Source organism: Pseudomonas sp. PS01301 (assembly GCF_029960215.1).
GTDB lineage: Bacteria > Pseudomonadota > Gammaproteobacteria > Pseudomonadales > Pseudomonadaceae > Aquipseudomonas > Aquipseudomonas coleopterorum.
The window spans coordinates 1-55,968 of the sequence record NZ_JASCPM010000019.1 but is presented as its reverse complement, the minus strand read 5'-3'; the positions used below and the strand labels follow the sequence as shown (position 1 = coordinate 55,968).

The following is a 55,968-nucleotide window of genomic DNA, read 5'->3' as shown; positions in this document are numbered from 1 at the left end:
CGGAACACCAAGTTGACATTGTCTTCATCCGGCTGTTGAAGACTAGCTTTCAACGGGGTCCGTTTCTTACAGCTTGCGGCCGCTGAGTCTGAAACACCTAACCTAGCCGCTCAAACTTTAGATGCGGAACAGGATGGTGTCTGCCCCAATTAGGGTAGCCATAGAGATAGAGTCATAAACTTAGATAACAATCTCTAATAAATTCAGATGCTTAATTTATTTTTCGACTCCTAGTGCCGCACTATAATTGACAAGAAAGGCTCTCCCCGAGGTGGTTCTTGTTGCTTGTGCTTTTGGTAGGTGTCCGGCCGCTGTCTCCCAACCGCATTGCCCTGCAGGAGCGGCCGGTTGCCGCGAAAAGCTAGGCGTACTAAACACCGAAGTTAGTGACAATGGCAACGGATACGATGGTGCCGTAGATCAAGTATTTGACTACACCTAGCTCACACCTAGGTATTCACCTCCTATTGCACAGCTGTTTTTGCCCGACTCAGAGTCTTGAAGTAGTAATTTGTTTGACCAACGCAGTTCCATCCCATGCCAAACTCTACTGAAATCCACCTCCTTATCACCGTAACGGGCGCCACTCGCCCCGAAACGTAAATAATCACTCTACGGGCTGCATACCAAACCCAACACCAAACCGGTTCCAAGCATTGATAGTGGCGATAGCGAAGGTGAGATCAGCCAATTCGCGATCGTCAAACTGCTGGGCCACCACCCTGTAGATAGCTTCAGGAGCGCCCTTGTCAGCTAGCAGAGTCAGGGTGTCGGTCCACAGCAAAGCAGCGCGTTCACGGTCGGTGAAAAATGGTGTTTCATGCCAAGCCGAGAGTGCAAAGATACGCCGTGGGATTTCCCCAAGCGCGATGGCATCGCTGGTGTGCTTATCGATGCAATAGGCGCATGAGTTGAGTTGGGAAGCGCGTATCTTGATCAGCTCGTGCAGCGACTTTTCCAGCGACGATTCGCCCATCGCTTTTTCCAAACCCAGCAGGGCTTTGTAAGTGTGTGGAGCAACGTGTGCATAATTCACGCGTGGGGCGGTCATGGTGATGTCCTCTAAAGTAGCCCGGTGGATGTCCGGGAACGCGCTCACTTTATTGGTCGGGATGTAATTCATAAATCGGCTAAAATCGTAAGCATTAGACGACTATCCGGACAATCATGGCTTTTGACCGACTTGAGGCGATGCGTGCTTTTTGCCGCATTGTTGAACTGGGCAGCTTCACCCGTTCCGCAGAGGCGCTCGCCATAGCCAAAACCACGCTGTCAGGCCAGATTCGGGCTTTGGAGAATCAGCTGGGGCTAAAGCTGCTGCACCGCACTACTCGTCGTGTGACTGCCACCACTGACGGCGCTGCCTATTACGAACGGGCACGCAGGGTGCTGGAAGACATCGACGAGTTGGAAGCCAGCGTCTTGCAAACGCGCTTCGTCGCGCGCGGCAAGGTCAAGGTAGATATGCCTTCACCCGTAGGCCGTTTCTTATTGATCCCTGCGCTGCCGAGCTTTGTGAGCGACTACCCCGATATCCAATTGGATCTGGGCTGCAGCGAGCGAGTGGCGGACTTGGTTCAGGAAGGCATCGACTGCGCTATCCGCGGCGGCCTGGTGACCGATCCGGACCTGGTGTGCCGACCCATCGGGCAGATGCGGTTTGTACTGTGCGCATCGCCCGTCTACCTGAATGAACATCCGCCGGTAAACAGTCCGCAAGACCTCACACAGTTGCGCTATCTGGCTTTTGTGTTTCCCGCCAGCGGCAGGCAGAACCTGGTGCGTCTGGAATGTAGTGGTCAAAGCGTGCTGATCGAGCAGACTCCAGCTATGCGATTCAACAGCGGTGGTGCCTACATGGCGGCGGCGAAAGCAGGATTGGGCTTTGTGGCCTTGCCGCTGTGCGAGGCACAGGCGTTGTTGGCAGATGGCAAGCTGGTGCAGCTACTGCCGGAGTGGCACTTGCCAAGCATGCCAATGAGTTTGGTATATCCCTATTCAAGGCGCCTGTCCGCCCGGGTGCGTGCGTTTGTAGAATGGGCAACGGCAACGATGGGGCAGGATCCGCTCTGGCGTTTGTAGGGCTTGAGCCCGGCAGGAACCGCGGGTGGCCACAAGCTTAGTTACAGCCACATCCTGATCACCGTAGGTCAACCCGTTCCCAACCTCCCCAACCACGCTTCATACCGTCCCGGCCACTCCCCACTCGCCGTCCCCCTCCTCCCCAACCCAAAACCATGCCCTCCTGTCGCATACCGATGCATCTCCACAGCCACCCCACGCTCCTCGCAAACCTCAGCCATGATCAGCGTATTGTGCGGATCCACCACCGCGTCATCCTCCGCCTGCACCAAGAACTCGGGCGGTGTGCTCCCCGTCACCCGATTCTGCACAGACCACTCAGCCTCTTCTTTCGCCGACGCGTCTGGCCCCACCAGTACCTTGTGGGTCGAAGTATGTGTGTAAGGCCGCTCCAACGTAATCGGTGGATAGATCAACGCCGCTCCTTCAACCACGGCGGATATCGAGTCGATGCTGTCCTGCGCTGCATAGGTCTGAGAATCGCCAAGCGTTGCGGTCATGCCCATCAGATGGCCACCGGCTGAAAAGCCCAGTAGCGAAACGTGGCTTTCCCGGCTGCGGACTATGCGCAGCGCGCGTTGCGCGTCTTGCAGTGCGACGATGTTGCCGGCGTTCCAGCCTTCGCTCGGCAAGCGGTAGGCCAGCACGTACGCGGTGTACCCGCGCTCCGTGAGCCAATACGCCAAGGGCCATCCCTCGATCCCCAGTTCGATTCGTTTGTACCCGCCACCGGCAGCGACAATCACCGCTTTTCCGTTGGGTTTGACGGGTCTGAAGATCTGTAGGTATGGACGGGTGACGTTGCTTAGCGAGCCATGGGATGTGAGCAGGTGGTTGCCCGAGGGTCCGCCGCCCCCTGGCGGGACGTCGCTCCACAGCTGGACTGTTTCACTGTTGGCCGTTGGATCTTTGGCCTGAATGGCCGCTACTTTCAACATCAACACTGCCGTGCCGGCGCCTAGAATGAAATTGCGGCGATTCATGAAAGCTCACTCGGTCTATGAACAAGGGTTTTGCTTTTCCAGCCTGGGGGCTTGTCTGGTGCGTTAGAAACACTACCTCAAATTTGACCAACCTACCTGCTCCGGAAAGTTATTCCTGCAGCGATGTGTCGCCGCTCGATCCCTGACCCGCACCGTAGCCGATGAACCCAATGTTCAGTTGATCATCAAACTCAAGCCAGGTGCGGCTGACAAGCGCATAAACGGCAGCTGTGCCTACTGATTTCCAACGGACCTGAACACATGAATCCAACCTTTAAAAAACTGTTCCTGAGCCCTTCGTCCTGGTTGTTGGGCAGCGCGATTCTGGTCGCAGGTTCTGCCAGCGCAGCCACTACAGCGGCGCCTGTCCGGCAAGTGGTCACCGATCCAGCGTTCAGCCAGTTGGTCGACGCCAAGGCCCGGGTCGAGCTGCTCACCGATCAGGCGAAGTGGGCCGAGGGGCCGCTGTGTCTGCAGGATGGTCGTCTGATATGGAGCGATATCAAGGCGAACAAGGTCAGCGGTTGGCAAGCGAAGGATGGCGTGTCGACCTGGCTGGAACCGGCCGACTTCCAGAACGGGCATACGCTGGACGCGCAGGGCCGTGTGGTCGCGGCGTCTCACGGCAAGCGCGGGATCGTGCGGCAGGAGGCCAACGGTGAGTGGCGGACTCTGGTCGACACGTACCAGGGCAAGCGGTTGAACAGCCCGAACGATGTGGTGGCCGATAACAGCGGCACGCTCTGGTTTACCGACCCTACCTTCGGGGTGCTGAGCAAAAGCGAAGGCTATGGCGGCACACCCGAGCAGGGTGGGGAGTTCGTCTATCGCTATGTGCCCGAGACCGGTGAGATCACCCGTCTTGATACGCCAGAACTGCATTCACCCAACGGGCTGGCCTTCTCGCCGGATCAACAGCTGTTGTATGTGGCCGACTCGCAAATGGCCCATGACTTCAGCAACAAGACGCTGGCTCGACGCATCATGGTCTATCAGGTCCGCGACGGTCGTTTGAGCAACGGCAAGGTCTTTGCCGAGATCGAATCCGGCATTCCCGACGGTATCAAGGTGGATGCGCTTGGCAACGTCTGGAGCAGCAGCAAGGAAGGGATCCAGGTCTTTTCCGCAGCCGGCAAGTCGCTGGGCAAACTGTTGGTAAGCGCGAGCGATACCAGCAACCTGACGTTCTGCTCGGATGAACAAGGCAGTTGGGCCTATATCACCGCTGCCAACAAGGTACTCCGCGTGCAAGTGGCGAAGGGTGTTATCGGGCGCTAGGCCAATGGCGAGGAGCGGGTGGTGACAACTCTAAGGCTATAGGTCATCCAGCGAAACATTGACTCGCTGAGGATTCGCCAACCGTTCCCGCACTGTTTCAAGCATGGCTTCATCGTCCTCGGTGATCAAAACGGACTTGAAGGGCAACTGGCCTCGCTCCGCCACGTACTGCAGGATTTGGCGTGTGAGTTCACACGTCTGCCCCCCCCTCACTTGCAAAACGGATCATCCCAGAACGGGCGTTCGATCTCCTTATAGATATCCGCTCGGCTCAAGCCCAGGTCCTTGAGCCCGGCGTCACTCATCTGCTCCAGTTGATGCCGTTGCCGGGCCAGTTCATACCAGCGCGTGATGCGCTTCCATGGATTGGCAAAAGATCTCGCTGATTTACTTTGAGTGCAGCAGCTATGCGAAGCACAGGCATTCACTGTTTGACCTTTCATCTGCTCATCCTCCGGGTTGATGGCTTGATTCTCGGTTCAGGCTTAACATCAATCCAACGAATGTTTTGAATGCAGTGCATCTCAGAGATTGATCAATGTCCCACTACCAGAGCATCGATTCGGAAGTCCTGCGTACCTTCGTGGCCATCGCCGATGAGGGCGGTTTCACCAAGGCCGGTGAGCGGGTGAACCGCACCCAGTCGGCGGTGAGCATGCAGATGAAGCGGCTCGAGGAAGACGTGCTGTGTCGGCAACTGTTCGAGCGCGATGGCCGGCAGGTGAAGCTGACGGCTGAAGGGCAGATTCTGTTGGGTTATGCGCGCCGCATTCTCAAATTGCACAGCGAAGTGTTCACCACCTTGCGCGAGCCGCACATGGTCGGCACCTTGCGCATAGGCACTCCGGACGACTACGCCATGCGCTTTCTGCCGGGGATCTTGTCCGGCTTCGCTCAGGCGTTTCCGCTGGTGCAGGTGGAAGTGCATTGCGAGAGCTCCCGGCAGTTGATGCAACGCAAGGACCTGGATCTGACGATCGTTACCCGTGAACCTGGGCGGGAGGTGGGCCAGTTGCTGCGTCAGGAGCGCTTCGTGTGGGCCGAAGCCGAGGGCTTTTTTCTTCACGAACAAACGCCCGTGCCACTGGCGATGTTCAATACCGATTGTTTTTGCCGGATATGGGCGTGCAATGCCCTGGACGCCGGGCAGAAACCCTACCGGATCGCCTACTCCAGCCCCAGCCTCGCGGCGATAATGGCCGCGGTCGGCGTTGGCCTGGCGGTCACCGCACAGTTGCAGAGCCTGATCACGCCGGGGCTGCGGATCATCGGCGAAGCCGAGGGCATGCCCTTGTTGCCATTGGCGAGCATCATGCTGCTGCGCAACCCCGATACCCGGTCGCCGATGATCGATGCGTTGGCCGAGCATATCGTCGAGGGGTTCAGGCTTTGAGCGGTGGGCCCATCCTTTACCTGCTGGAACTCCCCTACCGCCGCGTCAACTCGGTCAACGTATCCGCAATCCCCTTGGTCCGCCTCGCCGTCCCCTCGGTTGTCTGGCTCGACGCCTCCAAGGTGTCCAGCATCTCCCTCAACGCACTCACTCCTGTGGACTGATCTTCGATCTGCTGAGCCACTCGCTGGATCTCGCTCGACAGCAGATCGACATCCACGCCGATGTCCGCTGCATTCTTGCGGGTGATCTCCGCCAGTTTGCGGACCTCGTCGGCCACCACGGCGAAGCCCCTTCCCAGATCGCCCGCGCGGGCTGCTTCGATGGCGGCGTTGAGCGCGAGCAGGTTGGTCTGGCCGGCGATCTGCTGAATCACCTGGACGATGGATTGAATCTGCAGGCTCGAACTGGCCAGGGCACGCGCGCCGATCACCGCTTGGTCGGCCTGCCGGGCGAGATCTTCGACGGTGCTGCCGGCCTGGGTCGAAACGGTATTCTGCCGGTCGATGGTGGCCGCCAGGTCGTCCATGGAGAGGTGCAGCTCGCCGGAATAATGGTTGATCTGGGTGGCCATCTGCTGTTGGTGTTCGCCAGCGTCGGCGAGCACCTGGCCCAGAGCGGCGAGCCCTTTGAAAACGGGGAGGATGCCGGTGTCCAGGCCCCGGGTGTCGAGGGCACTGGTGAAATCGTTGCGTTTGAAGGCTTCGATCTGTTTCACCACCACGTGGTTGAGGCCGACCATTTTCTTGAGCTGGCGGCGCAGGAAGAAGGCTTTGAACTCGCCATAGTGGGCGATGAAGTTATCCACATACTCGTCGGTGAAGGATGCACCCTTGGCGACGCGGAAGAAGAAAATCGCGGTCAGGGTCTGGTTGAGATTCAAGCCGAGGATTTCACCGAAGGTCGAGAAACCCACTACCGGCACGTCGCCAAACAGGCCGCGCATGCTGCCCAGGTCATTGGCGTTGTTGAGCCTGCGCAGGATGCAATCGTTGAGGATGGCAGCCACCGGTTGGCCGCCCTTGCCTTGCAGGAACTGTCGGTAGTCTTTTTCCGTGGCCTGACGCAGCGGCGTGCGCTTGACCATGACCAGCTCTTCGCCCGGCGCAACGTCGCAGAACAACTGGATGATCTGTTGGGTATGGTCGATACGGGCAATGGAACGCACGAACAATTCGCTGCCGACGCGGATGGCGAAAGAGTACTCGGCCAGATTCTTTTCCAGGGAATGGCTGTCGCACTTGAACGCGTTGCACAGGGCCTGGACCATGCTCATGATGTTGCCGCTGCTGTCGATCACCTGATCGATGGTGCGGTCTTCGACGGAGGCGGTGAGCACGCTGAACGTCAGCCCGGCCGGCTCGAAGTTCTGGCTCTTGAACACACCGAAACGGATGTCCGGTGCGGTCTTGAGAAAGACGATCTGGGCGTGATTCTGGTAGCTGCGCTGGCCGTCGTGGATCAGGGTTTTCTGGAAGTCCGACTTGCCGCCCGCAGAGCCGCCGACGAACAGGCAGGGGAAGCGGCCCGACTCGTAAAGCGCTTCCATGAAGAACGATTCGGAAGCCGACAGCCCGTCGAAAACCACGTAGGCCAGGGTATCGCGGTGGTCGATGGGCGTACTGACCTGAACGCGCTTGATGTTGGCGACCAGCTTCGCGATGCGCTCGCGCATCTCCATGCGTTTGCCACCGTTGCGGATGTCTTCGCACTCCAGCGGCACCATGACCACTTCCGCCGAGGCAATCACATTGCGCTCGAAACACTGCAGCACGATGCGGTCCCAGTGCTCGCCCGCCGCGCAGTACAGACTATCCGCGCTGTTGCACAGCTCGCCTGAAGTGGTGCACAGGCTGATGGTGCCATTGGGGAAGCGCTGCCGAACGCTGGCCGCGACCTTGTCGATGTCCAGGTGAGGCGAGACGAAGCCTGTCACCAGCACAGGATCCGCCCGCAAACCGGCCAGACCGCGGTCCAGCTCACTGGCCGTGCAGCTTAGGCTCACGGCACCCTGGCTGAGTGCGCGGGCGGGGTTGAAGCGTTTGAAGAGGTTCATCACATGGCTCGCTAGAAAGGTTGCACAGCGCACGCGGGGCGTGGCTTGCATTGCTTTCGCTATCGGCCATGGGGAGGTGGACCTGATGCAGGTGGTCGGGTCTGCAATGAAAGGTGCTGATTGGAAACTTTCGTAACCATTGAGCTTTACGACTCGGACGGTAGCCTCAGATACCCTATACGGGTTCCTCGATCTTGAAAAAATACCTCTAGAGTTATAAAGTCCTCGTGCGCAAGGAGTGCTGAGTGCAGAGCAGACAGCTAATACGCGAGCTGGAGCAGGCCGGTTGGATTCTAGATCGCATCGCCGGAAGTCATCACATGTTCAAGCATCCAAGGCGTACGCAAACAGTTCCTGTTCCACACCCAAAGAAGGATCTGCCGGTTGGTACGGTTAGAGCAATTCGAAAACTTGCCGGCTTGATCTAGGCAACGGCCTACTCATGAGGAGAGATATCCATGCGCTACCCAATCTGCATCGAGTGGGGCGATGAAACTACAGCCGTCGGAATTCAGGTGCCCGACATTCCTGGCGCCATCACCGCTGGCGACACGTTCGAAGAGGCCTACGGTGCTGCGATCGAGATCGCTCATATCATGCTGGAGGAACTTGCGGCTCGTGGAGAGCGTATTCCTCTCCCAAGCGCGACGGCAGTCCTTCGTAACGACGCCGAATACACGGACATGGGCTGGGGAATGCTCGATATCGATATAACGCCTTACTTGGGCAAGACCGAAAAGGTCAACGTCACACTGCCTGGATTCGTGATTTCGCAGATCGACCGATTTGTTCGTGAGCACAATGTCAAAAGTCGATCTTCTTTCTTGACCGATGCGGCACTTGAAAAACTAGGGCGTTGAGCAAAAAACCGGGACCGCGGGAACCTGTATCCCTGTAAAGCAGCGACCCGAAACAAGGCCGAATACTTGTACGATGTCCTATCACAAGGTATTACTACGTCTCCTCATAAAAACAAAACTACGGAGATCGCTACATGGACTCATTCTCGTCCGCCGGACCTGAACGGCTCGACCGAGCAAAGGGCAACACCCGCCGCAGCTTCTTGAAACAGTCCCTTGCTGTTTCCGCCACGCTCGCCACCGTGGGCAGCGCTGCGCTGCCCCGACTGTCCGGTGCCGCCGAGCCCCTGAGTCAGCGTTACCCCGACCCGCTGGTGCACGTGCTCGACGATAGTTTCCTTGAGTTGCGCGTGTTCAACGCCAGTGTCGAAAGACTGGCCACCGGCCTGCGGTGGGCCGAAGGGCCGGTGTGGATCGGTGCTGGTCGCTATCTGTTGGTCAGCGACATCCCCAACAATCGCATCATGCGCTGGGACGAAATCACGGACACCTTCTCCGTGTACCGCGAACACTCCAACTTCTCCAACGGCATGTGCCAGGATCGCCAAGGACGATTGATCGTCTGCGAAGGCTCTACCACCACCAGTGAAGGCCGCCGCATCACGCGCACTGAACACAACGGCACCGTCACCGTGCTGGCTGACAGTTTCGACGGCAAGCCCTTCAATTCCCCGAATGACGTCGTCTGCAAAACCGACGGATCCATCTGGTTCACCGATCCGCCCTTCCAGACCATCAACAACTACGAAGGCCACAAGATCACCCCCACCCAACCTCACGCGGTGTACCGCATCGACGGCGAGAGCAGGAAAGTCACACGGGTGATCGACGACATCAACGGGCCGAATGGCCTGTGTTTTTCACCCGATGAAAAACTGCTGTACGTCGTCGAAGGCCGGGCCAAGCCCAATCGACTGATCTGGGCGATCGATGTGAAGGACGACGGTACTCTGGGCGAGCGCCGCAAACATATCGAAGGGTTGGACTACGCCGCCATCGACGGCATCAAGTGCGACGAGGCGGGTAATTTGTGGTGCGGCTGGGGTGGCAATGGTGACCCCAAGGCCGACCTTGAAAAACTCGACGGCGTGCGCGTGTTCAATCCACAGGGCAAGGCCATCGGGCACATTTCCCTGCCCGAACGCTGCCCGAATGTGTGCTTCGGCGGGCGCGAGGGAAACCGGCTGTTCATGGCCGGCAGTCACTCGATCTATTCGTTGTTCGTGAATGCGCGTGGGGCGACGTTCGCGTTGTAATGACCCAGTCTGCCGCGCATCGGGGGATGCACGGCAGTCGATAAGTCTGCGGCGTCGAACAATGGCCTGCATCCGTCACGGGATGTGATTCGTGATCACCCGCAAAACCCGGCGATTACCTAGGCATTTTCAGGTACGAGTCAGCGCAAGCCTGATGCCTAACGCGATGAACACACCTCCGACGACACGATCCATCAATTTCTGCAGCGATCTGTTGCGTGACATGCCGCTTGAGGCACTTCCAGCCAGAATCGCAAAGGTTGCGTCGGTTAGAAACGCTACCAGCGCATAGGTCAATCCCAACACCAGGAAAGACGCGGTGTGGTGCTCGCCTCCAGGCGCTACGAATTGTGGAAAGAATGAAATGAAGAACAGCAGAACCTTTGGATTCATCAAGGTCGTTATGAACCCCTTTGACAGGAGGCCATAAAGATCCGCATCTTTTTTGATGTCAGCGCTTTCAGCGGCTTCTGCGCGTGCGCGACCAAAGGTCTCGAGCACCAACTTTCCACCCAGGTAGATCAGGTAAATCGCGCCAACATATTTAACCAGGGTAAACATGACAGGCGAGGCCGCAATCAGGGCCGTGAGACCCACAACACTCGCCAACGCGTGAGTGCAACTGCCCAAGGCCACGCCAGCCGCTGAGATGACGCCCGCACGCCGACCATTTGCAACACTTTGCCCCACCACGTAAGCCATGTCGGGGCCTGGTGTTATGGAAAGCAGAAAAACGGCAACTATAAAAAGCCAAAAGTTGGTGATATCAAACATAGTCATCCCTTATCTAGAATCTCGCTGCCCTGCAGCCAAGCGTATTCGGCTCACGACCGGCAACCGAGGTGGTGTCCGTGCGCTTGGATGATGTCGGGAACACGTGGTAACTGCCAAATCGGAAGCAGATTAGCCACCCTTCAAGCCGCATCCGGGTGATCCAGCGTTTCCCATCCCAGGCACGCCAGCGCCAAGGTCCGCGGCACTGCCTCTCGGCCACTGCTGTATCGGCTGATGCTGCGAGCGCTCACGCCTAAAGCCTCGGCAGCCTGATCCAGTCACTACAAGGCTCAGTATCGTCAATTTGGCGATATTCGGACAACCACGTCTCTATTTCCCCCTACCCCAAACTCCGCGCCGAATTGCTCAACACCTGCACGCACTGCATCAAGGCCGGTGCCAGTTGGTTTTCGGCGTCGGCGCGGGTCCAGCGGCTGGTGGGGGCTACCACGTGGACGGCGGCTACGGGCCGGCCGTTGCCGCCGATGACGGGGGCGGCGATGGTCATGTCGCCCAGAAAGAGTTCCTGGGTGTTCACGGCATAGCCGCAGTCACGCACCGTTTGCAGCGAGGCCATGATGTCGTCCACCTCGGTGTGGGTGTGCGGGGTGTGGGCAACGCGGGTGCTGCTTTGCACCAGGGCCAGGGCTTCGGCTTCGGGCAGGGCGCTGAGGTAGGCGCGGCCGGAGCCGGTGCAGTACATCGGCACGCGGCTGCCGATGGGCATGTGCACGGGTACGAAACGGGCGCTGACGAAGCGCGCGATGTAGGTCATTTCCACGCCGGTGGGTTCGGTCAGGCAGGCGGTCTCGCCAGTGAGTCGGGTGAGTTCGGCCAGGAACGGGTTGCCGACTTCGATCAGGGAATGGGCATCGAGGTAGCTGAAGCCCAGTTCCAGCACATGGGGTGTCAGCTGGTAATGTCGGGTGCGCGAGTGTTTCCGAAGGTAACCCAGGCTTTCCAGGGTAAAGACCATGCGCTGGGCCGAGCTTTTGGTCATGTGCGAGGCTTCGGCGATCTCTGCCAGGCTCATGCTGCGGCGCTTGGCGCTGAATGTTCGCAGCACGGCCAGGCCTTTTTCCAGGGATTGATTGAACAGGCTGTTGCGATCTTCGGACATGAGAGCCTCAAGGCAATATTCGGCGAATGGACCCGGACAACAGCAAAGAGACAGCAATTTACGCGCCTGAAAATCGGATACCGATACGAATGTTATGTTTATCGATTTCCTGTCACTGAAAATCGATTATTTCGGTATGAAATGGCATAGAGCTTGCGACCTCGGTCATGTCCGCCTGGCGGTCTCTACCTTCCGATCCCTTCTGGAGTGACCCGATGAACAGCCTCTCCCCTCTGTTTCGCCGTTTCGCGTTCGGTATCTGCCTGACCCTTGGTGCATCCCTCGTGCACGCCGCCGAGGCACCGCTGTACAAAGTTGGTGCAACCGCCACGGGTTCGCCCTTCACCTTCCTGGACATCAAGAGCAACAGTATTCAGGGGATGATGGTGGATATCGCCAAGGCGGTCGGTGAAGCCGGTGGCTTCGGCACGCAGATGGAGCAGACCAACTTCGCGGCGCTGATCCCGTCCCTGACCTCGGGCAAGCTGGACTTCATTTCCGCGGGGATGCTCAAGACCGACGAGCGGGCCAAGGTGGTGGACTTCAGCGCGCCGGTCTATTCCTACGGCGAAGGCCTGATCGTCAGTGCCGACGACAACACCGCCTACCCCGACCTGGCGGCGTTGAAGGGTGAAGTGATCGGCGCCCAGGCGGGCACCGCGTTCTACGACCTGGTCAACAAGATGGGCATCTTCAAGGAAGTGCGCACCTACGATTCGATCGCCGAGATGGTCCGCGACCTGTCCCTGGGCCGCATCAAGGCGGCCGTGGCCGATCAGCCGATCGTCGCCTACCAGATTCGCCAGAACACTTTCAAAGGGGTGAAGCTGGCTGCCGACTACAAGGCGGCCAAGGTAGGCGATGTGTGCTTCGTGGTGCGCAAGGGTGACAGCGAAACCCTGGAGCGCCTGAACAAGGCCATCGACACCATCAAGGCCAACGGTACGCTGCAGGGCATCGTGCAGAAGTGGGGCGTGTAGGCTGAGGAGCGACCATGAAGCTTGCTGACTTCTTGCAGAACGCGCAGGACTTCCTGCCGATTCTGCTTCAGGGCGCGTGGGTGACCATCCAGATCACGGTGCTGTCGTTCCTGCTCAGCAGCGCGATCGGGCTGGTGCTGGCGCTGCTCAAGCTGTCGCCGATCCGCGCGCTGTCGTGGGCGGCGAGCACGGTGATCAACGTGATCCGTGGGCTGCCGATCATCGTGCAGCTGTTCTACATCTATTTCGTGCTGCCAGACATGGGCATTCACCTGACGGCCTTCCAGGCCGGGGTGATCGGCATGGGCATCGCCTACTCGGCCTATCAGGCGGAGAACTTTCGCACCGGCATCATTGCCGTGGACCAGGGCCAGCGCGAGGCGTCGGAAGCCTTGGGCATGCGTTCGTTCATGATGATGCGCCGGGTGATCCTGCCCCAGGCGTTTCGCATCGCGCTGCCGCCCTACGGCAACACGTTGGTGATGATGCTCAAGGACTCGTCGCTGGTGTCGACCATCACCGTGGCCGAAATGACCCGCCAGGGCCAGCTCATCGCCTCGTCGACGTTCCAGAACATGACCGTCTACACCCTGGTGGCCTTGCTATACCTGCTGATGAGCCTGCCGCTGGTGTACGGGTTGCGGCGCATGGAGCAGCGTCTGAGCCGGAGGAAAAAGGCATGATCCAGATCAGTGGACTGCAGAAGAACTATGGCGACCACCGCGTGCTGCACGGGGTCGATCTACAGGTGCAGAAAGGCGAAGTGGTGTGCCTGATCGGCCCGTCGGGGTCGGGCAAGTCGACCTTGCTGCGCTGCATCAATGCGCTGGAAACCTATGAAGGCGGCTCGATCCTGGCTTTCGGCGAAACCGTGCAGCGCGGCAGCAAGACGGTGCATACCCTGCGCAGCCGCATGGGCATGGTGTTCCAGCGTTTCAATCTGTTCCCCCATCGCACCGTGTTGGAAAACGTGATGGAGGGGCCGCTCTACGTAAAAAACGAGCCAGCCGCGCAGGTGCGCCGCGAGGCACTGGCATTGCTCGACAAGGTCGGACTGGCAGAGAAGGCCGATGCCTATCCGGAACAGTTGTCCGGTGGCCAGCAGCAACGCGTGGCGATTGCCCGCGCGCTGGCGATGAAGCCCGAGGCGATGCTGTTCGATGAACCGACCTCGGCGCTGGACCCGGAGTTGGTGGGCGATGTGCTGCAGGTGATGCGCACCTTGGCCGACGAGGGCATGACCATGATCGTCGTCACTCACGAGATGGGCTTTGCCCGGGAAGTCGCCGACCGCGTGTGCTTTCTGCACGGTGGTTACCTGGTGGAAACCGGACCGGCCGAAGAAGTGCTGGGCAATCCGCAACATCCACGTACCCAGGATTTCCTGCGTCGGGTGTTGCATCCGACCACCAGCACGCGGAGCCAGCCATGATCGACGTGCCTTCACTGTGGGCCGCGACCGCGCCGCCTGCGCGGGTGACACCGCCACTGCGCGAATCGGGCACGTACGATGTGGTGATCGTCGGTGCCGGGTACACCGGCTTGTCCACTGCCCTGCACCTGGCCGAGCGTGGTGTCAGCGTGTGCGTGCTGGAAGCACGGGAGCCGGGCTGGGGTGCATCGGGACGTAACGGCGGGCAGGTCAACCCGACCTTGAAGCATGACCCGGACGAACTGGTGCGGCTGTACGGTGCGGCCGTGGCGGAACCGTTGATCGACACCGTGTCGCGCTCGGCCGACCTGGTGTTCGACCTGATCGATCGCCATGGCATTGAGTGCGCTGCCGTGCGCAAGGGGTGGATGCAGGTGTCCTATTCGCACAAGGGCGTGGCGGGCCTGCACGCGCGGGCCGCGCAGTGGGAACGTCGCGGGGTGCCGGTGCAGTGCCTGGATGCCGCCGACGTGGCGGCGCGCATGGGGAGCCAGGCATTTGCCGGGGGCTGGCTGGATGGCCGTGCCGGCGCCATTCAACCGTTGGCTTATGCCCGTGGGCTGGTAAGGGCAGCCCAGGCGGCCGGCGCCAGCATTCATGGGCAGAGCCCGGTGATCGGGTTGCAGCCGGTCGCGTCGGGCTGGCAGGTGCAGACCGCCAGCGGCCACATGGTCAAGGCACCCCAAGTAGTGCTCGCCACCAACGGTTACAGCGATGGCTTGTGGCCGGGCATGGCGCAAAGCGTCCTGGCGGCTAACAGCTTCATCGTCGCCACCCGCCCGCTGCAGGGCGCTGCAGCTCAGAGCATTCTGCCCGGACAGGAGACGGTGTCCACGGCGCAGCGGCTGTTGCTGTACTTTCGCAAGGACAGCCATGGGCGCCTGCTGATGGGCGGCCGCGGCACCTTCGCCGACCCCGGTGCACCCCAGGATTTCGCTCATCTGGAACGCTCGCTGGCCTTGCTGTTTCCGCAGTTGGGCAGGCTGGATTTCGAGTACCGCTGGGCCGGACGCATCGCCATCACCCGGGACTTCATGCCGCATGTGCATCAACCCGCGCCGGGCCTGACGTTGGCGCTGGGCTGCAACGGCCGTGGCATTGCCCTGTGTACCAGCCTGGGGCAGCAACTGGCGACCAGCCTGTGCGACAGCCAGGCCGACTTCGCCTATCCGGTCAGCCCTCTGCAAAAGCTGCCGATGCACGGGCTGCAACGTTTCTACATCGGCGCCGGCGTGGCCTGGTACAGCCTGCTGGATCGCCTGAACGTGAGCTGATGGCCTGCGGCAGAGCGTCGCGCCCGGCGTTGGCGGTGAACCAATCGCCGTGCGCCGGTTTCAAAGGGATTCATTCAGAACAATGGTTGCGTCCCATGCCCAAGAAACTTTCCCTCGCTCTGCTGATGATTTCTGCCCTGGGCCTGGCGGCCTGTGACAAGACGTCCGAAGACCACGTGCAGAAAGCCAACGAGCACACCGAAGCCGCCGCCCAGAAGCAAGCCGAGGGCAAGCCTGAGCAAGCCGCCGAGGAAAAAGCCGAAGCCGCCGAAGAACACGACAAGGCCCGCGAAAAGCGCGTGACCGAAGACCGCCATCAGGCGCTGTCCTCGGACGTACCGGACGAGATCAAGGCGCCCGAGAAGAAGTAATTCGCAGCGCGATCGACCCAGGCCCCGCCAGTGATGGACGGGGCTTTTTTTATTTCTGGGCAGCGCGACGTACATCTTGAAACCATTGGCCTGAAGCCGCCAGCCACTGGTTACAGCACTCACCGCTATAGTTCCGCCCGTTGCCCGTGCTGCTGCACCATGGGACCGAGACAGGGAGTGTTCAATGGCAGGCAAGCCGAAGCCAGATCCGTCAATCGTCAGCGGCTTCAGAGTCGCCTTTGTTGAAGCAGGCAGGAAGGTCTACTTTGATCCAATAGCTCAGCGATACTATTCTTGGGATTCGTTGCATGGCGAGTTCGAGGTGTTCGACCGGCGTGGGTTTCATCTGGGCTCGGTGTGTCCAGAAACAGGACGGTTACTGAAGCCCGCAGTTCGTGGCCGACGAATCAGAACCAGTTGAGAGGTAGACATGACCTTCGTAGAACTTTGCATCGAGGGGAACGCGCGCGAAGACGAGATCGACAGGTTCATCGAAGCCTGGCATGAAGGTCGGGCGGGCACCCAAATAGAACTGCACGACTATCTGGGTATGACGTGGAGCGAATATCAGCGCTGGGCTATCAGCCCAGCAATTCTGCCCCATGTGGTCAGCGCCCATAAATTTGGCACCTCCCTTGAATACCAGCTTGCTCAGCAGGCCAATGAAAACGTCATGCCACATGCATGAACGTCGGCGTTAGGGGCATAGGGCATCAGATCTCAACTCCCCTGCAACGGCTTGGCGTCCTTGAAGAAGTAATCCTGCCAGGAGGCCGGTTTGTTCTTGATCGCGCCGACGCGGTGCATGAGTTTGGCAAGGGAATTAAAGAATAACCCCATTCAGCCGCACTCAGCGCTACCTGCCATCGCCTTGACATCATCTGTCCACTTCCTTTACAAAGCCGACACACAAGGAATCGCTATCAGGCCACGGATGAAGGCTAATTATTTTCGCTTCTGGCTGGGGCAAGTGTTGCTCGGCCTGGTCATAGGCTGCATTGCACTGCTCGATCCTTTCGGGCTGTCCAGTGCCAGCGATGCTGCGTCTTCGCAGTGGATCAATCGCATCACCGCCAGCAGCTACCCGGACACCGGTCAACAGCAGGTGGTCGTGGTGCTGATCGACGACGCCTACCTCATGCACAACGCCACCTTCTGGCCCCTGCCCTATGCGCAGCAAAGCCAGTTGTTCAAACGCCTGCTCGCCTACAAGCCACGGGCGGTGTTCTTGGACTTGATGTACAGCCACGACCATGCACCGAATGATGCCGACAACGGCAGCCAACTGCTGGTGAATGTCTTCGAGCGCTATCGGGAACAAGGCATCGCGCTGCTGCTGGCCAATACCGGCGACCGGCGCGGCGTCGACGGCCAGGCCAATGCCCTGGACTCGCTGGATGGAATGACCCGTCGCGCCCTGGTCAAGTGGAGCGATGTTGGCGACAGGTACCCGCTGGCCGTCGAGACTTCCCAAGGACTGCTCGAAACGCCAGCGCTGGGCCTGTACCGCGAGTTCTGCCGCGACCGTGACTGTGCCGGGCTGCCGGTGGATGCCGCCGAGGCCGCGCAACGCCCACCCATGGCGCTGCGCTGGGGAACGACGCTGTCGCCCCTGCAAGCGCGGTCTACCTCGGTGGCGGACTGTTCGATTGACGACACTGCCTGGTACATCCAGCTGTGGCAGGCGATCTTCTGGAAGTTCGGCGACAGCGCCCCAGCCAGCTGCGCCTACACCCTCACGCTCAAGGCCAGTGCCCTGGAAGCCAATTCGCCGGAGGATCGCGCGCTGTTGCGGCAGATGCTCGGCGACAAGCTGGTGCTGGTGGGTGCCGAGATCACGTCGGCCGGTGACCTGGCCCAAACGCCGGTGCACGGCCTGCTGCCGGGGGTGTACCTGCACGCCATGGCGCTGGACAACCTGGTGACCTACCACGATGGGTACCAACGCGATCCGCAGCCTTACGCCTGGCTGTCGATCAGTTGGCTGGACCTGGTGCAACTGGGTTTTGTCATTGTCATCGTCGGCTTGCGCGCTTGGTACCGACGGCGCCGTCATCGCCGGGCCCGAAGCTGGCGCGCACCGCTGTTCTGGTGGGCCGTCGTCCAGGTGGCGCTGGCTGCGATGTGCTGGGGGCTGTGGAGGAACAACATCAGTCCGGCCAACGTGCTGGCCATCGCCCTGCTGTCCCTTTCCATCATTGCAGAGCCGATCAGCCAGTTTGTCAGGCGGCAATGGCGGTCGCTTCTGCGCGGCTTCGCTCGACGCAGGCGCGTCCGTATTTCACTTCTCAAAGGAACTCAAGGATGACCAGAACCACTTTTCTGCTATTGGCTGCGCTGTGCAGCCCTGGCGTGTTTGCCGCCACCGTGGAGGCTTTCGAGGCGGATCCGCTGACGCTGCTCGATGCGCACGGCAAATCCCAGGGTACGCTGGCCCTCAAGGACGCGCCCAAGCCGCCGCTACCGGTGCTGGAAAGCAATCCGAACCTGGAGCTGGTGCAGGTCGAACTCGGCGGACGCAAGGTCTGGCTGGACACCATGGACCTGCGCTTGAGTGAAGGCAAGATCGTCACCACGCCATGCGAGCGTCTGTCCAACAGCCAGAAAGCCGACACCCGCAATGCCTCGACCATAGGCTTCGGTGCAGGCTGCAACAAGCCATGATCCGGCCAATGACACACCCGCGCGGTCATGGCATCGGCCTGGCATTCGGCGCCATGGCCTGCCTGCTGCTTGCCGGCTGCGGCACGCTCAAGGGTGCCGATGCGGCCTTCATGAATCTGGTCGGGCCTTCGACCCAGTCCCAGGTCCAGGGTCGCTACCTGGATACCGCCGACGTGCGCCAGTACTACAAGCTCGACCCGCAGCGGGTCACGGCGCAGCGCTTGAGCTACGACGGCATGGCCATCCCGGCGGGCGAGATTCGTCAGCACAACGTGGTGCTGATTCCGCCCTTGCAGGCGTATCTGCAAGGCATCGTCACCCGCCTGGGCAAGGGTTGGCCCGGCGAGCTGCCGGCCTTGCAGGTCAAGGTGATCGACAGCTACGGCTTCGGTCCTTCGGCCGATCCGTTCGGCAATCTGTTCGTGCCGCTGGGCATGCTCGACAACGTCCAGAGCGAAGATGAAATCGCCGCGATGCTGGGCCATGAAATGAGCCATGTACTGTTGCACCACCACGACCGACGCGCGGCCTTCCAACAGCAGAACGCCATGCTGACCAACGTGGCGACCTCGATCGTGCTCGCGGCCAAGGTCGCCGATACCCGGGTCGATCATCGCTCGGACACGTTGAAGTTCGTCAGCAAGGACCCCCAGCGCACCCAGAAGACCGTCGGCAATACGGTGCTGTACACCGCCTTGATCAACAGTTTTTCGGAGAACATCTGGAGCACCGCCTGGGGCCGCACCCAGGAAGATCAGGCCGATCTGCTGGGCGCCGACCTGATGATCAAGGCTGGCTACGCGCCGCGGGCGGCCAGCCACAGCCTGCAACGCCTGAGCGACTTCCAGGGCAAGCAGCAATCCCTGCTCGCCAGCTTTGCCACGGCGCGCAAGGACGCCCTGCAGGAGTCGGTGAAAAATCTGCAGGTCGATCGCCTGGTCAAGGAGGTTGGGGTCACCCTCAATCAGGGCCTGACCACCGGCATTAGCGCCGCAGGTCAATATTTTCAGCGCTCGCACATGTCGCCGCTGGATCGCGATACCGAACTGCGTCAGTACCTGCAACGGCAGTACGACGGCCAACGCCGCGCACGGGTGAATGCGGATGGCTGGCAGCAGCTGCGCGCCTCCAATGCCGTCGCGCCGTCGTTGCAGGCGTACAAGGATGCCTACGCCGCCACGGTGGCCCTGGAACAGCGACAGGTGCGGGAAGCTCGCCTGTTCAGCGAACGTGCGTTGGCCTCGCCGGTGCGCGACCAGCCGGGTATTCGCCGTGCGCAGTTCAGTGTGGAGATGGCCGAGGGCAAGCGCCGGGAAGCGTTGCAGGCATTGCAGGCGATCAAGGACTGGTCATTGGCCAGCCCCGAATTGTATGACCTGATGATTGCCCATCATCTGCTCAACAAGGATCCGCATGCGGCCTTGGCGATGATCGCTCAGGCCGAACGCACGCTGGGTTCCGAGGAGCTGTTCATCACCGAGAAGCTGGCGGCGAACCAACAGCTCAAGGACGATGCGCAGGTCAAGGAACTGGCGCGCAAGTGCACGCAGTACCCGACGCGCAAGGACGGCTGCAAGAAGCTGCTGCCGGCCTGACGCGGGCTGCGGTCACTTGGCGAACTTGTACTCGCCGCCCTGCTCGATCGCTTTCTGGTAAGCCGGGCGCGCCTGCAGGCGTTCGACCCAGGCCGACAGGTGCGGATAGGCATCCAGCTTGCCCTGGGCCTTGGCCAGTTCGCCGACGAAGCTCATCTGCACGTCGGCGCCGGTCAGCTCTTCGCCCACCAGGTAAGGGGTCAGGCTGAGGGCGGTATTCAGATAGCCCAGGTAGTTCTCCAACTCCGATTCGATACGTGGATGCAGCGGCGCGCCAGCGGCGCCCAGACGGCCCACGTACAGATTGAGCATCAGCGGCAGCATCGCCGAGCCTTCGGCGAAGTGCAGCCATTGCACGTATTCGTCGTAGGTGGCGCTGGCCGGATCAGGTTGCAGCGTGCCATGGCCATGACGACGGATCAAATAATCGACGATGGCGCCGGACTCGATGATGGTATGCGGACCGTCCTGGATCATCGGCGATTTGCCCAATGGATGAACGGCCTTGAGCTCGGCGGGCGCGAGATTGGTTTTCGCATCGCGCTCGTAGCGCTTGATCTCGTAGGGCACGCCCAGCTCTTCCAGCAGCCAGATGATGCGTTGCGAGCGGGAGTTGTTCAGGTGGTGAACGGTGATCATGGGTCGAACCTGTTTTGTTGAAGAGGTAAGCAGGTGACCCTGCGCATCGGCCAGAGTGCCAATCAAGTAGGTGCCAATCGAGTAAGTGCCAATCGAGAGAGTGCCGACCCGGTTCAACGGTGCGGCGGCGGGATTCTCTGAACTTAATGTCGCTCGTCGCTGACACATCTGAACGTGCCTTGCACCTGGCGCACCATTGCAGGGCGCAGGTCATCTGCATTAGGTTTGCTAGAAACCGCGTTTGCTCGAACTGACCCTCACCCCCCGCAGGATGCTCCATGTCAGGAAGCACCTGACACAGGAAATACCCCACACAGGATGTGCCCATGACAGACATGACCGACAGTACCCCTGACATCGCCCCCCGCACTCGCCGCGCGCCCAAAGGCGAGAAGCGCCGCGAGGAATTGCTCGATGCGGCGTTGCAGCTGTTTTCCCTGGAAGGCTACAGCGGTGCGTCGATCGCCCGGATCGCCGACCGGGTGGGGATCTCGGTGGCCGGCGTGCTGCACCACTTTCCCAACAAGGTTGCATTGCTGATGGGCGTGCTGGCGCGCCGGGACGAGGTCAATCAGAAGATCAGCGACGCCTTGCAGACCGAGCTGACGCTGAGCAGTTTTCTGGGGGGTCTGCAGCAGATCAACCGTTCCAATGCGACTGCGCCGGGTGTGATCCGCGCCTTCAGCATGCTCAATGCCGAAAGCCTGGTGGACAGTCATCCGGGCTGGGAGTGGTTCCAGTCACGCTATGCGGCCATTCACGGACGCATGCGCACACGCCTCGATCATCTGGTGGCCATTGGCGAAGTGCGTGGGGATGTGGACCTGGATGCGCTGATTCACCAGTTGCTGGCGATGATGGATGGCTTGCAGTTGCAGTGGCTGCGGTTTCCGGAGACTGTCGATCTGGTGGAACGGTTCGACAGTTATATAGCTCAAGTAGAACGTGATATCCGAGCCCCCTCGGCCTGACCCTGTAGCAGCGGCGCGAGCCGCGTCCCGGTGTGTTGCGGTGCGACAGGCAGGTTGCATCAAGCGCTGACGCGGCTTGCGCCGCTGCTACAGGGGTGTTGCGATCCTCTGTGGCAGCGGTGCAAGCCGCGTCGGTTTCACTTAGTAAGCGGCGTTTTCGTACTCGCTGTTTCCGCTCGATTCGTTCTCGCTCTCGGTTTGCTCGAACACACCGCCGGTGTTGTCGTGCGACTGGGATACCTTGGTCGACTTCAACGCCGAACGTGGCAGTGGGTTGCTGGTGGTGGTCGACAGTTCCTGACGGAACGGATTGACCAAGCGGCCCTTCAGACGAATGTCATCGGACGCTGCACCCAGGCTGATATCGAAGGTGTCGGCATCGACGACCCACTGCTTGCTCTTCTCGTCGAAGTACGCCAGCGAGCGATCGTTGAGCTCGATGGTGACACGACGGGTTTCACCCGGCCGCAGGAAGACCTTCTTGTAGCCCTTGAGCTCCTTGACGGCGCGCTCCACCTTCGGATGCTGCTGGCCGACGTACAGCTCGGCCACTTCGGCACCGGCGCGTTGGCCGCTGTTGGTCAGGTCGAAGGAGACCTTGATCGGCGTGTTGCCTACCGCCACACCCGGGGTCACCGAGATGTTGTTGTAGGTGAACTGGGTGTACGACAGGCCATGGCCGAAGGCAAACAGCGGCTTGGTGCCGGTCTTGTCGTAACCACGGTAACCGAGCATGGTCAGGTCGTTCTTGTAGCTCAGGTTCTTGAGCGTGCGGGTGTTGTCGAAGTTCGGGAAATCCGCGTACAGCGGGTTGTCTTCGATGTTGCGCTCGATGCTGATCGGCAGTTTGCCCGACGGGTTGACCTTGCCGAACAGGATCTCGGCCAAGGCCTGGCCGCCGTTCTGGCCTGGGTAGAAGGCATGCAGCGCGGCCGGGACCTGGTCGATCCAGTCGCTCATCTTCAGCGCGGTACCACCGTGCATCGCCACCAGCGTGCGCGGGTTGACCTTGGCGATGTTCTGGATCAGCTCGTTCTGATACTCGGGCAGGTCGAAGCTGTGGTCGAACCCTTCGCCTTCGTATTCGCTGCTGTTGCCGACGGCAACCACCACGGCATCGTACTGGGACAGGTCTTGCGGCGCGGCCAGCGAGGCCCAGGCCATCTGCACGCCCACCAGGCCGCCCATGGTCGAAAGGTAGCCATCACGGCGCGAATACTCGAGCTTCACGTCGTAGGTCTTGCCGGCTTCCAGGGTGATCTTGCCGGACTCGGGAATGGTCGGCGGAATGCTCTTGTTGGTGATGTTTTCACCGTCGCCGTTGTCGATGATCTTCTTGCCGTCGACCCACACGCGCACCGCACCGTCGGCGCGGACCTTGAACACTTGCTCGCCGCTGATGGTCGGGGTGACCTGGCCACTCCAGCGGATCGAGGTGTTGGCCGTATCACCGTTGCTAGGGATATCGTCGGTGGACCAGTCCATGTCGACGTGGCTGTCGATACGGGTGGCCGAGGGATCGCCGGACCAGTTGGCGTTGGTGAAGAACTCGGTCTTCATGCCCTTGACCGTATTGCCCTTGCTGTCGGTGGTGGTCCACTGGGACGCCGCCGGATCCAGCGACAAGCTGTCGAGGAACTCGACCTTGGCGTTCGGCGCCATCTGCTGCAGGCCGCTGAGCTCGCTGATGTAGTGCGTGGCGTCGACGTGGGCGCTGCCGAAACCGGTAGGCGGCGCGTACTTGGCCAGGTTGCCGACCACGGCGATGCGCTTGACCTTGGCCTTGTCCAGCGGCAATACGTCGTTCTGGTTCTTGAGCAGCACGATGCCTTCGCGGGCGATGTTCAGTGCGACCTTGTTGCTGGCGGCGCTGTTCATGTCGTGGGTGGTCTGCGGGTCGATCTTGTCGAACTTGTACAGGTAGATGTTCTTGAGGATGCGGCGGACCTTGTCGTCGATGGTCGTCATGTCCAGCTCGCCGCTGTCCAGGTACGGCTTGAGCACCGTGCTGTTCATCTGGCCGCCCATCATGTCGAGGTCGGTACCGGCCTGGGCCGCTGGCAGGCCGTGCACCACGGCGTTGTAGTCGCTCTGCACCAGCCCCTTGTAGCGCCATTCCTTCTTCAGGATATCGGCGATCAGGTGCTTGCTTTCACAGGCGTACTCGCCGTTCACCTTCTGGAACGAGCACATCATCATGGCCACGGTGCTGTTCTTCACCGAGGACTCGAACGCCGGCAGCGTCAGCTCGCGCAGCACGCGCTCGGGCATCGCCTGGTCGAGGATGAAACGGTTGGTCTCTTGGTCGTTGCCTGCGTAGTGCTTGGCTTCGGCCCACACGCCACGCTGCTGGATACCGTTGACCACCGCCGGGGCCAGGCTCGCGCCCAGGAACGGGTCTTCACCGGAGAGGTATTCGAAGGCACGACCACTCCACGGCATGCGATAGAGGTTCATGCCCGGGCCGGTGACGAACTGGTAGCCGCCGGTGGCGGTGTCGTAGCCCAGGGCGCGACCGAAGTCGATGGCGCGCTGCGGGTTGAAGGTTGCCGCCAGGTTCGGTCCCGAAGGGTAGACCACGCCCGGATCGTTGCCTTCGCTGGTGTAGCGAATGCCTGCACCGCCGTCGGCACCGTGGATCTGCGGCACGCCGTACTGGGTCAGTGGCTTGACGTCCCAACCGCCGATACCGCCGATGTAGGCCAGTTTTTCTTCCTGGGTCATCTTGGCCAGGGTTCGTTCGGCGGCCTTGTCGGCGCGCAGCTCATTGGCGGCGAGTTGTTTCGGACTGATGGTCGTCGATGCATTGGCATGGCCGACGGCCAGGCTCAGCAGGGCCAGGGCCGAATGAGCACCCAAGGTTTTCCGATTTAGCATGTGAAGACGATCTCCAAGTATCAGGTACCCCCGCGCTCATTTGTCGCAGTCGATGTGCTGCACGCCTTTATTTCAGGCAATAGTGGGCCTATACCGCAACTTCATAGGAAGCACGGAAGATCACCGCTAGTGGCACTTCGACTTACGATAGTTCTGAGGCGATATTTCCCTGGATAACTAAGGTGAATGGCAAGTTGCCAGTAATTATCACGAGACGTGCCCGCGCCTTTAAATTAAGACAATTGTTTACAAACGAAGTCAAACGAAAAGGTGAACTTCGGCGGTTTTAGTATTTTCTCGGTATTTTTTTGTTACACATGGGGAACCATCACTAAACCTTCCGGTCTGTAGGTTTAGCATTTTTGTCGATCGACCCTCAAAAACGCTCGTACAGCGGCCATTTTGAGCGAAACTCGGCAAACGATCGCGAGCTTCAATCCGCTGAGGCGGACGGGCTCGATACAAACCTTGGAGATGCTTGAAATGAAATTGCCACTACTGGGCACTATTGCCGCGTTCACTCTTGTTGCTGCCGGCACCACTTTCGCAGCCGAATCCAGCACTGAACAAAACGCTCAAGGCGTCAGCGACTCCACGGTCATGACACAGGAAAAGAACGTCAAAGTGGAGAAGAAACAACAGAAGCAGCAAAAGCAGTCCGATGAAAACCAGCGTGGCCGCCCCACCGAGCAGAGCAAGCCTGCGGCAAACTAACGCAGCGCGCTTAGTTACTGTAGTCATTACACCTCAGGGGCCTCGAAAGTGGCCCCTGATCATTTGAAGTACACCACCGTGTCTTTATCCGTCGCCCCCATCGATAGCCATTACTTGCCGACACAGGGTGTCGAGCAGGTGTGTGCCTGGCTGTTGGACAATGGCCACCTCAAGGCCAGCGACCTGGAGCGGGCACGGTGGTTGGCGCAGGAATCGGAAGGCAGCACGCTGGTGGAATTGCTGACCCGCCTGGGGCTGGTGTCCGAACTGGACCTGGCCAAGGCGTGGGCCGCGACCTTGCAGGCGCCTTTGCTGCTGGCCGACGCCGTGCAGCTTTGCGAAGAGCCCTTGCCCACCGTCAACGAGCGGTTTCTGCGTCATTACCGTCTGGTGCCGCTGGGCATCCATGGCGACGGCATTCATGTACTGGCCGCCAACCCGGGCGACGACTATGCCTTGCAGGCATTGCGCTACGCCTGTGAAAAACCGGTGTATGTGTCGGTGGGGGCCGCCAGTGAGGTCGACGCCCTGATCGAGAAGCTCTATGGCCAGGGGCGGTCGGCCATGGGTTCGTTGATAGAAACCCTCGACGAGCACAGCGGTGCCGAAGACGATATCGAGCACCTGCGCGACCTGGCGTCGGAAGCGCCGGTGATCCGCCTGGTCAACCTGATCCTGCAACGCGCAGTGGAGCAGCGGGCCTCGGACATTCACATCGAGCCTTTCGAGAGCCAGCTCAAGGTGCGCTATCGCATCGACGGCGTGCTGCACGAGGCTGAGGCCCCGCCATCGACCTCGTCGGCGGCGATCATCTCGCGCCTCAAGATCATGGCGCGCCTGGATATCGCCGAACGCCGCCTGCCTCAGGACGGCCGCATCATGCTGCGCATCCAGGGCAAGGAGCTGGACCTGAGGGTCAGCACCGTGCCCACCAGCTTCGGCGAATCGGTGGTGATGCGTCTGCTCGATCGCCAGACCGTGAGCTTCGACTTTCCCAGCCTGGGCATGGATGGCGAGCGGCTGAGCACGTTCCTGGACGTGCTTGAGAATCCCCACGGCATTCTGCTGGTGACCGGCCCCACCGGTTCGGGCAAGACCACCACCTTGTACACCGCCCTGTCGCGGCTCAACACCGCCGAGCGCAAGATCATCACCGTCGAAGACCCGGTGGAGTACCAGCTCGAAGGCATCAACCAGATTCAGGTCAAACCCAGCATCGGTCTGGATTTCGCAGGGGCTCTGCGCTCCATCGTGCGCCAGGACCCGGACGTCATCATGATCGGTGAGATGCGCGACCTGGAAACCTGCCGCATCGCCATCCAGTCCTCGCTCACCGGCCACCTGGTGCTGTCGACGCTGCACACCAACAGCGCCGCGGCCAGCATCACCCGCCTGCTGGACATGGGCGTGGAAAGCTACCTGATCGCGTCCACCGTCAAGGGCATTCTGGCCCAGCGCCTGGTCCGCCGGCTCGACCCGCTGACCCGTGTGCCGTTCGAGGCACCGCCCGAACTGATCGCCGAGCATGGGCTGGAGCGCTTCACTGCGCAGCGCCCGATCATGCTCTACCGACCCGCCAGCGAACTGCCCGGCGGCGGTTACCACGGCCGTAGCGCCATCACCGAGTTGCTGGTCATGAACGAAGAGCTGCGCTCGCTGCTCATGCGTCAGGCCGATGCCGCCACCCTCGAACAGGCCGCGCGCCGCGGTGGCCTGCGTACCTTGTATGAAGAAGGTTTGCGCCAGGCGGTGGCCGGTATCACCTCACTCGAAGAGGTGCTGCGCGTCACGCGCGGCGACTGATCATGGCCTATTTCAAGTACCGGGCAGTGGACGCCGACGGCAGCAGCCGTCAAGGCAGCCTGGAAGCCAGCGATCGCGATGCCGCCGCACGGGTACTGCAACAGCGTGGGCTGTTGCTGCTGAGCCTGGACAGCGATGTCCAGGCCAGCCTTGGCGGTACGCGCCAGCGCGGTGCCATGAATGCCGCCGCGCTGGTTGGCTTTACCCAGCAACTGGCAACGCTGCTCGGGGCGGGGCAACCGCTGGAGCGTTCGTTGGGCATCCTGTTGAAACAGGCTGGCGAACCTCGGCGCCGGGCCCTGCTGGAGCGTGTGCGCGAGCAGGTCAAGGCCGGCAAGCCGTTGAGCCAGGCGCTGGAAGAGGAACACGGACAGTTCTCCAGTCTTTACCTGAGCATGGTGCGCGCCGGGGAAGCAGGCGGCTCGCTGGAGCACACCCTGCACCAGTTGGCCGACTACCTGGAGCGCAGCCAGAAAGTGCGTGGCGAAGTGATCAACGCGCTGATCTATCCGATTTTCCTGGTGGTCGGCGTGCTCGGCTCGCTGGCCTTGCTGCTGGCCTATGTGGTGCCGCAGTTCGTGCCCATCTTCCGCGACCTGGGCGTGCCCATTCCTCTGATCACCCAGGCGATCCTTGGCCTGGGTGAATTTCTGAGCGGCTATGGGCTGCTCCTGCTCGCCGCCCTGGTGGCGCTGGTCTGGGGTGTTGCCGTGGCGCGACGCAATCCGCAGCGGCGCCAGCGACACGACCGTCGCGTGCTGTCGGTCAAGGTGCTGGGCCCGTTGCTGCAACGTATCGAAGTCGCGCGGCTGGCGCGAACCCTGGGCACCTTGCTGAACAACGGCGTGGCCTTGCTGCAAGCCATGACCATCGTGCGCCAGGTGTGCGGCAACCATGCCCTGCGCGAACAGGTGGAACAGGCCACGCAATGGGTCAAGGGCGGCGGCACTTTGGCGCAGGCCTTCGGTGAGCAGCCGCTGCTGCCGGAGCTGGCCTTGCAGATGATCGAGGTGGGCGAACAGTCCGGCAACCTCGACACCATGCTGCTCAAGGTGGCCGACGTATTCGACGTCGAGGCCAAGCGTGGCATCGACCGCTTGCTGGCCGCCCTGGTGCCCAGCCTGACCGTGGTGATGGCGGTGATGGTGGCGGTGATCATGCTCGCCATCATGCTGCCGCTGATGAGTCTTACCAGTAACATTTGAGGAAACTGCGATGTCCCGATTCAACTCTGCCCGCGGCACCCGCCAGGGCGGTTTCACCCTGTTGGAAATGCTCGCGGTGATCGTCCTGCTGGGCATCGTCGCCACCATTGTGGTGCGCCAGGTCGGCGGCAATGTCGACAAGGGCAAGTACGGCGCCGGCAAGGCCCAACTCGCCAGCCTTGGAATGAAAATCGAGAGCTACGGCCTGGACGTCGGCTCGCCGCCGGCGAATCTGCAGCAGTTGGTCAGCAAGCCGGCCAACGCCGTCGGCTGGGCCGGTCCCTATGCCAAGCCGTCGGACCTCAAGGATCCGTTCGGCCACGCCTTCGCCTACCGCTACCCCGGCGAGCATGGCAGCTTCGACCTGATTTTCCTCGGCCAGGACGGCCAGCCCGGCGGTGACGGCTACAAGGCCGACATCGGCAACTGGCAGTAAGCATGAACCGCCCGCGTAGCCACCGTGGCTTCACCCTGTTCGAACTGCTGGTGGTGATCGTGCTGATCGGCATCGCCATCGGGCTGGTCGGCTTCGGCGTCGGCCGTGGCCTGCACGCGGCCAGCGAGCGGCGCGCGCTGAGTGAAGTGGTGCAGTCGCTGCGGGCCGCCAGGGTGCAGGCCATCGTCACCGGCCAGCCGGCGCGGACCCGCTTCGACCTGAACGCCGGGCGTTTCCAGGGGCCGCGCGAGCCGGTCCGGCAATTGCCCGGTGATATGCACGTGCAGTTGCAGACCGCCGACGGGCTCGGGCCGGCCTTCGAGTTCTACCCCAATGGCGGCGCCAGCGGTGGGCACCTGCTGCTGGCACGCGATGACAAACGCTGGCGCGTGGACATCAACTGGCTGACCGGCAACGTTCAGTTGCGCAGCCTCAATTGATCGGCCAGCGCGGTTTCACCCTGCTGGAAATGCTCGCGGCGCTGCTGATACTGGCGCTGTGCAGCACCGTGCTGGTAATGGCTTTCGGCAACAGCGCCCGCGCCCTGCAGCAGGCCCAGCGCAGTGATGAGCTGAGCCTGGCGGCGCGCTCGATTCTTGACGAAGCCAGCGCGGGCCAATTGCAGGCAGGCAGCACCGAAGGGCGCTGGAGTGGCCTGCCTTGGCGGCTGGCCATCAGCGCCCTGCCCGCCGGTGAGGCGCCGGTAGACGTCTGGCGCCTGGATCTACGCGTCGGTCAGGGTGCCCGCCAGGCTGAATACAGCACGCTGCAGGTGCGCAGCCGCGCCAGTGGCGCCAATCGATGAAAGCGCGCAGCCATGGTTTCACCCTGCTCGAAGTGCTGGTGGTATTGAGCCTGTTGGGCGTGCTGCTGAGCCTGATCGCAGGCGCCATCCTGGGCGCCAACCGCGCCATGGCCAAGGCCGAGCGCTACAGCATGGCCCTGGACGAAGTACGCGCCAGCCAGAACTTTCTGCGCACGGCGCTGGGGCAGGCCCTGCCGCTGGCGGCGGGTGCCGGGCAGAGCGCGCTGGAAGGGCAGCCTGCCGAGGCGATTTTCGAGGGCGACGGACAGCACATGCGTTTCTATGCACCGCTGTCGCCCAGCCTGGGAGGCGGCGTGTATCGCCACAGTCTGGAACGGGTGGGCCAGCGCTTGCAGCTCACGCTGGCACGGTTGCAAGGGCAGGCCTTGCAACCTCACGGCGAGCCACAGGTGTTGCTGCATCGGGTGCAGGCGCTGCAGTTGAGCTATCGCGGCCTGACGCCGCAAGGCCAGCCCACCGGCTGGCTGGATCACTGGCCATGGCCCAGCCGCTTGCCGCGCGGGGTACGCATCGCCGTCCGGCTGGCGGGGCCGGTGCCTTGGCCGCTGCAAAGCGTGAACCTGCGTCTGGACCTGTCCGGCGAGGCCGGTGCGCTGTGACAGCGCGACCTGGGATGCGTCGTCAGCGCGGCGTGGCATTGCTGCTGGTGCTGTGGGTGCTGGCATTGCTCAGCGCCCTGCTGGCCGGCCTGGTGGGCTGGGTGCACCTGCAGAACCGCCAGGCGCTGTGGCAACGCCAGCATACCCAGGCGTTGCTGGCCGCCGAAGCGGGTGTGGGCATGGCGGTGGTGGCGCAACTGCAGCGCGATCCGCAACGGCACTGGCTGGCCGATGGGCAAGCCCACGCCTTGAGCTTCGACGGTGCGCAACTGGCGGTCAGCCTGCGCAGCGAGCAAGGCAAGCTGGACCTCAACGCCGGTTCCGCCGAACAGATCGCGCGGCTATTGCAGGCCGCCGGCGCCAGCGCCGAGCAGGCGCGCCAGCTGGCCCGAGCGCTGGAACAGCGCCGGGGCGATGGCCACGCACCGTTGCGCATGCTCGAAGAGCTGCGCGCGATACCGGGCATGGACCAGTCGCTGTACCGGCGCGCTGCGCCTTACCTGACCCTGTGGAGCGGCCTGCCGAGCCCCGAACCACGCTTGGCGGCGCCATGGCTGCGCCGCGCACTGGACCTGCCACAGGGCGGGCCGGTGGGCGAAGACGCCGGGCCGATCGTCACGATCCGCAGCCAGGCGACGCTGCCGGGTGGTTACACCACGACGCTGCGCGTCACCCTGTTACTCAACCCATCGAAGGAGGGGGCACGACCTTACCGGGTCCTGCGCTGGCAAGAATGAAGCAACGACTCACACAACGCCTGGCGCCGCTGCAGGCACGCTTGCACAGCCAGTGGCGCGCCTCGCCGGGCCCTGGGCTGTGGCGGGCATGGCTGCACGAATTGCGCCAGTCGCTGCCCGCCCGCTGGCGCGATCGGTTGCTGCCGCAGGTGAGCGAGCGCTCGATTCGCTGGCCCTTGTCAGAGCCTCTCGACAGCGCTCCGGGCGAGCGCCTGGTGCTGCTGCTGCCCGCCGACACGGTGATGGCCCAGACCCTGCAATTGCCCTTGGCAGCCATTCGCGACCTGCACAGCGTGGTGGGTTTCGAGCTGGACAAGTACACGCCCTTCCCCCGCGAGCGCATGCACTACGTGGCGCGTCTGCAAAGCCGGGGCAAGACCCAGGCGCAGGTGTTGCTGGTGGCCATCGTGCAGGAGCGTCTGACGCAGATGCTGGATCAGTGTCGCGACCGTGGCCTGACGTTCGTGGCCGTGGACGGCCTGGACCGTGCCGGCCAGCCTCTGGGCGTCGACCTGTTGCCGGCGGATCGCCGCCCCCCTCGCTCCGGACATTACCGCCTGACCCGCTACCTGGCGCTGGGGTGCGTTGCCTTGACCCTGGCCTGCATGCTGCTGTGGCTGGACGCCCGCAGCGACCGCCTGGCCAGCATGCAGGACAGCGTGGCCGCCCAGCGCGAGCAGGTGCAGCAAGTGCAGGCGTTGCGTCAGGAGCTGGCCAATACCCAGGGCGCTGCGCGCTATCTGGCGCAGCAGAAAGCCGCAAAGCCGACCCTGACCAGCGTGCTCGTGGACCTGACCGGTTGCCTGGGTGCCGACACCTGGATCGAGCAGTTGGAAATCGCCGAAGACGGCACACTGTCCATCAGCGGGCAGAGCGCCAAGGCCAGCACCTTGATCACCCGGGTCAAGGCCTGCCAGACCCTGGTCGATGCGCGATTCCAGGGCATCATCCAACCCGACGAAAAAACCGCCAAAGAGCGTTTTTCGCTGCGCGCCCAAATGCGCAAGGAGCCTGCCGATGCGCCGTGAATTCACGCCACGCGAACGCCGCGGCGCCGCCTGGATAGCCCTCGCCGCGGTGCTGTGGCTGGCCTGGTACCTGTTGGTGCAGAGCTGGTTCCTGGACCCCTTGGCCGCAATCGAAGAACAGGCCGATACCTTGCGCCAGCAGCAACAACGCTACGCCGGCGTACTTGCCCAGCGCGATGACCTGCAACAGCGCCTGCAGGCCGCGCGGCGCGATCCGTCCAGCCGCAGCAGCCTGCTGCCGGGCACCGACCCCAGCGCCGTGGCCGCCGACCTGATGCAACGCAGCCTCGACCTGGTCAAGGCCCATGCCGACCAAGGCCCAGGCTGCCAGGTGACCCAGCGCATGCCCATCACCCCGGAGCAGGACACGGCCGAGCCGTACCGCCAAGTCAAGGTCAGCCTCACCCTGGAGTGTGCGCTGGAACCCCTGACCCGACTATTGCGGGATCTGGAATACGGCCAGCCCTTCCTGTTCGTCGACAACCTGAGCGTTCGCCGCACCAGCACGGCGCCCTCGGTCGGCGGCGCGGGGCGTCTGCGCGTGCACCTGCTGCTGCGCGGCTATCTGCAACCGGCGCCGGTAACCCTGGCCAAGGAGCCTGCGACATGAAGCTGGGTAGCGCAGGCCTGACCCTGCTGGTGACTGCGGCGGTGCTGATCGGCGTGGCCAGCAGCCTGTTGCTGGGCGCCGGCCGGACCGTCGACTGGCTGCCCGCCAGCCATCCCCATGAACAACCGCCCGCCGCCAAGCCCGTCAGCCTGGCGGCGCTGCCTGAAAACACCTTGGCCCTGACCTGGCAGCAATCGATGTTCAGCCCCGACCGCAAGCCCGATGCGGCCACCGGCAAGAGCCAGGCCACCTCCCTGGCCGGCATCCGCCTGAGCGGCGTGATCATCGACGGTCAGGCCCAGTGGGCGCTGCTGCGCCTGGCCAACCAGCGCACGCTCAAGCTGGCCGTGGGCAGCACGCTGGACAACGGCTGGACGCTGACCAGCGTCACGCCGCAAACCGCCACCTTCCTGCATCAGGGCCAGAGCCAACAGCTGAGCCTTCCCGTGCTACGCCTTCCGCCGCCATCGAAGGCCCCCGCCATCACCCTTCCAAACGTAACCACACCATGAACGATCGCTACCCTGAGCTCTTCCGTCTGCGCAGCCCCTTGCTGTGCCTGGCCACCGCCGTCGCCCTTGCGGGCTGCGCCTCCACCCCCGAGCCTTTCGAAAACGACCCGGCGCTGATGCAGGAAGCATTGAATGGCACCGGTTCGCAACGCACGGCGATGGTCGATCCGCCTGCAGCCACCGCAAGCCCGACGACGCCAGCGGCCACTACTGCCGCGCGCCGTCAGATCACACGGGGCAATCAGACGTTCGTCCGCGGCCCTGCGCCGGCGGCCAATATGCCCAAGGGGGCCGCGCAAACCAGTGGCGACATCGTGTTCAACTTCACCGACCAGCCCATCGAGGCGGTGATCAACAGCGTGATGGGCGACCTGCTGCACGAGAACTACAGCATCGCCCAGGGTGTGAAGGGCAACGTCAGCTTTTCCACCTCACAACCGGTGAACAAGCAGCAGGCGCTGTCGATTCTGGAGACCCTGCTGTCCTGGACCGACAACGCCATGATTCGCCAGGGCGACCGCTACGTCATCCTGCCGTCGAACCAGGCCGTGGCCGGCAAGCTGGTCCCGCAAATGCCCGTGTCCAAGCCGTCCAGCGGGCTGTCGGCGCGTCTGTTCCCGCTGCGCTATATCTCGGCCACCGAGATGCAGAAACTGCTCAAGCCGTTCGCCCGCGACAACGCCTTCCTGCTGGTGGACCCGGCGCGCAACGTGCTGAGCCTGGCGGGTACCCCGGATGAGCTGGCCAATTACCAGGACACCATCGACACCTTCGATGTGGATTGGCTCAAGGGCATGTCCATCGGCGTCTATGGCCTGCAACGTGCCACCGTGGGCGAGCTGATGCCCGAACTGCAGAAGATGTTCGGCCCCGACAGCGGCATGCCGCTGGCAGGCATGGTGCGTTTCCTGCCCATCGAGCGGACCAATTCGGTGGTGGCGATTTCCTCGCAGCCGCAATACCTGAGCGAAGTCGGCGACTGGATTCACACCATCGACGAAGGCGGCGGTAACGAGCCACAGATGTACGTCTACGACGTGCGCAACATGAAGGCCACGGACCTGGCCAAGTACCTGCGGCAGATCTACGGCAACGGCCAGATCAAGGACGACAGCGCCGCCAAGGTGGCGCCGGGGCTGCGCACGCGCTCGCTGTCGTCACTCAACGGCAACGGCGGCATGGGCGGCACTGCGTCCACCGGTATGGGCGGCATGGGTCAGGGCCAGGGCATGGGCAACGGCAACCTGCAGAGCCAGTTGCAGGACGGCGAGGAGGACAGCGGCGAAGAAGGTATGGACGAAACCACCGACGAGGCTGGTCTGGAAGGCGGCACCGCCGGGGCCGAATCGGGTACGGCCAAGAGCCTGGATGAAAGCACTCGCATCACGGCGCAAAAAAGCAGCAACCAGTTGCTGATCCGCACCCGTCCGGCGCAGTGGGCCGAGATCGAAGCTGCGATCAAGCGCCTGGACAACGCGCCGATGCAGGTGCAGATCGAGACGCGCATCCTGGAAGTCAGCCTCAGCGGCGAGCTGGACCTTGGCGTGCAGTGGTACCTGGGCCGGTTGGCGGGTAACTCCGGCAGCACCACCGTGGCCAACACCGCAGGCAGCCAGGGCGCGCTGGGCGGCGGCGGTGCCGGGCTGGGCGCCGCCGATTCGCTGTTCTACTCGTTCGTCAGCAGCAACCTGCAGTTTGCCTTGCATGCCCTGGAAACCAGCGGCCGTACCCAGGTGCTGTCGGCGCCTTCGCTGGTGGTGATGAACAATCAGCAGGCGCAGATCCAGGTCGGCGACAACATCCCGATCAGCCAGACCACGGTCAATACCAACACCTCGGACACCACCTTGAGCAGTGTGGAATACATCCAGACCGGGGTGATTCTCGACGTGGTGCCGCGGATCAATCCCGGTGGCCTGGTGTACATGGACATCCAGCAGCAGGTCAGCGATGCCGACAACAACGGCAGTGCGGACAGCAATGGCAACCCGCGGATTTCCACGCGCTCGGTGTCCACCCAGGTCGCGGTGCAGAGCGGGCAGACGGTGCTGCTCGGCGGACTGATCAAGCAGGACAACAGCGATACCGTCTCGGCCGTGCCCTACCTGGGCCGGGTGCCTGGTTTGCGCTGGCTGTTCGGCAACACCAGCAAGAGCAAGAACCGCACGGAGCTGATCGTGCTGATCACGCCCAGGGTCGTCACCAGCAACAGTCAGGCACGCCAGGTGACCGACGACTACCGCCAGCAATTGCAGCTGATCAAACCGCTGTAGCAACACAACCAGCCGGGTGGCGGCCCGGCTGGCGGGCGTGCTGCCACCGCGCTGCAGAATGTGCTGCGCGGCCCTGCGTTTTTGCAATAAAACGCTTCCCTGATGCCAATTTGTGACCGTTTGCAGTACAGCGTTACCGGTAAATTGGATACCCAAGGTCCTGCAGAGCGACCGCATGACAACCGTCTCGCGCCTCCAACCTGCCAACTTTCGGGAGTCCTGTACATGACATCGATGACGCTGCGCGCATTCAAACTGACCGGCCTGGCTTTGCTGGTCGGCGCCTTCGGGCAGGCCTGGGCCGAGGACATCACCTTCGTATCCCAGGGCGGCGCCTACCAGGAAGCCCAGAGCAAGGCGATCCTGGAGCCGGCCGCCAAGAAGCTGGGCCTGACCCTCAAGCAGGACAGTTCGCCCAAAGCCTACCCGATCATCAAGACCCAGGTGGAAAGCGGCAAGGTCAGCTGGGACGTGGTCGACCTGCCCACCGGCGATTGCCTGCGCGGCGAAGCCGAAGGCCTGTTCGAAAAGCTCGACCCAGTGTTGATCCCCAATGCCGCGCAGCTTCCGGCGGAGCTCAAGGACGACTACACCGTGGGCTACATCAGCTATTCCACCGTGCTGGCCTACCGCACCGATGCCTTCAAGGGCGAAAACGTCCCCAAGACCTGGGCGGATTTCTGGGACACCAAGAAGTTTCCCGGACAACGCTCGCTGCGCAACCTGCCGCGCCCTACCCTCGAAATTGCCCTGATGGCTGACGGTGTGGCGCCCGACAAGCTGTATCCGCTGGACGTGGAGCGCGCCTTCAAGAAACTCGAGGAAATCAAACCGCACATCGCCACCTGGTGGACCTCGGGCGGGCAATCGGCGCAGCTGATCAGCGACGGTGAAGTGGACATGATCCAGGCCTGGAACGGCCGCATCACGGCCGTGCAGGCCGACGGTGCGCCGGTGGCGTTCGACTACAACCAGGGCGTGCTGGAAACCAACTCGCTGTGCGTGCTCAAGGGCACACCGCACAAGGCGGCGGCGATGAAGTTCGTCAACGAGGCCATCGATGCCAAGTTGCAGGCAGCCCTGCCGATGATCATCGACTACGGCCCGCTGAACCCGGAAGCCTTCAAGACCGGCACCATTCCCGCCGAGCGCGCGGCCAAGCTGCCGTCGTCGCCGCAGAACATCTCCCGTCAGGCACTGCTGTCGGCCAAGTGGTGGGCGTCCCAGGAAGGGGTGAAGGCTGAAGAGCGCTGGCTCTCCTTTGTACAGAAGAAGTAGCGGTGCCAGGGCGGGCCTCTTCGCAGGCAGAGGGCTCGCCGCCCGCCCCGCTCCCACAGGATTTTTGTGGGAGCGGGTCTCTGCCCGCGAAGGGGCCAACGCAGTTGCTGCTGTCGCCCGCCCTCAATACGAAACAAACCACTTGCGCGCGGGCCGTTTAAGCCCGCTTCGTTCTTTGGCTTGTCGGTACATTGAACCCTGAGGGTCGCCCTGACCGACCGACAACAAGCTGCTTGCGCTGGTCCACCGGCGCTCGGCCGTGAGGAATCGTTCCATGTCCAACGCCTATCTCGCCAAATCCCTGCCCGACGCCCACCGTGAGCCACCGGCAAGCAATGCCGATGCCCTGGCACGCGAGGAGCGTCGGGAAAACACCTCGATGTTGCTGCTGCTCGCCCCGGCGTTGTTCATGGTGGTGGTGCTGCTGATCCTGCCGATGTGCTGGCTGGCGTTCCAGTCGGTGCAGACCGAAGAAGGCTTCTCGCTGGCCAACTACGCGCGCATCTTCGAGGAACGCATCTACTGGGACACCTTCTACCTGACGTTCAAGATCAGCCTGATCGTGACCCTGTTGTCCATCGTCATGGGCTTTCCCATCGCCTACGCCGCCTCGCGCCTGCATGGCTTCTGGGCCAACCTGATTCTGATCTGCGTGATCCTGCCGTTCTGGACCAGCGTGCTGGTGCGCTCCTACGCCTGGCTGGTGTTGCTGCAACGGCGCGGCGTGGTCAATCAGACACTGCTGGACCTGGGCATCATCGACCAGCCGTTGAACATGATGCACAACACCACCGGCACGGTGATCGGCACCCTGCACGTGATGCTGCCGTTCATGGTGCTGCCGCTGTATTCGGTGATGAAGAAGATCCCGCAAGACCTGATGCAGGCCTCCGAGAGCCTGGGGGCGAAACCCTTCTACACCTTTCGTCGGGTGTTCCTGCCCATGGCCGCGCCCGGTGTGATGGCCGGTTCCATCCTGGTCTTCGTGATCTGCCTGGGCTTCTTCATCACCCCTGAACTGCTGGGCGGTGGCCGCACCATCCTGGTGTCGATGCTGGTGCAGCGCAACGTCGAGCTCTATCACGCCTGGGGCGCCGCGAGTGCGGTGGGCCTGGTGCTGTTGTTCGTGGTGTTCCTGATCTTCTGGGGCATCAACCGCTTCATCCCCATCGAACGCATCCTGGGAGCACGCTGATGAATACGCTTGCCTACCTGCGCCAGCTCCGCCTGTCGCACGTGCTGTTCACCGTGCTGGTCGCGGCGATTCTGCTGTACCTGATCGTGCCGGTGCTGATCGTGGTGCCGATGTCGTTCTCCGAGGCGCGCTTTCTGCAGTTCCCGCCCAAGGAATGGTCGCTGCGCTGGTATGAAGCCTTCTTCCAGAGCGCCGAGTGGATGTCGGCGGCGCGGGTCAGCCTGATCACGGCGGTGGTGACCACGGCGGTCAGCCTGCCGATCGGTATGGCCGCGGCCTACGCCATCAACAACTCGAGCCTGAAGGTGATTCGCACCCTGCAGATCGTGTTGCTGCTGCCCATGATGGTGCCGATCATCCTCATCGCGGCGGGAGTGTTTTTCGTCTACGCGCGGGTGGGGCTGATCAGTTCGCTGACCGGCCTCGTGCTGGCGCACATCATGCTGGCCCTGCCCTACGTGATCATCGCCCTGCTGGCCGGGCTGCGCAATTTCGACATGTCCCAGGAAATGGTCGCGCGCAGCCTGGGCATGAATCGCTTTCGCGCGTTCATGGCGGTGACCTTGCCGCAGATCAAGCCCAGCGTGATTTCGGCGACCCTGTTCGCGTTCATTACCTCGCTGGATGAAACGGTGGTGGCGCTGTTCATCTCCGGGGGCGACAACCAGACCCTGACCAAGCGCATGTTCACCGCGCTGCGCGACGAGATCGACCCGACGATCGCGGCGATCAGCTCGATCCTGATCCTGGCGTCGCTGATTCTGGTGGTGGTGGCTGGGCGGAACAAGCAGGGGTGATTTCAGGAGTGACTGTTCCGGCCTCTTCGCGGGCAGAGCCCGCTCCCACAGAAAATCTCCATTGCAGCAGCGGTTCATGTGGGAGCGGGGCGGGCGGCGAGCCCTCTGCCCGCGAAGAGGCCAGCACTGACACCCCCCAGCACAGCCTGCCGCCACCCCACCGCAATTCAGCATCCACGCCCCGCCGCGTGCCCCATCTCGGCATCGGCCACTGCGCGGACATTTCTACACTAGGTCCATCGTTCGGACTGCAAAGGCACCCTGATCATGTTGAAGCATTCACTGCGTGACCCTTCCCTGCTCGTCGAGCAGGCCTACGCCAACGGCCAGTGGATCAATGCCGATGACGGCGCCACCCTGGCGGTGACCAACCCCGCCGATGGCAGCACCATCGCCCACGTCCCGGCCCTGCAGGGCGCCGAAACCCAACGCGCGATCGCCGCGGCCGAAGCCTGTTTCGCCACCTGGCGCGAAGTGCCGGCGGCCGAGCGCGCCAAGCTCCTGGAAAAGTGGTACCAGCTGATCATGGACAACCAGGAAGACCTGGCGCTGATCATGACCGCCGAACAAGGCAAGCCCCTGACCGAGTCGCGCGGCGAAATCGCCTACGGCGCCAGTTTCGTCAAATGGTTCGCCGAGGAAGCCCGGCGCATCTACGGCGACACCATTCCTTCACCCACCGCCGACCGCCGCATTCTGGTGCTCAAGCAACCGATCGGCGTGGTCGCGGCGATCACTCCGTGGAATTTCCCCAATGCCATGATCACCCGCAAGTGCGCGCCGGCCCTGGCCGCCGGCTGCCCGGTGCTGGTCAAGCCCTCGGAGATGACCCCGCTGTCGGCCCTGGCCCTGGCGGTACTGGCCGAGCGCGCGGGCATTCCGGCCGGGGTGTTCAACGTGCTCACCGGCCTGCCGGCCGGCGTGGGCGGCGAAATGACCCGCAACCCGGCCGTGCGCAAGCTGTCGTTCACCGGTTCCACCCGCGTGGGCCAACTGCTGATGAGCCAGTGCGCCTCGACCATCAAGCGCCTGAGCCTGGAACTGGGCGGCAACGCGCCGTTCATCGTGTTCGACGACGCCGACCTGGACCTGGCCATCGCCGGAGTCATGCAGAGCAAGTTTCGCAACGCCGGGCAGACCTGCGTGTGCGCCAATCGCATCCTGGTGCAGGACGGCATCTATGCCCGTTTCGCCGAACGCCTGAAGGCGGCCGTGGCCGAGCTGAAAGTTGGCGATGGTCTGGCCGAAGGGGTGACCATCGGCCCATTGATCAATGCAGCGGCGGTGGACAAGGTGGCGCGCCACATCGGCGATGCGGTGGAAAAAGGCGCTACCGTGGCCATCGGCGGGTTGCCGCAAAACGATGGCCTGTACGTGCAGCCCACGGTGTTGCTGGACGCCAACGCCGACATGCTGCTGGCCGGTGAGGAAACCTTCGGCCCGGTGGCGCCGCTGTTCCGCTTCCATACCGAAGAAGAAGCCCTGGCACTGGCCAACGCCACCCCCTACGGCCTGGGCGCCTACTACTTCACTCAGGACATGCGCCGCGCCTGGCGCGTGGGCGAGCGCCTGGAGTTCGGCATGGTGGGCTTGAACACCGGGATCATTTCCATGGAGGTGGCGCCATTCGGCGGCATGAAGCAATCGGGCACCGGCCGCGAGGGTTCCAAGTACGGCCTGGATGAATTCCTCGAAGTGAAGGCCTGGCACATCGGCGGGTTGGGTTGAAGGCGGGGGGTCATGGCGGGCCTCATTCGCGGGCAGAGACCCGCTCCCACAGAGTCATGTGCACGTCTTGTGGGAGCGGGGCGGGCGGCGAGCCCTCTGCCCGCGAAGAGGCCGCCCCTGACACCCTCTCGAAACGACATTCTTGATCTCTTGGAGCACCACAGATGAATTTCACTGAAGGTTTCGAATCGGTCAGCGTCAACCAGGTCAGCAAGCACTACGGCAGCCTCAAGGCGCTGGACAACGTCAATCTCAAGGTCGAAGCCGGCGAGTTCATGTCGTTGCTCGGCCCGTCGGGCTCAGGCAAGACCACTTTGCTGAGCATCCTGGGCGGCTTCATCCGGGTCAGCTCCGGCAACATCCTGTTCGGCGAGCGCAACGTCACCCTGATGCCGCCGCACAAGCGCGAGATCGGCGTGGTGTTTCAGAACTACGCCCTGTTTCCGCACATGACCGTAGGCGAGAACGTGGCCTTCCCGTTGCGCGCCCGCGGCGAAAGCGCGAGCAAGAGCCGTGACCGGGTCAAGCAGGCGCTGGCCACGGTCGAGCTGGGCGGTTACGAAGAGCGTTCGATCGCAGCGCTTTCCGGCGGCCAGCGCCAGCGCGTGGCCCTGGCCCGGGCCATCGTCTTCGAGCCCAAACTGATTTTGATGGACGAGCCGCTGTCGGCCCTGGACAAGCAGCTGCGCGAAACCATGCAGATCGAACTGCGCGCCCTGCACAAGCGCCTGGGCGCGACCATGATCTACGTGACCCACGATCAGCGTGAAGCGCTGACCATGAGCGACCGCATCGCCATCATGCGCGGCGGGCAACTGGTCCAGGTCGACACCCCTCGCCGCCTGCACGATCACCCTTCGGACGACTTCGTCGCCAGCTTCATCGGTGAAAGCACCCTGGTGCCATTGCAACGCGGCGCGGACAACGGCTTGACTCTGGGTGCCACGCCGCTGCGCACCACCCGGCCGGTCCCGGCTTCGGGCGATGTGTTCCTGGCGCTGCAATCGGAAAAGCTGCTGCTGGACAGCGCCAGCGCCGGGCCTGAGTGGAATCGCTTGAGCGGGCGGGTTGCCGACATCGTCTTTCAGGGCGAAAGCCTGAAGGTTTTCGTCGACCTGGACGGCGGCCCAACGGTCAGCCTGCGCCAGCCCAGCCACCACGAAGGCAACCTGAGCCTGCCACCGATCGGCTCGCCGATGCTGATGCGACTGCACCCCGAAGACACCATCGTAGTGCCCCGCGCCGGGGTTTGAAGTGGATCAGTGCTGGCCTCTTCGCGGGCACAGGGCTCGCCGCCCGCCCCGCTCCCGCAGTTGTGCAGGTCCTTGTGGGAGCGGGCTCTGCCCGCGAAGAGGCCCTCACTGACACCCCTCCACCCAAACAACCCAAACAACCGAATCTACCGCCCCACCCGCAAAAAACAGGCAAACACCCCACCACAGCCCGCAACTTCGGTGCTTGTGATTTGCGCCACTCCTTATCCTGATCACATCACCCGCCACGCTCGGCGCTCACGGAGATCGAGATGAATTCTGCACTGACCGAAAATCAACGCCTGCTTGCCCTGCGCGAACAACACGTTCCCCGTGGCATCGCCACCGCCCACCCGGTAGTCGCCGCGCGCGCCCAGGGCGCCGAGTTGTGGGACGTGGACAACAAGCGCTTTCTGGATTTCGTCGGCGGCATCGGCGTGCTCAACGTCGGCCACAATCACCCGGCCGTGGTCGAGGCGGTGCGGCAGCAGGTGGGCAAGGTCTCCCATGTCAGCTTCCAGGTGGCGGCCTACGAGACCTACATCGACGTGGCGGCGCGGCTCAATGCCCTGATCGGCGTGGATGAGCACTACAAAACGGTGCTGTTCACTTCCGGCGCCGAAGCGGTGGAAAACGCCATCAAGATCGCCCGCAGCCACACCAACCGGCCGGCGGTGATTTCGTTCCGCGGGGGCTTCCACGGCCGCACCCTTCTGGGCGTGACCCTGACCGGCATGAGCCAACCCTACAAACAGAACTTCGGCCCGTTCCCGGCGGAGATCTATCACGCCAGTTACCCCAATGCCTACCGCGGCATCAGCAGCGAGGACGCCCTGGCGCAGTTGCACGAACTGTTCGCCAGCGACGTGGCACCGGATCGCGTGGCGGCGATCCTGATCGAGCCGGTGCAGGGCGACGGCGGTTTTCTGGCCGCGCCGGTCGAATTCCTCCAGGCGCTGCGCGCGCTGTGCACGCAACATGGCATCGTCCTGATAGCCGATGAGATCCAGGCCGGTTTCGGTCGTACGGGGAAAATGTTCGGCTTCCAGCATGCCGGTATCCAGCCGGATCTGGTCACCGTGGCCAAGTCCCTGGCCGGTGGCATGCCGCTGTCGGGCGTGGTGGGTCGGGCTGAAATGATGGATGCACCGACCCCAGGCGGTTTGGGCGGGACCTATGGGGGTAACGCCGTGGCCTGCGCGGCGGCACTGGCGGTGCTGGACCTGTTCGAACGTGAGGATCTGCTGGCCCGGGGCGAGCAACGCGCGTTGCAGTTGCGCGACGGTTTGCTGGCATTGCAGAAACGTTACCCGCGCATTGGTGAAGTGCGTGGCCTGGGCTTCATGCTGGCGATCGAGATGGTCAAGGACGATGCCGCGCACAGCCCGGATGTCGACCTCACCCAACGCGTCATCGACGAGGCGCGCCATGCGGGGCTGCTGGTGATCAAGTGTGGTTTGTACCGCAACGTGGTGCGTTTCCTGGCGCCGCTGGTGACCACCGAGGAGCAGGTGGCAGAGGCCTTGCAGATGCTCGACAAGGCATTGGCAAAAGCCGGGGCCTGACTGTGGGAGCGGGGCGGGCGGCGCGCTCTTCGCGGCCACGGGCCGCTCCTACGCCGGAAAAGCTGTAGAAGTCTGCAGGGAAGCCACTCATACCGTCGCTCGGGAGCCGATCATGAAAGTCACACAGTACAAGGCGCTGGGGTTCTCCTATGCCACCCTGGTCGACCGTGAACGGGGCATTCTCGAAGGCCTGCGACCCTTGTCGGTGCAGAGCCGAACGCCCAGCAGCGACGAGCAACTGCTGGGCGCCTATCGCGAGATCGCCCAGGAGCTTGGCCAGGCGGGCGGCAACGCCAGTGCCAGCGCTTTCCACGGCCAGCTGTACCAACGCATGGCGCACCGATTGCATGTGATTCCCGGCTGGGATGAAAGTGTTGCCTTCGGTAGCTCGTCAGCCCATTGGCCGATCTTCGAAGACGCACCCGGTGCCCTGCAATACCTGAGCAAGTTCTACCGGTTGATACTGATCGCCCCACCCCAGGGTATCGATGTCGGCGCCCTGACCCAACGTTTGCCGGTGGCATTCGATGCGGTCATCGAGCCTTGCAACGACGCCTGGCACAGCAGCCTCGCCAGCGAGCTGCAGCGCCTGGACCTGGAGCGTTCGCAGCTACTGCCGGTGCGCAGTACCGAAACGGATGACCCATGGAACCTGCGTGTGGATTTTCCGGTGTGCACCCTGCACCGCGATCATCGCCAGCCATGGAATCTTTCGCCCCAGGCTCTGGACGGCAAGCGCTGTGAGTACGCCAGCCTTGCGGACCTCGCCCATGCCCATCAAACGGCATTGCACGCCTGAGGCCCACGTTCATGTTCTGACTTGACGAGGTTCACCCCATGGATGCTGCAACGAAACTGGATCGCATCGACATCAATATCCTGGTGCAACTGCAGAAGGACGGGCGCATGACCAACGTCAGCCTTGCCGAAGCGGTGGGCCTGTCACCCAGCCCCTGCCTGCAACGGGTCAAGCGCTTGGAATCGGCGGGCTACATCAGTGGCTACGAAGCGCACGTCAACCTGGCCAAGTTCGCCAGCTCCGTCACGGTGTTCACCGAAGTGACCCTGTCGGACCACAAGCGCGCCGATTTCGTGAAGTTCGAATCCAGCATCCGCAACATCGACGAGGTGCTCGAATGCCATTTGATCAGCGGTGGGTATGACTACCTGGTGCGGTTCCTGTGCAGCAGCATCCAGCACTACCAGGAATTGATGGAGTCGATCCTCGACAAGAACATCGGCATCGACAAGTATTTCAGCTACATCGTCATCAAGAGCCCGGTGCTCAAGAGCGCCGTGCCGTTGCGCAGTCTGGTGCGGGCGGTTTGACAGCCGCACAGCCAGCCAGCACACCAATCCCCTGTAACAGCGGCGCAAGCCGCGTCCGCTGGTCACACGGTCTCAACTCAATATGCAGAACACCTTGCGCACCGTCTGCGTGCTGGCCCAGGCATTGGTCGCGCCTGCCGGCACTACCACGACCTCCCCTGCGCTTACCGTGCACGCCTCGCCCTGCTCGGGCGTGAGGGTCACGGCGCCTTCCAGGATGAACATCAGCTCGCTGTAGCCTGGCTGCACCTGCTTGCGCGCATAGGCCTCGCACTGCCACAGACCGATGCGCAGATTGGCCGCGCTGAACAGCGTTTCGCTCCAGGCCTTCGGGGTCGGCGTGAGCAGTACCGTGGCGGCCGGTGGATCGCTGGGCGGCAGTGATTGGGTGAAGTCGATCTTCAGCGGCGTGTTCGGCATGTCGTTGCTCGGCGGCAAACCGGGGAAGGCCATGAACAGGCGGCGCAACTGCCCCCGATGCTGCCAGCGCACCGCCACGCCACGAGGCACCACGAAACAATCGCCGGCCTTCAACCGCAGGTCGAAACCCTCGCCTTGCAGGGTCAACTCGCCCGCCTCCACGACCCCCAACTCGACCCAGGGAAAGTCTTCGATCAAGAGGTTGGCGCCGACACTGGTCGAGGCACCCACGGCATAACCCGTGCGCGGATCATGAAAATGCACGGTGCGCCCGGCCGCCAGTGGGTCGTCCTGCAAGGCAAAGGCTGCCAAGGGCAATTGGCGGTCCGCAGGAGGTTGTGAGTAATGCAGGATCGGGGGCATAAGGCTCGTCTTGGCAATGAGGTTCGCGGCTCAGCGGCCGATGGCATCCAGCAGTTGTTGCCAACCGGCGGCCAGGCGTACCCCGGGCGCGCGGAAGGCATGCAGGGGAATGGGTTTGAAGGTATCGCCCGCCAGCAGCCCCAGTTGCACCGGCTCGCCGGCAGTCATGGCGGCCAGTTGCTTGCCCATGTAGGTGGACATCGCCACACCACCGCCGTTGTAGCCGATGGCATAGAAGCTGCGCGGGTCCAGCTGACCGGCGTGAGGCAGGTAATCGAGGGTCATGGCCACCAGCCCCGACCAGCGAAACGTCACGGGCTGGTCACGCAGAATCGGGAACACCACGCCCATGCTGCGTTGCAGGGTGGCGAAGGCACTGTCCGAGTCGTTCTTGCCGAACGCACCGCGGCCACCGAAGATCAGCCGGTCGCCAACCACGCGGAACCAGCGCAGCATGCGTTTGGTGTCGCCACAGACCTGACCGCCGGGCATGAGTCTGGCCAGTACATCGGCGGGCAGTGGTGCGGTGGCGATGATGGCGCTACGAAACGGGATCAGTCGTCGATGCAGGGTGTCGGTCGCGGCGCTCTGGTCGGAATAGCCATTGGTGGCATACACCACCTGTTTGGCACTGACCCGACCCTGGGGCGTCTGCACGATCACCCGGTCGGCCTCTTGGCGAACCTGCAACGCCGGGCTGTTGATGAACATCTTCACGCCCCGTTCGTGCAGGCTGTTGGCCATGCCACGGGCGTAGTTGAGCGGATGAATGCCGCCCGCCTTCGGCGTCAGCAGCCCACCGTGGAAAATGCTCGATCCGGTCATCTCCTGCACCTGGGCGGCATCGATCATCCGTGACGACTCGCCGCCGGTTTCGCGCTTGATCCACTCGGCGGTGTTGCGCAGCCCGGTCAGGGCAAGCTCGTTGTGGGCCGCGGCGATGTGCCCACCCATGTGCAGTTGGGCGTCTTCGATGCCCAGGCTTTCGACCATTTCCACCAGGCTGTCCACAGCGGCATAGCCGGTGCGATACATGTGCAACGCGGTGTCGCGGTCGAAGCGTTGCATCAGGGCAGGAAAGCCGACGCGAAACTTGGGCGACACCACGCCGCCGTTCCGGCCGCTGGCCCCCCAGGCCAGGGTATTGGCTTCCAGAATCAACGGCTCGCGACCGCTCAGGGCAATGTGATGCGCCGCCGAGAGCCCGGTATAGCCGGCGCCGACGATCACCACGTCGCACTGCCGGTCGCCCTGCAGCGCTTGCAGTGCCGGCCCCGGTCGGGCGGTGGCCGCCCACAAACTCTTCACAGTCATAGCCGGTTTCCACGAGAGGCGGCGCTCCAGATGAGCGCCGCGGTTGTCAGCCCAGTTCCTGCTCGACCGCGTCGGCCAGTTGCGCCAGCGAGGTGAAGTGGTAATGCGGCTTGGTGTGCTCGGATTCCAGGGTGCCGCCGCTGCCTTTCTGCGCGTGGCGACGCTCGATCCAGCAGGTCTGGTAGCCCAGACGCATCGCCACGCCGATGTCGTGGTACTGGCTCTGGGCGACGTGGAGGATCTCTTCGAAGACGATGCCCTGCGTGGCCAGTACGCCACGGGTGTAGGCGAAGAACTGCGGATCGGGCTTCTCGAAGCGCACGTCGTCGACCGTCACCCGCACATCGAAGGGCTCGTCGAGGGTCTTGGCCATGTGGTTCAGGGCCCAGATCTGCGAATTGGTGGTGGCCACCAGCTTGAAGTGCTTGTGCAGACGCTTGAGCGCTTCGACCGAGTCCGGGAAGGCGGGGAAGTTTTCCACGGCCAGTGCCAGGCCGCGGGCATATTCGTCGTTGTCCGGCAGGCCGAGCTTGCCGGCGATCAGGTGGTAGCAGCGCTCCAGGTCGTCCGGCCACCAGCCCGAGTCGGGCATGGCACGGGCTTCGCGGTAGGCCTTGAGAATGTCGTCGTCGCTGCACGCCTTGCCCGCTTCACCGGCCACTTCGCGCACATGGTTGAGAATGCCGGCTTCGAAATCGATCAGGGTGCCGACAACATCGAACGTCAGGGCTTTGAACTGCTTGAATGACATAGGGCGCTCCGCAGGATGAACCAAGGGAAGATGCTGGGTGTGGTTCAATTATCAGCCGGGTGAATCGCCATATGTTCTGTTTTGTCCTTACCTGAGGGCATAACCTACCGTTTTTCCCGCGATCGCGGCATACCTGGGTTCAGGACGCCTCGGCGATCTTTGCGGCCAGGTCCAGCTGAGGGTAAAGCAGGTCGATTCGCGCGATGTCGGCCTGCATCTCATCGATGATCCACTGGCGCACGCTTTCGACGATCGGCCGGCTGGGACGGTTGGCCGGGGTCACCAGGCAGCAGCGCCGGGCACTGACGGTCACCGCATCGCCCACCGGCAGCAATTGCCCGTTGGCCAGGCAGTGCGACACCACGTTGAGCCAGCCCAGTGCCATGCCCTGACCAAGCAAAGCCGCCTGCACGACCACGGCATAATCGGAAAACACCAGGGCACTGTCGATGCGCCCGCCGTGGTCGAAAGGCGCGGCCCAGGCGCGGTCCTGGTTGTCCATGTGGATCAGCGCCGGGGCTGCGCTCTTGCCTTTGCCGCCCGGCACTGCAGAGCGGTACTGGGGGCTGCACACCGGCAGGGTGATTTCCGGCAGAACCAGGCTGTCTGCGGCTTTGACGCTACCAACGTCGAGGTAGCGCATGCCCAGGTCGACATCCATCAACGGCCCGCCGATGCGCCCGGACATCAGCTGGTAGCGCATGTCCACCGAAGGGAAACGCTCGCTGAAACGGCTCATGCGCGGCATCAGCCAGTGAGTGGTGAACGCGGTGGAAACGGACAGGGTAATGGTTTCCATACCCGTGGCGCGGGCGGAGATTTCGCTGATGGCCGATTCGATGATGTCGAAGCCTTCCTGGACCCGGCGATAGAGAATGGTCCCACTTTCGGTGAGCCGCGCGCCGCCACGAACGCGCTCGAACAGCTGCACCCCGAGATGATCTTCCAGCCGCGAAAGCATGCGGCTGACCGCAGGCTGACTGACGCACAGCTCGTCGGCCGCCCGGGTAAAACTGCCGCAACGCGCCGCCGCCTCGAAAACGAACAAGGAGCCGGAACTGGGCAGTTTTCTGCGAAGATTGGACATGACCTGAGTTTATGCCTGGGAAAACTATTAGTAAATTGCCGTGACACTGAAACCCTTCCTATCCTGACCACCAGCCCGACGCGTCGGCAACACACGCGGTATGCCTGACACACCGCACAAACCCAACCACGTGCGCGGTCCCCTGTAGCAGCGGCGCAAGCCGCGTCGGCGACACACACGGTATGCCTGACACACCGCACAACCCCGGACGCGGCTCGCGCCGCTGCTACAGGGGTGATGCAAGCCGCGTCGGCGGCACACACGGTATGCCTGACACACCGCACAACCCCGGACGCGTGCGCGGTCCCTGTAGCAGCGGCGCAAGCCGCGTCGGCGGCACACGCGGTGCGCCTGACAGACCGCACAACCCCGGACGCGGCTCGCGCCGCTGCTACGGGTACGCAGGGGCATCGGTTTTTTTCATCACGGGTGGAGAGCGATTTTGGACAACGCGTTGAAGTTCTATATAGACGGTCGCTGGGTCGAGCCCTCCGGCGCGCGGCGCCTGGCGGTAATCAACCCGGCCACCGAGCAGGCCTTTGCCGAAATCGCCTTGGGTGAGCAGGCAGACGTGGATGCAGCCGTTGCGGCGGCGCGGCGGGCCTTTGCCGAGTTTGCCTTTACCACTCCAGCCGAGCGCAAGGCGCTGCTCGAACGGATTCTCGAGTCCTTCATGGCCCGCTACGACGACATCGCCGCCGCCATCATGCAGGAGGTCGGCGCGCCGCAGGCCCTGGCCCATGACTGGCAGGCCGGCATCGGCAAGCGGCACCTTGAGCAGATGCTGCGCACCCTGGACAGCTTCGAGTTTCGCAAGAGCCGCGGCACCACGCTGATCAACCAGGAACCCGTGGGCGTGGTGGCCTTGATCACCCCCTGGAACTGGCCGATCAACCAGATCGCCTGCAAGGTGGCACCCGCCTTGGCCGCCGGCTGTACCCTGGTCCTCAAGCCCAGCGAAATCGCGCCGATCAACGCGCTCATTTTCGCTGAAGTGATGCACGACGCCGGCGTGCCTGCGGGTGTGTTCAACCTGATCAACGGCGACGGCCCCACCGTGGGTGCCGCCATGGCGTGTCACCCGGACGTGGACATGGTCTCGTTCACCGGCTCGACCCGGGCCGGCGTGGAAGTGGCGCGCCTGGCCGCGCCGACGGTCAAGCGCGTGCATCAGGAACTGGGCGGCAAGTCAGCGAACATTCTGCTCGACGATGTGGACCTGCAGGCGGCCGTGACGGCGGGGGTCAACGGCTGTTTCGGCAACAGCGGCCAGTCCTGCAACGCACCGACACGCATGCTGGTGCCCGCTGCGCTGCACGATCAGGCCGTGGCCATCGCTCGCCAGGCGGCATCGACCCATCGAGTCGGCGCGCCCGACGATCCTTCGACAACCCTGGGCCCGGTCATCAGTGAGCGGCAATACCGGGCGATCCAGCGGATGATCGCCATCGGCATCGACGAAGGCGCGCAGTTGGTGTGTGGCGGCCTGGGCCGGCCAGCCGGTCTGGGCACTGGCTACTACGTGCAGCCGACGATCTTCGCCGGGGTTGATGTGCAGATGACCATTGCCCGCGAAGAGATCTTCGGTCCGGTGCTGGTGATCCAGCCGTATGCCAATGAACAGGACGCGGTGCGCATGGCCAACGACAGCGTGTTCGGGCTGGCGGCGTACGTACAGTCAGCGAGCCTGGAGCGCGCTCGCCAGGTGGCCTTGCAGATGCGCGCCGGGAGTGTCTACATCAACTACCCAAGCTGGGATCCTGCGGCCCCGTTCGGGGGTTACAAGCAGTCCGGCAATGGCCGCGAATATGCCGAGTGGGGGCTGGAAGCGTTTCTGGAGGTGAAGGGTATCGTCGGCTGGGGGATCTGAAACACCGCGGCGTCCTTTTCGCGGCCACGGACCGCTCCTACGGTTCATTGCAAGCCAACTGTAGGAGCGGTCATCGGCCGCGAATCAGGCACCGCAAGCTATCTGAAGAAATGCAGCGTCACCCCGCCTTGATCAGATCGGCGATGCGCTCGGCGATCATGATGGTCGGCACGTTGGTGTTGGCGCACGGAATCGCCGGCATCAGCGACGCATCGCACACCCGCAATCCCGTCACGCCGATCACCCGCCCATCGTTCAAGGTCACGGCTTGGGGATCGTCCGCCCGGCCCATGCGGCAGGTGCCCGACGGGTGCCAGGTGCCACCCACGTTGGCTCGCACGAATTCGCTCAATGCTCGATCATCAGCCAACAGCTTGTCCAAGGTTACCCCTTGGGTCACCAGGCCACGCACCACCCATCCGCGCAAGGGGCCGGCAATGTCCAGCAGCAGGCTCAACACCCCGCGCTGCAAGGCATTGAAGCGTCCCGGCATGGCCACCTTGGCCACCCTTGGCGAATAGCTCGATGGAAACACCACGGAGCGCAAAGGGTCCAGGCCCGGTGCCGACAACGTCTCGGCGCCCATGCGCAGGGCCTGCTTCAAACGCTGCAGGTCGCGTGCTTCGGACAGCATCGAAAAACGGACATCCGGTTCCTGCAACGGATCCAGCGACGTCACCTGCACCCGTCCGCGCGAGTAGGATTTATTCACCCAGAAGAACATCGTGCCCAGGCGATAACCCACCGAATGCCAGCCGGAACGCGAGAGGATCGCCCCGTGCATGTCACCCGGCACGGTGCCCGGCAGCCCGGATGAAAAACGCACGATCGCCTGTTCGTGATGCTCGTCGACGTGCGGCGTGCGGCCCTGAGTGGTCAGCAGCGCCGACACGGCGATCGACGGATGCTCCATCAGATTGCCGCCCACGCCTGGCCGGTCGGCCACCAGCGGCACGCCCAGGTCCAGTAGCTGGTCCAGCGGTCCGACCCCGCTGCGGATCAACAGCGCCGGACTGTGGATCGCCCCGGCACAGACGATCACCTCTGCCGCGTGCAGCTCCTCGACCGCGCCAGCCCGATCCAGCACGCGCGCGCCGACGGCCTGCGTGCCCCTGAACAACACGCGGTCCACCACACACTCGGTACGCAGCGTCAGGTTGGGCCGCGCACGAACCTCGTCGGTGAGGTAGCACACCGACACCGGAATCCGCTCGCCCTGCTCGCTCACCCCGATCGCGCCCACGTAGACGCCATCCTGCCACTCCCCGTTCTGATCCGCCCGAGTGGGCAAGCCACGGGACGCCAACACCCCCATGACCCCCTTGACGAAGGGCGACAGGAACGCCGGTGCCGTACGCCGGATGCGCACCGGCCCGGTATCACCGTGCAGGGGTCCGCTGAAATCACAGTCAGTTTCCAGTTTGCGAAAGTACGGCAGGCAGCTGTCCCAGCTCCAGCCCTCGGCGCCCAGCCGTCCCCACTCATCGTAGTCGTCCGGCGCACCGCGGTTGGTCATCAGCGCGTTGATCGCCGAGCCACCCCCGAGCAGGCGCGCCTGCTCGTAGCGACGGCTGCCCTGGGCGGCCATGCGCGCGGTCAGGCGCTGCCAGATGTTGCGTACATCCAGATAGGCACGACCGGGGTATCGGCTGGCAATGGCCGCAGGCATCTTGCCCGGCGCAATGTCACGCCCCGCTTCCACCAGGCACACACGCTTGTTCGGGTCTTCGGACAGCCGCGCGGCCAGCACGCAGCCCGCACTGCCACCGCCGAGAATCAGATAGTCGATCACGCTTGCGGCCGCCTTACTGGACGAATTTCAACCAACGGTCCTTGGCGGCAATGCCTTCGGCCGACGACCACCACTCTTCGGACATCAGCGCCTGCTTGGCGGCGTTTTCCGGCGAGCTCGGCAGCTCCTTGCCCCGTTCGGCGCTGAGCTTGCCGGTGGCGAAGGCAGCCGGGTTGCCTGGCCCGTAGTCGATGTACTTGGGCAGGTCGGCCTGCAGCTCGGGCGACACAGCGGTGTCGACGAACTTGACCGCCTGGGCCAGGTTCGGCGCGTTCTTGAGGATGCACAGCTGGGTGTTCTGCAAAATGCCGTCGCTGTAGGTGAAGTCGACATCGGCGTTGTCTTTCTTCACCGCACCCACGCGGCCGTTCCAGATCATCAGCATGTCCACTTCACCGTCATTGAGCAGTTGCGCCGACTGCCCGCCCGAACTCCACCACACAGCAATGTCCGGCTTGATCTGGGCCAGGCGCTTGTAGGCGCGGTCGACGTCCAGCGGATAGAGCTTGTCGCGCGGCACACCGTCGGAGATCAGCGCCGCTTCGAGGGTGCCCATGGGGTCGTTGCGCAAGGCGCGGGTGCCGGGGAAGTCCTTGACGTTCCAGAAGTCGGCCCAGCTCTGTGGCACCTTCTTCAGGGTCTTGGTGTTGTAGCCCAGTACCGAGGAATAGAACTCATAGGCCACCGAATACGGCGTGCGATAGGCTTCGGGCATGCCCTTTACGTTGGGCATCTTCGCCAAGTCCAGCGGTTCGATCAGGCCTTCGCGGCCGCCGCGGAGGCAGTTCGAAGGTGGGGTGTCGATCACGTCCCACACCGGCTTGCCGGTTTCGCCCTGGGCCTTGACCATGGGCCAGGCGTCCGGAACGCTGTCCTGCTTGATGGTGATACCCAGCAGTTTGGCGGCCGGGTCGAGGATGGCCTTGGTTTGCGCTTCCTGGTAGACGCCACCTTGGGAGACGAAGGTAATCTGCTCGGCCTGAGCGGTCGTTGCGCACGCCATGGCCACGTACAACAGGGATAGAACAGCACCGAAAGACAAGGTTTTCATGGCAAATCATCCTGTAGTTAGATTAATTCGGCAGCGACAAAAACCTCGACGGGTAACCCATGTTTGCACCGGTTCTGTATTTTTGTTCGACCGAGCGGGATCGCTGGAAGGTACAAGACGAAAACCCAGGACGACAATGCACCATTAGTCAGTATCACCATGATTTCAGGTTATGAATCCCAACCCCGGCACACCCCCTGTAGCAGCGGCGCGAGCCGCGTCACCAACGTCGCAGTAAACCTGACCCACCGCATACACCCCAAACGCGAAACGAGCCCCTGTAGCAGCGGCGCAAGCCGCGTCACCAACGCCGCGGTACACCTGACCCACCGCGTGGACCCCACACGCGAAACAAGCCCCTGTAGCAGCGGCGCAAGCCGCGTCACCAACGCCGCGGTACACCTGACCCACCGCATGCAGGCCGGACGCGGCTCGCGCCGCTGCTACAGGACGCAGGTGCCGGTCAGCCGTGTTCCAGCATGGCGAACGGCAATCGTTGGCCAAGCGCCTCGCGCAGGTAATGCACGAAGGCGACGATGCGCTGGGGCGTGTGACGCCGTTGCTGGTACACCGCGTACACGTCGGCCTGCGGCGCCTGATGGTCGGTCAGCAGCGCCCGCAACCGGCCACTCTCCAGATGCGCCTGCACATCCCAGCGCGAGCGCAGGATCACACCGTGACCGTCCAGCGCCCAGCCCAGCGCCACCTCGCCGTCATTGCTCGACAGCGTCCCAGTGACCTTGTGCGCATAGTCGCGGCCGTCCTTGTGAAAGCGCCAGATGGCGTAATCGCTGCCAAACTGGCGCAGCACGATGCAATTGTGCGCCGCCAGATCGGCCACCTGGGTCGGTGCAGGCATGTTCTCAAGGTATCCGGGCGCCGCGCACAGCACCCGCGGATTCTCCAGCAGACGGATGGCGATGAGCCGTGAATCGGGCGGCTCGCCCATGAACACACCCAGGTCGAACTGATCGTCGAGCAGACTCATCGGCTGGCTGCTCAGCTCCAGGGAAACCTCCAATTCAGGATGCAGGCGTGCAAATGCCGAGACCACCCGGGCCAGGTGCCTGCGGCCAAAGCCCAGGGTGGCATTGATCCGCAACCGGCCATGCAGAGTCGGCTGACGCGTACCCAGCGCACTTTCCAGTTCATCGAGCTGGCGCAAAATCGGCCGCCCGCCCTCCAGGTACAGCTCGCCTTCGGGGGTCAGCGACAAGCGTCGCGTCGTGCGTTGCAGCAACTGCACGCCCAGGCGCTGCTCCAGCTGGCTCAGACGCTTGCTCACCGCCGGCAGTGAAAGACCCAAGTGGCGCGCGACGTCGGTCAGGCTGGCGCGAGTCGCCACCTGCTGAAAGAAGCTCAGGTCATCGATCATGCTCATGGATTGTTTACCTGAATCTAAGAATGGCTTAACCGGCAGGCCAATTATTAATCCTTGAACACTGATTACACTGAGTCCACAGGTTCATCAACCCATGCATCAATGACATGCATCAATGACTGGAGTGCAGCATGAGCAAGTCCACTTACAAGATCGCGGTGATCCCCGGTGACGGCATCGGCAAGGAAGTCATGCCCGAAGGGGTTCGCGTGCTCGACGCCGTGGCCGCCCGCCACGACCTGCACTTGCAGTGGGACTGGTTCGACTTTGCCAGTGCCGATTACTACCTGGCCCACGGCAAGATGATGCCCGATGACTGGTTCGAGACGCTCAAGGGCTACGACGCGATCTACTTCGGCGCCGTGGGCTGGCCCGATGTGGTGCCCGACCATGTTTCGCTGTGGGATTCGCTGCTGCAATTCCGCCGCGAGTTCGACCAGTACGTCAACCTGCGTCCCTGCCGCTTGATGCCTGGGGTCAAGGCACCACTGGCCAATCGCAAGCCCGGCGACATCGATTTCTGGGTGGTGCGCGAGAACACCGAAGGTGAGTATTCCAGCGTGGGCGGCAAGATGTTCCCCGGCACCGACCGCGAGATCGTTCTCCAGGAAACGGTGATGACCCGCGTTGGCGTGGACCGCATTCTCAAGTTCGCCTACGACCTGGCGCAAAGCCGACCCAAGAAACACCTGACCTCGGCGACCAAATCCAACGGCATTGCCATCACCATGCCGTACTGGGACGAACGCGTGGCCGAAATGGGCAAGCAGTACCCGGACGTCAACGTCGACAAGTACCACATCGACATTCTCACGGCCAACTTCGTGCTGCATCCGGACTGGTTCGATGTGGTGGTGGCCAGCAACCTGTTCGGCGACATCCTCTCCGACCTGGGTCCGGCCTGCACCGGCACCATCGGTATTGCGCCGTCGGCCAACATCAACCCGGAGCGCAACTTCCCCAGCCTGTTCGAACCGGTGCACGGCTCGGCGCCGGACATCGCCGGCAAGGGCGTGGCCAATCCGATCGGGCAGATCTGGTGCGGCGCCATGATGCTCGAACACCTCGGCCATCCGGAAGCAGGTGCGGCGGTTCTGGCGGCCATCGAAAAGGTCTTGGCCATGGGCCCGGAACAGGCGCCCCTTACCGCCGATATCGGCGGCACCGGTACCACCCGCGCCTTGGGCGAGGCCATCGCCGCCGCCTGCTGACGCCGCGATACACCTGACACACCCTAGCTCCCCTGTGGGAGCGGGCTCTGCCCGCGAAACAAGCGCTGCGATACCTCTGACGCACCCCAGCCCCCCTGTGGGAGCGGGCTCTGCCCGCGAAACAAGCGCTGCGATACCTCTGACGCACCCCAGCCCCCTGTGGGAGCGGGCTCTGCCCGAAACAAGCGCTGCGGTACCTCTGACACACCGCGGCGCCCCGTTCGCGGGCAGAGCC

54 protein-coding genes and 2 pseudogenes are annotated in these 55,968 nt (G+C 62.9%); 39 read left to right on the top strand and 17 right to left on the bottom strand.

Going from position 1 to position 55,968, the window contains the following annotated elements; genetic code table 11:
• Nucleotides 1-607: 607 nt before the first annotated feature.
• Nucleotides 608-1,051, bottom strand: a complete 444-nt coding sequence (locus QMX89_RS12215) for a carboxymuconolactone decarboxylase family protein (RefSeq protein ID WP_282348379.1) — start codon at nt 1,049-1,051, stop codon at nt 608-610.
• A 116-nt stretch (nt 1,052-1,167) separates the two neighbouring features.
• On the opposite strand from QMX89_RS12215, the gene QMX89_RS12210 reads away from it, so the two are divergent.
• The gene (locus tag QMX89_RS12210) at nt 1,168-2,082 is read left to right on the top strand and encodes a LysR substrate-binding domain-containing protein (RefSeq protein ID WP_282348378.1); all 915 of its coding nucleotides are present in this window, start codon (nt 1,168-1,170) and stop codon (nt 2,080-2,082) included.
• Between the two features lie 68 nt (nt 2,083-2,150).
• Here QMX89_RS12210 and QMX89_RS12205 read toward each other — a convergent pair whose 3' ends face one another.
• A complete protein-coding gene (locus QMX89_RS12205) occupies nt 2,151-3,065 on the bottom strand; it encodes an alpha/beta hydrolase (RefSeq protein ID WP_282348376.1) in 915 nt (304 codons plus the stop codon).
• Nucleotides 3,066-3,326: 261 nt separating this feature from the next.
• Here QMX89_RS12205 and QMX89_RS12200 point away from each other — a divergent pair, with 261 nt between their 5' ends.
• The gene (locus QMX89_RS12200) at nt 3,327-4,343 is read left to right on the top strand and encodes an SMP-30/gluconolactonase/LRE family protein (RefSeq protein ID WP_282348375.1); all 1,017 of its coding nucleotides are present in this window, start codon (nt 3,327-3,329) and stop codon (nt 4,341-4,343) included.
• 36 nt (nt 4,344-4,379) lie between these two features.
• Here the strand turns inward: QMX89_RS12200 and QMX89_RS12195 are convergent.
• Both QMX89_RS12195 and QMX89_RS12190 read right to left on the bottom strand, forming a co-directional pair.
• Nucleotides 4,380-4,535, bottom strand: a pseudogene (locus QMX89_RS12195) (type II toxin-antitoxin system RelB/DinJ family antitoxin); the annotation flags it as partial.
• Nucleotides 4,536-4,552: 17 nt separating this feature from the next.
• On the bottom strand, nt 4,553-4,786 hold the full coding sequence (locus QMX89_RS12190) for a DUF1127 domain-containing protein (RefSeq protein WP_282348374.1): 234 nt from the start codon (nt 4,784-4,786) through the stop codon (nt 4,553-4,555).
• Nucleotides 4,787-4,881: 95 nt separating this feature from the next.
• On the opposite strand from QMX89_RS12190, the gene QMX89_RS12185 reads away from it, so the two are divergent.
• The gene (locus tag QMX89_RS12185; RefSeq protein ID WP_282348373.1) at nt 4,882-5,736 is read left to right on the top strand and encodes a LysR family transcriptional regulator; all 855 of its coding nucleotides are present in this window, start codon (nt 4,882-4,884) and stop codon (nt 5,734-5,736) included.
• Nucleotides 5,737-5,770: 34 nt separating this feature from the next.
• Here QMX89_RS12185 and QMX89_RS12180 read toward each other — a convergent pair whose 3' ends face one another.
• Nucleotides 5,771-7,792, bottom strand: a complete 2,022-nt coding sequence (locus QMX89_RS12180; protein WP_282348372.1) for an FIST N-terminal domain-containing protein — start codon at nt 7,790-7,792, stop codon at nt 5,771-5,773.
• Nucleotides 7,793-8,037: 245 nt separating this feature from the next.
• Here QMX89_RS12180 and QMX89_RS12175 point away from each other — a divergent pair, with 245 nt between their 5' ends.
• From QMX89_RS12175 to QMX89_RS12165, 3 genes are all read left to right on the top strand, one after another.
• Nucleotides 8,038-8,220: a type II toxin-antitoxin system HicA family toxin gene (locus tag QMX89_RS12175; RefSeq protein ID WP_282348370.1), complete on the top strand. Its 183-nt coding sequence runs from the start codon at nt 8,038-8,040 to the stop codon at nt 8,218-8,220.
• Between the two features lie 30 nt (nt 8,221-8,250).
• Complete coding sequence (locus tag QMX89_RS12170; RefSeq protein ID WP_049861621.1) at nt 8,251-8,652, top strand: type II toxin-antitoxin system HicB family antitoxin; 402 nt, start codon at nt 8,251-8,253, stop codon at nt 8,650-8,652.
• 134 nt (nt 8,653-8,786) lie between these two features.
• Nucleotides 8,787-9,908, top strand: coding sequence for an SMP-30/gluconolactonase/LRE family protein (locus QMX89_RS12165; protein WP_282348368.1), 1,122 nt, complete (start codon nt 8,787-8,789; stop codon nt 9,906-9,908).
• A 129-nt stretch (nt 9,909-10,037) separates the two neighbouring features.
• On the opposite strand, the gene QMX89_RS12160 is transcribed toward QMX89_RS12165, so the two are convergent.
• The gene (locus QMX89_RS12160) at nt 10,038-10,682 is read right to left on the bottom strand and encodes a LysE family translocator (protein WP_282348367.1); all 645 of its coding nucleotides are present in this window, start codon (nt 10,680-10,682) and stop codon (nt 10,038-10,040) included.
• A gap of 340 nt (nt 10,683-11,022) precedes the next feature.
• Nucleotides 11,023-11,802, bottom strand: a complete 780-nt coding sequence (locus QMX89_RS12155) for an IclR family transcriptional regulator (RefSeq protein WP_049861619.1) — start codon at nt 11,800-11,802, stop codon at nt 11,023-11,025.
• A 215-nt stretch (nt 11,803-12,017) separates the two neighbouring features.
• On the opposite strand from QMX89_RS12155, the gene QMX89_RS12150 reads away from it, so the two are divergent.
• The 7 genes from QMX89_RS12150 (at nt 12,018) to QMX89_RS12120 (ending at nt 16,547) form a co-directional block, all read left to right on the top strand.
• Nucleotides 12,018-12,782, top strand: a complete 765-nt coding sequence (locus QMX89_RS12150; RefSeq protein ID WP_056844526.1) for an ABC transporter substrate-binding protein — start codon at nt 12,018-12,020, stop codon at nt 12,780-12,782.
• A 14-nt stretch (nt 12,783-12,796) separates the two neighbouring features.
• Nucleotides 12,797-13,465, top strand: a complete 669-nt coding sequence (gene ehuD, locus QMX89_RS12145) for an ectoine/hydroxyectoine ABC transporter permease subunit EhuD (protein ID WP_049861617.1) — start codon at nt 12,797-12,799, stop codon at nt 13,463-13,465.
• The gene (locus tag QMX89_RS12140; protein ID WP_192000811.1) at nt 13,462-14,214 is read left to right on the top strand and encodes an amino acid ABC transporter ATP-binding protein; all 753 of its coding nucleotides are present in this window, start codon (nt 13,462-13,464) and stop codon (nt 14,212-14,214) included. The genes ehuD and QMX89_RS12140 overlap by 4 nt, the downstream gene beginning before the upstream one ends.
• A gap of 5 nt (nt 14,215-14,219) precedes the next feature.
• Nucleotides 14,220-15,488: an FAD-binding oxidoreductase gene (locus tag QMX89_RS12135; RefSeq protein WP_282348397.1), complete on the top strand. Its 1,269-nt coding sequence runs from the start codon at nt 14,220-14,222 to the stop codon at nt 15,486-15,488.
• Nucleotides 15,489-15,583: 95 nt separating this feature from the next.
• On the top strand, nt 15,584-15,859 hold the full coding sequence (locus QMX89_RS12130; RefSeq protein WP_134722775.1) for a hypothetical protein: 276 nt from the start codon (nt 15,584-15,586) through the stop codon (nt 15,857-15,859).
• Between the two features lie 184 nt (nt 15,860-16,043).
• Nucleotides 16,044-16,280, top strand: coding sequence for a colicin E3/pyocin S6 family cytotoxin (locus QMX89_RS12125; RefSeq protein ID WP_282348360.1), 237 nt, complete (start codon nt 16,044-16,046; stop codon nt 16,278-16,280).
• Nucleotides 16,281-16,289: 9 nt separating this feature from the next.
• Nucleotides 16,290-16,547 carry a hypothetical protein gene (locus tag QMX89_RS12120; protein ID WP_056844529.1) on the top strand — a complete coding sequence of 86 codons (258 nt, stop codon included), beginning with the start codon at nt 16,290-16,292 and terminating at the stop codon, nt 16,545-16,547.
• Between the two features lie 32 nt (nt 16,548-16,579).
• Here the strand turns inward: QMX89_RS12120 and QMX89_RS12115 are convergent.
• Nucleotides 16,580-16,678 (bottom strand): annotated as a pseudogene (locus QMX89_RS12115) (hypothetical protein); the annotation flags it as partial.
• A 115-nt stretch (nt 16,679-16,793) separates the two neighbouring features.
• Between QMX89_RS12115 and QMX89_RS12110 the strand changes: the two are divergent.
• From QMX89_RS12110 to QMX89_RS12100, 3 genes are read left to right on the top strand one after another with little or no spacing between them, the layout of a single operon-like run.
• On the top strand, nt 16,794-18,167 hold the full coding sequence (locus tag QMX89_RS12110; protein WP_282348359.1) for a CHASE2 domain-containing protein: 1,374 nt from the start codon (nt 16,794-16,796) through the stop codon (nt 18,165-18,167).
• The gene (locus QMX89_RS12105) at nt 18,164-18,523 is read left to right on the top strand and encodes a hypothetical protein (RefSeq protein WP_282348357.1); all 360 of its coding nucleotides are present in this window, start codon (nt 18,164-18,166) and stop codon (nt 18,521-18,523) included. The genes QMX89_RS12110 and QMX89_RS12105 overlap by 4 nt, the downstream gene beginning before the upstream one ends.
• 8 nt (nt 18,524-18,531) lie before the next feature.
• A complete protein-coding gene (locus QMX89_RS12100; RefSeq protein ID WP_282348356.1) occupies nt 18,532-20,118 on the top strand; it encodes a M48 family metallopeptidase in 1,587 nt (528 codons plus the stop codon).
• A gap of 12 nt (nt 20,119-20,130) precedes the next feature.
• Here QMX89_RS12100 and QMX89_RS12095 read toward each other — a convergent pair whose 3' ends face one another.
• A complete protein-coding gene (locus tag QMX89_RS12095; protein WP_282348355.1) occupies nt 20,131-20,757 on the bottom strand; it encodes a glutathione S-transferase in 627 nt (208 codons plus the stop codon).
• Nucleotides 20,758-21,083: 326 nt separating this feature from the next.
• Here QMX89_RS12095 and QMX89_RS12090 point away from each other — a divergent pair, with 326 nt between their 5' ends.
• The gene (locus QMX89_RS12090) at nt 21,084-21,728 is read left to right on the top strand and encodes a TetR/AcrR family transcriptional regulator (RefSeq protein WP_282348354.1); all 645 of its coding nucleotides are present in this window, start codon (nt 21,084-21,086) and stop codon (nt 21,726-21,728) included.
• A gap of 141 nt (nt 21,729-21,869) precedes the next feature.
• Here QMX89_RS12090 and QMX89_RS12085 read toward each other — a convergent pair whose 3' ends face one another.
• Nucleotides 21,870-24,605: a glycoside hydrolase family 3 C-terminal domain-containing protein gene (locus QMX89_RS12085; RefSeq protein WP_282348353.1), complete on the bottom strand. Its 2,736-nt coding sequence runs from the start codon at nt 24,603-24,605 to the stop codon at nt 21,870-21,872.
• 483 nt (nt 24,606-25,088) lie between these two features.
• Here QMX89_RS12085 and QMX89_RS12080 point away from each other — a divergent pair, with 483 nt between their 5' ends.
• The 20 genes from QMX89_RS12080 (at nt 25,089) to QMX89_RS11985 (ending at nt 44,493) form a co-directional block, all read left to right on the top strand.
• A complete protein-coding gene (locus QMX89_RS12080) occupies nt 25,089-25,319 on the top strand; it encodes a hypothetical protein (protein ID WP_282348352.1) in 231 nt (76 codons plus the stop codon).
• Between the two features lie 78 nt (nt 25,320-25,397).
• Complete coding sequence (gene gspE, locus QMX89_RS12075) at nt 25,398-27,122, top strand: type II secretion system ATPase GspE (protein ID WP_282348351.1); 1,725 nt, start codon at nt 25,398-25,400, stop codon at nt 27,120-27,122.
• Nucleotides 27,123-27,124: 2 nt separating this feature from the next.
• Entirely contained in the window at nt 27,125-28,327 is a 1,203-nt protein-coding gene (gspF, locus tag QMX89_RS12070; protein WP_056844535.1) for a type II secretion system inner membrane protein GspF, read from the top strand.
• A 10-nt stretch (nt 28,328-28,337) separates the two neighbouring features.
• Nucleotides 28,338-28,763 (top strand): type II secretion system major pseudopilin GspG, encoded by a 426-nt coding sequence (gspG, locus tag QMX89_RS12065; RefSeq protein WP_056844536.1) that lies wholly within the window; start codon nt 28,338-28,340, stop codon nt 28,761-28,763.
• A gap of 2 nt (nt 28,764-28,765) precedes the next feature.
• Nucleotides 28,766-29,203 (top strand): type II secretion system protein, encoded by a 438-nt coding sequence (locus tag QMX89_RS12060; protein WP_282348350.1) that lies wholly within the window; start codon nt 28,766-28,768, stop codon nt 29,201-29,203.
• On the top strand, nt 29,200-29,568 hold the full coding sequence (locus QMX89_RS12055) for a prepilin-type N-terminal cleavage/methylation domain-containing protein (protein WP_122743862.1): 369 nt from the start codon (nt 29,200-29,202) through the stop codon (nt 29,566-29,568). The genes QMX89_RS12060 and QMX89_RS12055 overlap by 4 nt, the downstream gene beginning before the upstream one ends.
• Nucleotides 29,565-30,188 (top strand): type II secretion system protein GspJ, encoded by a 624-nt coding sequence (locus QMX89_RS12050; RefSeq protein WP_282348348.1) that lies wholly within the window; start codon nt 29,565-29,567, stop codon nt 30,186-30,188. The genes QMX89_RS12055 and QMX89_RS12050 overlap by 4 nt, the downstream gene beginning before the upstream one ends.
• A 14-nt stretch (nt 30,189-30,202) precedes the next feature.
• Nucleotides 30,203-30,925: a type II secretion system protein GspK gene (locus QMX89_RS12045; protein ID WP_282348346.1), complete on the top strand. Its 723-nt coding sequence runs from the start codon at nt 30,203-30,205 to the stop codon at nt 30,923-30,925.
• On the top strand, nt 30,922-31,953 hold the full coding sequence (locus tag QMX89_RS12040; RefSeq protein ID WP_192000819.1) for a type II secretion system protein GspL: 1,032 nt from the start codon (nt 30,922-30,924) through the stop codon (nt 31,951-31,953). Before QMX89_RS12045 ends, QMX89_RS12040 begins: the two co-directional genes overlap by 4 nt.
• Nucleotides 31,943-32,563, top strand: a complete 621-nt coding sequence (gene gspM, locus QMX89_RS12035; protein ID WP_122743858.1) for a type II secretion system protein GspM — start codon at nt 31,943-31,945, stop codon at nt 32,561-32,563. Before QMX89_RS12040 ends, gspM begins: the two co-directional genes overlap by 11 nt.
• Nucleotides 32,560-33,075, top strand: coding sequence for a general secretion pathway protein GspN (locus tag QMX89_RS12030; RefSeq protein ID WP_282348341.1), 516 nt, complete (start codon nt 32,560-32,562; stop codon nt 33,073-33,075). Before gspM ends, QMX89_RS12030 begins: the two co-directional genes overlap by 4 nt.
• The gene (gene gspD / locus QMX89_RS12025) at nt 33,072-35,348 is read left to right on the top strand and encodes a type II secretion system secretin GspD (protein ID WP_282348340.1); all 2,277 of its coding nucleotides are present in this window, start codon (nt 33,072-33,074) and stop codon (nt 35,346-35,348) included. The genes QMX89_RS12030 and gspD overlap by 4 nt, the downstream gene beginning before the upstream one ends.
• 225 nt (nt 35,349-35,573) lie before the next feature.
• On the top strand, nt 35,574-36,626 hold the full coding sequence (locus tag QMX89_RS12020) for an ABC transporter substrate-binding protein (RefSeq protein ID WP_282348339.1): 1,053 nt from the start codon (nt 35,574-35,576) through the stop codon (nt 36,624-36,626).
• Between the two features lie 274 nt (nt 36,627-36,900).
• Nucleotides 36,901-37,821 carry an ABC transporter permease gene (locus tag QMX89_RS12015; RefSeq protein WP_049861595.1) on the top strand — a complete coding sequence of 307 codons (921 nt, stop codon included), beginning with the start codon at nt 36,901-36,903 and terminating at the stop codon, nt 37,819-37,821.
• Nucleotides 37,821-38,618 (top strand): ABC transporter permease, encoded by a 798-nt coding sequence (locus QMX89_RS12010; protein ID WP_282348338.1) that lies wholly within the window; start codon nt 37,821-37,823, stop codon nt 38,616-38,618. The genes QMX89_RS12015 and QMX89_RS12010 overlap by 1 nt, the downstream gene beginning before the upstream one ends.
• Before the next feature lie 267 nt (nt 38,619-38,885).
• Nucleotides 38,886-40,346, top strand: a complete 1,461-nt coding sequence (locus QMX89_RS12005) for an NAD-dependent succinate-semialdehyde dehydrogenase (RefSeq protein WP_282348337.1) — start codon at nt 38,886-38,888, stop codon at nt 40,344-40,346.
• 164 nt (nt 40,347-40,510) lie between these two features.
• Nucleotides 40,511-41,599 (top strand): ABC transporter ATP-binding protein, encoded by a 1,089-nt coding sequence (locus QMX89_RS12000; RefSeq protein ID WP_056844544.1) that lies wholly within the window; start codon nt 40,511-40,513, stop codon nt 41,597-41,599.
• Between the two features lie 272 nt (nt 41,600-41,871).
• Nucleotides 41,872-43,164 (top strand): 4-aminobutyrate--2-oxoglutarate transaminase, encoded by a 1,293-nt coding sequence (gene gabT / locus QMX89_RS11995; protein WP_282348336.1) that lies wholly within the window; start codon nt 41,872-41,874, stop codon nt 43,162-43,164.
• 112 nt (nt 43,165-43,276) lie between these two features.
• Nucleotides 43,277-43,963: a hypothetical protein gene (locus tag QMX89_RS11990; RefSeq protein WP_192000826.1), complete on the top strand. Its 687-nt coding sequence runs from the start codon at nt 43,277-43,279 to the stop codon at nt 43,961-43,963.
• Between the two features lie 38 nt (nt 43,964-44,001).
• Nucleotides 44,002-44,493 carry an Lrp/AsnC family transcriptional regulator gene (locus QMX89_RS11985; protein ID WP_043191751.1) on the top strand — a complete coding sequence of 164 codons (492 nt, stop codon included), beginning with the start codon at nt 44,002-44,004 and terminating at the stop codon, nt 44,491-44,493.
• Nucleotides 44,494-44,565: 72 nt separating this feature from the next.
• Here QMX89_RS11985 and QMX89_RS11980 read toward each other — a convergent pair whose 3' ends face one another.
• From QMX89_RS11980 to QMX89_RS11965, 4 genes are all read right to left on the bottom strand, one after another.
• Nucleotides 44,566-45,276, bottom strand: a complete 711-nt coding sequence (locus QMX89_RS11980; protein ID WP_192000828.1) for a cupin domain-containing protein — start codon at nt 45,274-45,276, stop codon at nt 44,566-44,568.
• 30 nt (nt 45,277-45,306) lie between these two features.
• Entirely contained in the window at nt 45,307-46,590 is a 1,284-nt protein-coding gene (locus tag QMX89_RS11975; protein WP_282348334.1) for an FAD-binding oxidoreductase, read from the bottom strand.
• 46 nt (nt 46,591-46,636) lie between these two features.
• On the bottom strand, nt 46,637-47,341 hold the full coding sequence (locus QMX89_RS11970; protein WP_049861587.1) for an HAD-IA family hydrolase: 705 nt from the start codon (nt 47,339-47,341) through the stop codon (nt 46,637-46,639).
• A gap of 139 nt (nt 47,342-47,480) precedes the next feature.
• Nucleotides 47,481-48,428, bottom strand: a complete 948-nt coding sequence (locus QMX89_RS11965; RefSeq protein WP_282348332.1) for a LysR family transcriptional regulator — start codon at nt 48,426-48,428, stop codon at nt 47,481-47,483.
• 442 nt (nt 48,429-48,870) lie between these two features.
• Here QMX89_RS11965 and QMX89_RS11960 point away from each other — a divergent pair, with 442 nt between their 5' ends.
• Entirely contained in the window at nt 48,871-50,298 is a 1,428-nt protein-coding gene (locus QMX89_RS11960; protein WP_282348329.1) for an aldehyde dehydrogenase family protein, read from the top strand.
• A gap of 118 nt (nt 50,299-50,416) precedes the next feature.
• Here QMX89_RS11960 and QMX89_RS11955 read toward each other — a convergent pair whose 3' ends face one another.
• The 3 genes from QMX89_RS11955 to QMX89_RS11945 form a co-directional block, all read right to left on the bottom strand.
• Nucleotides 50,417-52,090 carry a GMC family oxidoreductase N-terminal domain-containing protein gene (locus QMX89_RS11955; protein WP_282348328.1) on the bottom strand — a complete coding sequence of 558 codons (1,674 nt, stop codon included), beginning with the start codon at nt 52,088-52,090 and terminating at the stop codon, nt 50,417-50,419.
• Between the two features lie 13 nt (nt 52,091-52,103).
• Nucleotides 52,104-53,141: an ABC transporter substrate-binding protein gene (locus tag QMX89_RS11950; protein WP_282348327.1), complete on the bottom strand. Its 1,038-nt coding sequence runs from the start codon at nt 53,139-53,141 to the stop codon at nt 52,104-52,106.
• Nucleotides 53,142-53,604: 463 nt separating this feature from the next.
• Nucleotides 53,605-54,522, bottom strand: coding sequence for a LysR substrate-binding domain-containing protein (locus QMX89_RS11945; protein WP_282348326.1), 918 nt, complete (start codon nt 54,520-54,522; stop codon nt 53,605-53,607).
• A 131-nt stretch (nt 54,523-54,653) separates the two neighbouring features.
• Here QMX89_RS11945 and QMX89_RS11940 point away from each other — a divergent pair, with 131 nt between their 5' ends.
• Nucleotides 54,654-55,733, top strand: coding sequence for a tartrate dehydrogenase (locus tag QMX89_RS11940; RefSeq protein ID WP_056844554.1), 1,080 nt, complete (start codon nt 54,654-54,656; stop codon nt 55,731-55,733).
• Nucleotides 55,734-55,968: the final 235 nt, after the last annotated feature.

Coding starts and splice junctions, on each gene's coding strand:
- gspF (WP_056844535.1), top strand. CDS start 27,125: ATGGCCTATTTCAAGTACCGGGCAGTGGACGCCGACGGCAGCAGCCGT.
- ehuD (WP_049861617.1), top strand. CDS start 12,797: ATGAAGCTTGCTGACTTCTTGCAGAACGCGCAGGACTTCCTGCCGATT.
- QMX89_RS11980 (WP_192000828.1), bottom strand. CDS start 45,276: ATGCCCCCGATCCTGCATTACTCACAACCTCCTGCGGACCGCCAATTG.
- QMX89_RS12185 (WP_282348373.1), top strand. CDS start 4,882: ATGTCCCACTACCAGAGCATCGATTCGGAAGTCCTGCGTACCTTCGTG.
- QMX89_RS12150 (WP_056844526.1), top strand. CDS start 12,018: ATGAACAGCCTCTCCCCTCTGTTTCGCCGTTTCGCGTTCGGTATCTGC.
- QMX89_RS12040 (WP_192000819.1), top strand. CDS start 30,922: ATGAAGCAACGACTCACACAACGCCTGGCGCCGCTGCAGGCACGCTTG.
- QMX89_RS12215 (WP_282348379.1), bottom strand. CDS start 1,051: ATGACCGCCCCACGCGTGAATTATGCACACGTTGCTCCACACACTTAC.
- QMX89_RS11990 (WP_192000826.1), top strand. CDS start 43,277: ATGAAAGTCACACAGTACAAGGCGCTGGGGTTCTCCTATGCCACCCTG.
- QMX89_RS12010 (WP_282348338.1), top strand. CDS start 37,821: ATGAATACGCTTGCCTACCTGCGCCAGCTCCGCCTGTCGCACGTGCTG.
- QMX89_RS12205 (WP_282348376.1), bottom strand. CDS start 3,065: ATGAATCGCCGCAATTTCATTCTAGGCGCCGGCACGGCAGTGTTGATG.
- QMX89_RS12200 (WP_282348375.1), top strand. CDS start 3,327: ATGAATCCAACCTTTAAAAAACTGTTCCTGAGCCCTTCGTCCTGGTTG.
- QMX89_RS12155 (WP_049861619.1), bottom strand. CDS start 11,802: ATGTCCGAAGATCGCAACAGCCTGTTCAATCAATCCCTGGAAAAAGGC.
- gabT (WP_282348336.1), top strand. CDS start 41,872: ATGAATTCTGCACTGACCGAAAATCAACGCCTGCTTGCCCTGCGCGAA.
- gspM (WP_122743858.1), top strand. CDS start 31,943: ATGCGCCGTGAATTCACGCCACGCGAACGCCGCGGCGCCGCCTGGATA.
- QMX89_RS11975 (WP_282348334.1), bottom strand. CDS start 46,590: ATGACTGTGAAGAGTTTGTGGGCGGCCACCGCCCGACCGGGGCCGGCA.
- QMX89_RS12020 (WP_282348339.1), top strand. CDS start 35,574: ATGACATCGATGACGCTGCGCGCATTCAAACTGACCGGCCTGGCTTTG.
- QMX89_RS12060 (WP_282348350.1), top strand. CDS start 28,766: ATGAACCGCCCGCGTAGCCACCGTGGCTTCACCCTGTTCGAACTGCTG.
- QMX89_RS12045 (WP_282348346.1), top strand. CDS start 30,203: ATGCGTCGTCAGCGCGGCGTGGCATTGCTGCTGGTGCTGTGGGTGCTG.
- QMX89_RS12110 (WP_282348359.1), top strand. CDS start 16,794: ATGAAGGCTAATTATTTTCGCTTCTGGCTGGGGCAAGTGTTGCTCGGC.
- QMX89_RS12015 (WP_049861595.1), top strand. CDS start 36,901: ATGTCCAACGCCTATCTCGCCAAATCCCTGCCCGACGCCCACCGTGAG.
- QMX89_RS12050 (WP_282348348.1), top strand. CDS start 29,565: ATGAAAGCGCGCAGCCATGGTTTCACCCTGCTCGAAGTGCTGGTGGTA.
- QMX89_RS12005 (WP_282348337.1), top strand. CDS start 38,886: ATGTTGAAGCATTCACTGCGTGACCCTTCCCTGCTCGTCGAGCAGGCC.
- QMX89_RS12180 (WP_282348372.1), bottom strand. CDS start 7,792: ATGAACCTCTTCAAACGCTTCAACCCCGCCCGCGCACTCAGCCAGGGT.
- gspG (WP_056844536.1), top strand. CDS start 28,338: ATGTCCCGATTCAACTCTGCCCGCGGCACCCGCCAGGGCGGTTTCACC.
- QMX89_RS12170 (WP_049861621.1), top strand. CDS start 8,251: ATGCGCTACCCAATCTGCATCGAGTGGGGCGATGAAACTACAGCCGTC.
- QMX89_RS12190 (WP_282348374.1), bottom strand. CDS start 4,786: ATGAAAGGTCAAACAGTGAATGCCTGTGCTTCGCATAGCTGCTGCACT.
- QMX89_RS12085 (WP_282348353.1), bottom strand. CDS start 24,605: ATGCTAAATCGGAAAACCTTGGGTGCTCATTCGGCCCTGGCCCTGCTG.
- QMX89_RS12210 (WP_282348378.1), top strand. CDS start 1,168: ATGGCTTTTGACCGACTTGAGGCGATGCGTGCTTTTTGCCGCATTGTT.
- QMX89_RS12095 (WP_282348355.1), bottom strand. CDS start 20,757: ATGATCACCGTTCACCACCTGAACAACTCCCGCTCGCAACGCATCATC.
- QMX89_RS12125 (WP_282348360.1), top strand. CDS start 16,044: ATGGCAGGCAAGCCGAAGCCAGATCCGTCAATCGTCAGCGGCTTCAGA.
- QMX89_RS11970 (WP_049861587.1), bottom strand. CDS start 47,341: ATGTCATTCAAGCAGTTCAAAGCCCTGACGTTCGATGTTGTCGGCACC.
- QMX89_RS12100 (WP_282348356.1), top strand. CDS start 18,532: ATGACACACCCGCGCGGTCATGGCATCGGCCTGGCATTCGGCGCCATG.
- QMX89_RS12080 (WP_282348352.1), top strand. CDS start 25,089: ATGAAATTGCCACTACTGGGCACTATTGCCGCGTTCACTCTTGTTGCT.
- QMX89_RS11940 (WP_056844554.1), top strand. CDS start 54,654: ATGAGCAAGTCCACTTACAAGATCGCGGTGATCCCCGGTGACGGCATC.
- QMX89_RS11950 (WP_282348327.1), bottom strand. CDS start 53,141: ATGAAAACCTTGTCTTTCGGTGCTGTTCTATCCCTGTTGTACGTGGCC.
- QMX89_RS12105 (WP_282348357.1), top strand. CDS start 18,164: ATGACCAGAACCACTTTTCTGCTATTGGCTGCGCTGTGCAGCCCTGGC.
- QMX89_RS11985 (WP_043191751.1), top strand. CDS start 44,002: ATGGATGCTGCAACGAAACTGGATCGCATCGACATCAATATCCTGGTG.
- QMX89_RS11945 (WP_282348326.1), bottom strand. CDS start 54,522: ATGAGCATGATCGATGACCTGAGCTTCTTTCAGCAGGTGGCGACTCGC.
- QMX89_RS12000 (WP_056844544.1), top strand. CDS start 40,511: ATGAATTTCACTGAAGGTTTCGAATCGGTCAGCGTCAACCAGGTCAGC.
- QMX89_RS12120 (WP_056844529.1), top strand. CDS start 16,290: ATGACCTTCGTAGAACTTTGCATCGAGGGGAACGCGCGCGAAGACGAG.
- QMX89_RS12160 (WP_282348367.1), bottom strand. CDS start 10,682: ATGTTTGATATCACCAACTTTTGGCTTTTTATAGTTGCCGTTTTTCTG.
- QMX89_RS12030 (WP_282348341.1), top strand. CDS start 32,560: ATGAAGCTGGGTAGCGCAGGCCTGACCCTGCTGGTGACTGCGGCGGTG.
- QMX89_RS12130 (WP_134722775.1), top strand. CDS start 15,584: ATGCCCAAGAAACTTTCCCTCGCTCTGCTGATGATTTCTGCCCTGGGC.
- QMX89_RS12165 (WP_282348368.1), top strand. CDS start 8,787: ATGGACTCATTCTCGTCCGCCGGACCTGAACGGCTCGACCGAGCAAAG.
- QMX89_RS11965 (WP_282348332.1), bottom strand. CDS start 48,428: ATGTCCAATCTTCGCAGAAAACTGCCCAGTTCCGGCTCCTTGTTCGTT.
- QMX89_RS12140 (WP_192000811.1), top strand. CDS start 13,462: ATGATCCAGATCAGTGGACTGCAGAAGAACTATGGCGACCACCGCGTG.
- QMX89_RS12090 (WP_282348354.1), top strand. CDS start 21,084: ATGACAGACATGACCGACAGTACCCCTGACATCGCCCCCCGCACTCGC.
- gspD (WP_282348340.1), top strand. CDS start 33,072: ATGAACGATCGCTACCCTGAGCTCTTCCGTCTGCGCAGCCCCTTGCTG.